This is a genomic window from Mesorhizobium sp. M0500, from assembly GCF_040321165.1.
Taxonomy (GTDB): domain Bacteria; phylum Pseudomonadota; class Alphaproteobacteria; order Rhizobiales; family Rhizobiaceae; genus Mesorhizobium.
In genome coordinates, this window is sequence record NZ_JAMYRB010000012.1 from 111,627 (window position 1) to 159,269 (window position 47,643).

Below are 47,643 nucleotides of genomic sequence, written 5' to 3' on the forward strand. Positions count from 1 at the left end.
GATCGGGCCGCCGGGCAGGGCGGTTAGCGGCGTTCCGGGCACGGTGATCTTTGTGTCACCGGTGTTGTAGGGATAGCGGACGATGGAGTCGGTATTGGCGACGTAGAGATCGCTTCCCACCAGCGCCACGCCAAAGGGGGAGCTCAGGTGGTCGAGGAATACGCTGGTCAGCTCCGGCTTGCCATCGCCATCGGTGTCGCGCAGCAGCGTAATGCGGTTGCTTGGGCCGCTGTCGCCGCCCGAGGTGACCCAGGATTCGATCCAGCCCATCACCAAATCCTTGGGCCGTTTGATCGGTTCGCCACCCGGCGCCTTGGACTCGACCACCAGGACGTCGCCATTGGGCAGCACGTAAAGCGACCGCGGATGCTGCAAGCCGTGGGCATAAGCCTGGATCTGCAGCCCCTGCGCGACGGTCGCTTTTCGTCGTTCTTCCATCCGACCACGGAAGCGAGATGCATGGGCGGGAAGAAATATTGGATCGGCTCCGGCAGGTTTGGATTCGGCCCTATCTGACTGCTGGGATCCGGGTCGTTGCCGCTGCACGCTGCAAGAGTGATCGCCGCAGTGCAAATGAGGACGGACACCGCGATGCGCCTGGTCTGACCGATGGAGCTTGCTACGCGCATCAATCCGCCACTCCGACATGATGCCGGTACACCATGGACCAGCCCAGCCAACCAGTGAAGATGAGGATGAGCACGACAACCGCCGAGAGGATCAAGCCGGTAGGAACGATGGAGGTCCATGCATCGCGGGTGTGTACGAGCATGTTGATGATGGATAACGCCAGCGCCAGAAGATTGCCGAGCACGTGCGGCCAGGCGGGGGGCTGTGCCCTTATCAGCGGATTGGCCAGGAAATCGATCAGCCCCGCGATCGCTGCTAGGCAGCCCATGATCACGCCGATGGTAACCAGCCAAGCGGAGAAGTCAGCCCACATCATCTCCGCTGTTCGCCAATAGGCTAGATCCGTCAGCAGGGTGCCGACGAAGCAGGCGATCGGAAATGGCACGAGCATCGGATGAATAGGATGTCCTGCAATCCTGGCCGTCGAACGCGGATTGTCACCGACCATAATGCGCCATCCTTCCTATTCTCGTCCAAACAAACGCCGCCTGCCCGGCCTCCGGCGGCTGTTGCCGAGAGACCGGCAGACGACCGATAGATCCGTCAGGCCCAAAAAAGGGCGCTGGCTGGCTGCGCCTGTTAGGCGGCGGACTGGGTCGGCGGGTTCTGATACATCATCCAGAGCTCGATCGCCGCCAGCACGGCGACCAGAATGCCGATCACGACATGCACGGTCATCGCCGTGGTCGCCTGGAATCCAAGCACCCAGGGCGATGCGAGAACCCACAGTCCGACGACCAGGTTCACCCACTCTTCCCACATGGCAAATGCTGCGAGGGCGGCAACCGAAAGCACGACGATCAAGATTCCGCTGCCGAGGGCGTTCTGCGTCTGCGGGCCTGCCGCAAATGCGAAGATCCAGGGAGAGAAGAACAGAATTGCCCCAAGGATCAGGTTGGCTACGTCACAGAGCCTGGCGTTTGTCCACTGGTTCATGGCATCCTCCATAAGGAGCGTTTATGGCTCCCGAGTTCGGCAAGGTGGTGCCTGAGTTCGGCGCGATGCGCCCGAAGCCGCTCACTCCGTGTCACGGCAGTGCCCTTGCCCGGCCGGAGTTGCGCATGTGGCGAACTCCAGTCAAATCCGGCTATCTAACTGAATTCCGGGCTTTATGTTCCATTGGGCACCGGCACGCCTGGATCAATTGATGGTGATCGAACAAATCCGAACCTGCCTGTCAGGGGGCGGCGGGGTGGCGGCGCGTAGCTCATTCTGTCTTTTTATCGAGCCGGTGAAACATTTCTCATGGATCGCAGTTCTTGGATCCAGAGGAGTTGAATAAGGGCAACCTGATTGCACGGGAGGAGCGCGGACGGCACAACTATAAATACGCTCTGCATAGAATACTTCGCAACTGGAAGCTCTCGCTTGTCTTGGTTGCCGCCGAAGCTTGTTTGAAAGACGGCGGTCGCCGCCGAAAAGATTTCTAAATGAAAATAGCCCAGATCGCACCGCTAACCGAATCCGTGCCGCCCCGAACCTACGGTGGAACCGAGCGAATTGTTTCGTATCTGACCGAAGAACTTGTCCGACAGGGCCACGAGGTGACGCTGTTCGCCAGCGCCGATTCTCGTACCTCAGCCGAGCTGGTGCGATGTTGCGACGTCGCGCTGCGCCTGAACCCCAGGGTCCAGGACGGTGGTCCCCACCATGTTATGATGCTTGAACGGGTGCGCCGGCGAGCCGATGAATTCGACGTTTTACATTTCCATGTCGATGTTCTGCACTTCCCCATAATTCGGGATTTTGCCAGACGAACGGTTACCACGCTTCACGGCAGGCTCGACCTGCCCGATCTCGCGCAGCTTTATGCGATGTTCGACGACGTTCCCCTGGTCTCGATCTCCTTCGACCAGCGCCGGCCCATGCCGCCCGTCAATTGGGTTGGAACCGTGCATCACGGCCTGCCCCGCGATCTTCTGCCATTCCACCCGAACACCTCTGGCTATCTTGCGTTTCTCGGTCGCATCTCGCCGGAAAAGGGGCCGGAAACGGCTATAGAAATAGCAGCGCGGGCCGGGTTTCCCCTGAAGATCGCCGCCAAGATCGACAAGGTGGACCAGTCGTTCTGGAAGGAAAGGGTCGAGCCGCAAGTGCTGCGGCATTCGAACGTGGAGTTCATTGGCGAGATCGATGAGCGGCAAAAGGCGGATTTTCTGGGCAATGCGATAGCGCTTTTGTTTCCGATCGACTGGCCGGAACCGTTCGGCCTCGTAACGATCGAAGCAATGGCCTGCGGTACGCCGGTGGTTGCGTTCCGGCGTGGCGCCGTCCCGGAGATCATCGATGACGGTGTGTCCGGATGGATCGTGGATACGGTGGAGGAAGCCGTAGGCGCGCTCCGGCGCATAGACAGCCTCGATCGCGCACGAGTGCGGCAGACGTTCGAGAAGCGGTTCACGGTCGAGCGCATGTGCAGCGATTATGTGGCACTCTACCGAGCACTCACGAGCGGCACGGCAGACGCAGTTGCCCCCACAAACGAGCTCTCCAGAAATATCGCGATGGTGGCTGTGCCGGGCTGAGGAACCGACTAATCCACATACAGACCACGACGGCGGAGTCCGGGAGCGCCTGCGGAGTCTTGTCGCCGGGCGCGGCGATCGCGCCAGAAGCCTTTGATCAGCAGCAAGCCTTCCCGGGGCTAATGCTTTCGCGAGCGGCGGCGCACTGCCGCCCGGTCCGGATTGACGCGCGCTACTTTCGCTGCAAAGGTGCTTTAACGACTTGTTTACCATGCGTCAGTCAGGGGTGGGGGGAATTTGGAACGGTTTCTGGGCGCGAACCGCCTTAATTGGGATGATCGGGCCGAACTGCACTCGACCGACACAACGGGCAGCTACCACATCGAGAATGTGCTGGCCGGCGGATCCAATCTCTATGAGCTGGAAACACGCGAGCTCGGCGATATCGCCGGCAAGGATATCGTCCACCTGCAGTGTCACATCGGTCTTGACACGATCAGCCTGAAGAATCTCGGCGCAGGCAGCGTGACCGGGCTCGACTTTTCACCGACGGCGATCGTGGCGGCGCGGGATTTTGCTGCGAAGGCAGGCACCGACGTGCGCTTCGTGGAAGCGCCACTGTTCGAGGCGGTGGAAGCGCTCGGCCGGACCTTTGACATCGCTTACGTTACTTGGGGTTCGGTAAACTGGCTGGACGACGTGTTCCGTTGGGCGCGGGTGGTTGCCGATCTTCTGCGACCCGGCGGCCGCCTCTACATGGCCGAGGGCCATCCATTGATGTTTCAGTGCGATCGAAAGGCCGCGGCCCTGGAATTGAAGCACGACTGGCGAACGCCGATAGCTCGGCCGCTCGCCTGGAACGAGGAACTGACCTACACCGGCGATGATCGCATCTTGAAGCATCCTCGCTATTATGAGTGGATTCACCCGATCAGTGACGTGGTGAATGCGCTGATTTCAGCTGGTCTGACGCTCGATTTTCTCAATGAGCATGACACGGTTTCGTGGCAGCACTTTTCATTTGCCGTGCGAGCCGGCAAGGATATGCACGGCTTGCCGGAGAACTCTCCCAAGATACCGATGGCCTATTCCATTGGCGCGACGAAGCGCAGCGTCGGCAAGATACCATACCTTGTGTCTCCCAAGCCGATCGAGGGCCACTAGTCCAGGTCAACGCCAGAGTACTCGGGTCGGAGCGTCGACTTGTGCAATCGCGCTCGCGCTCCTCGATCTTCCGAGCAAGCCAGGTCTAGCTGGCGTTTCATGTTGGTCCGCATCGTGCAGCCCGCCTTCAGCATCGCTGTCGGTATCGCAGCCGGCGTCAGCCGTCGGAAAATGAAATTTCTCAGGAGTATGAAGGTCAAATTAAACATTGAAAGCTAATGTTCCTCATCGGGTCGACCCCGAGAACCTGAAAATGGCACTTGAGGAATCGCCTATTGGCTTTTTTCCGCGCTAGGTTCAACGGCATCAAGGAGGCCGTCTTTTCGTCGGCAAATATTCCGGCGGCGATCGCGTTTGTCGTCATCCTTGTCAGCGCAGCGTTCGCGGAGCACCAGAACAAAATCGTCTCGGACCAGGCCGTCCGTGCGGACGTGCTGACCAAGGTCAATCTCATCCGCGCCAAGCTCGAAGGCAATATCAACGGAAACCTTCAACTCGTGCGTGGACTGGTCGCCGCGGTCGTGACCGAGCCCTATATGGGACAGCAACGCTTCGCCTCGCTCGCGAGCAATCTGTTTGGCGCCGACTCGCAATTGAACGATATTGCCGGCGCGCCCGATCTGGTCGTTTCCCTTATGTATCCGATGGAGGGTAACGAGCAGGCGATGGGTCTGGACTACCGCAAGAACGAGCGGCAGCGTGCGGCTGCGCTAAGGGCGCGAGACGAACGCAAGCTGGTGCTTGCCGGTCCCGTCGACCTGAAACAGGGAGGACAAGGCTTCATCGGCCGCTTTCCGGTCTTCGTGCCGAGCGCTGGCAATACGGAAAGGTTCTGGGGTATCATTTCCGCCGTTGTCGACGTGCAGCGCCTTTACAGAGCGAGCGGCTTGCTTGACGACGATCTCGGGATCGACGTAGCGCTGATCGGCAGGGACGCCCTCGGTCACCGAGGTGGTCAATTCTACGGCAATGAGGAGATCAGCAAAAGCGATCCGGTGACGGCTGACGTTTTGCTTCCTTCCGGCTCGTGGCAGCTCGCGGCCATTCCCAAAAATGGCTGGCCTTCGACGCCAAGCAACGCATGGTTGCTGCGCGCGATCATGGCGACGGCCGGAGCCTTGGTTGTGTTCCCTTTCCTGGTCACAGGCCGCCTGATTGGCGAAAGACAGCGCAATTATGCGGAATTGCGCCGATTGTCACGACGCCTTGAACTCGCTCTGGAAGCTTCGGCTATTGGGGTTTGGGAACACGATCTCGCGACCAACGAGCTTACGTGGGATGATCGCGTCAACGAAATATATGGCAAACCAACCGGCGAGCACCGGGGCTACCCAGACTGGGCGGGAGCAATCCACCCAGATGATTTGGCTGGCGCCAACGCGGACTTCGACAGGGCGGTGGCCAGCGGACGACCATATTTGTCGGAGTACCGGATTGTGCGTCAGGATGGCGAGATCCGTCATGTCCGGTCCAAGGCGATCCTTTACCGGGTCGCAAACGACACCCCAAAAATGATCGGCGCGGAATGGGACGTGACTGCCGACGTCCTGCTGAACAAGGATCTGGTTCGTGCAAAACAGCTGTCCGAGTCGAAAAATGCAGAACTCGAGTCGGCCAAAGCGCGCATAGAGCACATCGCGCTTCATGATTCGCTGACCGGCTTGCCCAACCGGCGTTACCTCGACCAGGTACTGGAACATTACGCGGCAAACGCCAGGCGCTCAGGCGGGCACGCGGCACTGCTTCACATAGATCTGGATCGGTTCAAGCACATCAACGATACGCTGGGCCACGCCGCCGGTGACGCGATGTTGGTTCACGCGTCAACCGTGCTCAGGTCGAAGGTCGGCGACGAGGGATTCGTCGCCCGTATCGGGGGAGACGAATTCATCGTTCTGTGCGTGGTGCGCGACGATACCAAGCAACTGGCGCTGCTCGCCGACCGCATCATCAGCCAGATGCGCGAACCCGTCTACTATCAGGGTCATCGATGCCGTTTTGGGGTCAGCGTGGGAATCGCTGTCGATAACGCAAAAGATGTCGAAGCCAAACACCTGCTGGTGAACGCCGATATCGCGCTTTACCGAGCAAAGGGGCGGGGCCGCAATCGATACGAATTCTTCACCGACGCGATGCAAAGCGAAATCGTCGATACTAAGCGGATTGCCGACGAAATTCTCGGCGGCCTCGAGCGCAACGAGTTCATCCCCTTCTACCAGCCCCAATTTGACGCAAAGACGCTCGAAATCGTTGGGGTTGAGGCGCTGGCGAGGTGGAAACATCCAACAAAGGGTATTTTGGCGCCCGACGTCTTCCTGAGAATTGCAGAAGAACTGAACGTCGTCTCGATCATCGACCAAGCCATATTGAAGCAATCGCTTTCGGATTTCGAAGAGTGGTCCGCTGCAAAACTTCACATTCCGCGGGTGTCGGTCAATGTCTCGGCCAGGCGCCTTCAAGACGAGGAGCTCATCAAGAGCCTGCGAGAACAAAATATCAAGAAAGGAACAGTTTCGTTCGAGCTTGTTGAGTCGATTTTCCTGGACGAGAACGACGACCTTGTCACCTGGAATATCGAGCAGATAAAAGAGCTGGGGATTGACGTCGAAATAGACGATTTTGGTACCGGCTACGCTTCGATGGTCAGTTTGCTGAAGTTGCAGCCGCGCCGGCTGAAGATAGATCGGCAGCTGGTCACACCAATCGTCAAATCGCCGCAGAGAAGGCAGGTTGTCTCGTCGATCATTGAAATCGGCAAGTCGCTGGGTATCGAGGTCGTGGCGGAAGGCGTCGAGACGATGCAGCATGCACGGCTACTCGAGGGCCTGGGCTGCGACATATTGCAGGGTTATGCCTTCGGCCACGCATTCGATTCCGAGGGACTTAAGACCTTTGTCCGATCGCGACGCCTGCGCACGGCCAGCTGAGCCTCGGCGCCAGAATTTATCACGTTGCGGTACAGAGGCGCACAGCGGACAAAGCTGAAAACAACGCCAAACCTCAGATCAGCAGCAGGCCCTTCATGCTGGAGTGGCCTTTCCTGCCGATGATGATGTGGTCGTGAACGGCAATGCCAAGCGGTTTGGCCGTCTCTATGATTAGCTTGGTCATCTCGATGTCGGCGCGCGACGGCGTCGGGTCTCCCGACGGATGGTTATGCGCCAGAATGATCGCCGTGGCGGAGAGCTCCAAGGCGCGCCTGACCACCTCGCGCGGATAGACCGGTGTGTGGTCGACTGTGCCGACCTGCTGGACTTCGTCGGCGATCAGCGCGTTTTTCTTGTCGAGGAACAGGATGCGGAACTGCTCGCGCTCCTCGAAGGCCATCACCGACCGGCAGTATTCGAGAACCTGCGTCCAGGTCGACAACAGCTCGCGGCCGACGATCTCGCCGCGCGCCATGCGCTGCGCCGTTGCCGCAACCACCTTGAGGTCGAGCGCCACCGCCGGGCCGATGCCCTTCACCTCCTGCAGGCGCTCGACGGGCGCACCGAGGACCTCGGCCAATGTACCGAAGCGTGCCAGCAATGCCTTGGCGACCGGCTTGGTGTCGGCGCGCGGGATCAGCCGAAACAATAAAAGCTCGAGCAGTTCGTAGTCGGGGAGGGTGTTGGTACCGGCGGCGAAGCGCTCGCGCAGGCGGTCGCGATGGCCGAGATAATGCGGCTTGTCTGCGGCCACCGCCTTCGCGGGCGATCGCACTGGCCTTTCGGGAAAGAAGGCCCGCTCGTCGTCGTCACCGTTCATGGCTGCCCCACCCAGCATTTGCCGGGCAAGGTAACGCCCGATCTGCCAGACACTAGGCCCGCAGGCCGGGGCGGTCGAGGTTTTTTGGCGACAGCGTGAAGATCTCGCAGCCGGTCTCGGTGACGCCGATCGTGTGCTCGTACTGCGCCGACAGCGAACGGTCGCGCGTCACCGCGGTCCAGCCGTCCGACAGCACTTTCACATGCGGCCGGCCGAGATTGATCATCGGCTCGACGGTGAAGATCATGCCCGGCCGCATCTCGACGCCTTCGCTGGCGCTGCCGTAATGCAGGATATTCGGCGCGTCGTGAAACAGCCGGCCAACCCCGTGGCCGCAGAAATCGCGCACCACCGAGCAACGCTCGGCTTCGGCATAGGTCTGGATGGCGGCGCCGATGGCGCCGGTTCGGGCGCCCGGCTCGATTGCCGCGATGCCACGCATCAGGCACTCATACGTGACTTCGAGCAGCCGCTCCGCGGCACGCTTGATCGTGCCCACCGGATACATGCGCGAGGAGTCGCCATGCCAGCCGTCGAGGATATAGGTGACGTCGATATTGACGATGTCGCCATCCTTCAACGGCTTGCTGTCGGGTATGCCGTGACAGACGACGTGGTTGATCGAGGTGCAGGATGATTTCGTGTAGCCACGGTAGTTGAGCGTCGCCGGAAGCGCGCCATGGTCCATCCCGAACTCGAAGACGAAGCGATCAATCGCTTCGGTGGTGACGCCGGGCGCCACAATCGGTACCAGTTCGTCGAGGCAGCGCGCGGTGAGATCGCAAGCCTTGCGCATGCCGACAAAACCTTCCTCGTCGTAAAGACGGATCTGGCCGGTGTTTCTGAGCGGTGCCGTGGCTGCGTCGAGATAGGTGACCATTTTTATCCGTCTTGCAGGGATGCGGGGCTGGATGAGCCTCCGCGAGAGAAACCTTCCCAGATTTGGCACTGGAAAGCGCAAGGTTCAAGGACGAACTGCCGGCGACGGCCGAAGACCGGCGATATTCATGCCTGGGAGCATTCTCCTTGCCTGCAGCGGCTCATGCTTCCGCCGGGTTCATCTGGCTACCGCAGTGACGACACATTTCTAGGCGAGAAGTCGGCCCAAGCGTTAGCCGCCACGGCAACTTTTTGCGACGAACGGCGCTGCTGCGGGGGTCGGTTCGGGAGAGATCGAATGGACAGACTGCAATTCGAGGTGCCGGTGCGGATCGCGCCTGTGCCCGGCCAGCCGGTCGAGGAAATCTACAGTGTCGAGCAGGCGCTCGATTTCCTGCAAACGTGGCCGGTTCGCCGGAAGGGACCAACCTACCAGGCCGCGTTCAATGCCTGTTTTGGCGCCACGGTGGACATCGTCGAGACCGAAGACGCATGGCGGGCCTTCATGGCCTTTTGCCGGGTGAGCGGCCTGCTTGCCAGGGACATGATGGTTCCGCGCAAGCGCGGCGGCGAGGCGAGGGGACTGCGGGCGTAGGAAGCCGTCGACACAATCCCCAGTCTGTCTTCGCCGCCTTTGCTGACATCCCCATCAGAGTGGGTAGGGTCCAGCAAAGCTTGCCAGCATCACGCTGGCGATAGACATATGCCAAGTTGAAATTGCTGGTACGCCCAAGGGGAATCGAACCCCTGTTACCGCCGTGAAAGGGCGGTGTCCTGACCGCTAGACGATGGGCGCGCTCAGATGTGAGCGCTTATAGTTGCGTCGCGACAAACCGGCAACCCGTCTGCCGCCGGCTGCGACAACTTTTTTCCTTTGGCTCCAAACCGCGTCTTTCCGACAGCCAAGCTGGTTTTTGCGGCATGATGCAACGCCGCCGAAGGGCCTTCGCGGTGACGGAAGATCCTCGCCCTAGCCGCGCCTGCGGCAACGCCAGTTCCAGTCGCGCTCCGGTCCGACATCGACGTGAACGGATTCGGTGTGGCAGTAGGTGCCGACGCCGCCGCGGCCCGGCATGGTGCGGATGTAGCTCGCCAGTTCCCACTTCGAGACGCCGGGGACCTGGATGTCGGCGGCAGCGCAGTACATGTGCAGCGAATTCTTGGCGCCGTTGGCGCGGCGGTTGCGGGCCGGATCGCGATAGCCGGAGGTGACCGTCATCTTGCGGCCATAGTGGCCTTCGATCGTCTTCAGCACGCGAACCAGCGACGGCTTCAAGCAGGCGACATCGACGCTTTCGTTCTGTTTCAGGAGGCCGTTGGGCGCCAGCCGGGCGAGGCCGGCGGCGGAGGCGACCTGGTAAGCGCCACCCGAACCTTCGTCTTCGTTGAGATCGACGTCACTCTCATCGTCGAGGCCGGATTTGCGCTTGATCTCGAACAGCGCCGTCTGGCGCACGCCGGGCAGCGCATCGGCCGTGAAGTGGCTGGTATCGCCCGTCGACACCAGCTGCACCGGCTTTTCAGCCGGATTGGCCGAGGCCAGGGTAACGGTGGGTTTTGCCGCAGGCGTCGCCTGCACGACCGTTGGCTGCCCGCCCGATCTGCTGTTGGCCGGCGATGCTGCCGAAGCGGGGGTGGCGCTGAACAGCGAGGCCAGGAAGTTTTTCTTCGGTGCGTAGGCCTGTGGCTGCGGCATCTCGCCGGCGGTCACATAGACCGGGTTGTTCATCGCCGGCGCGGCGGCCTTGGCGTCGGGCTTCGATGCATCAGCACTGTTCTGTGCCACGGCCTGTTCAGCCGCCTGCGCGTTCGCTTGCAGCGGCTGCGGCGTGTGTCCCGCGATCGTCTCGGCTGCCGTGGGAACGGCGATCGGGAAGCCGGCATCGGGCTTGGCCCCTGGCTTGGCCACTGGCACATAGGCCACCTGCTCGGGAAGGTTGGCGTCAGCGTCGGCATTCATCGTCATTTGTGCGGTCGTCATCTGCGACGATGATGCGGCCGTGCTGGCCTGGGGCGCACCGGCGGCCGTGCTGATTTCGGTAGCCGAGGTATTATAGCCTGGCATGCCGACCGACATGGTCGGGTCGCCGGCCGAGGTGCAGGACGCCAGGAGCACCGAGAAAAGCGCCGCCACAATGGCGCGGCTTTCTCCCTTCGCGAGGCGCGATCCTGCTGATCTCAAAACAAAATTCCCCCTCGATATCCGACCGGTTCGTCATTGGCGCGGCGTCGAAACGCCTCGTCGAAATGACCCTTGTTCCCCGAACCGGAAACGAGACCTGTGTCAAATCTGCAAGCCTCAAAGTAATTTGGCGGCTAGAGGATGAATCAAGGCTGCTCAGGGTTGACGGCACCATTTCGCCCGCTTTTGGCGGCGCGTCAACTCACCACACATTACAGATGGTTACACGCGCACCTTGACATAGGTGCCGGGGGCTTCGCCTAGAACTTGCATATGCTCGCCCGGTTTGCGGGCCGGTACGCGGGTATTGTCCTTGGCTTCGATCCAGCGTTGCCAGTGCGGCCACCAGGAACCGGGATGGTCGGTGGCCCCGGCGAGCCACTGGTCGAAGTCGCCGGCCGGCTTGCCGCCGGTCCAGTAGTGATATTTCTGCGCTGCCGGCGGATTGACGACCCCGGCGATGTGGCCGGAGCCGGCCATGACGTAATCGACCTCGCCGCCGAAATATTTCGAGCCGAGGAATACCGACAGCGCCGGCGCGATATGGTCCTCCTTAGAGGCGAGGTTGTAGACCGGCATGGTAACGTCCTTCAGCGAAACCGTGCGGCCCGCCAGTTCCATCATGCCTTGCGAAAGCCTGTTCTCGAGATAGCAATTGCGCAAATAGAAAGAATGGTTGGCAGCGCCCATGCGGGTCGAATCGGCATTCCAGTAGAGCAGGTCGAAGGGCAGGGGATCCTTGCCGCGCATGTAGTTGTTGACGACATAGGGCCAGATCAGGTCGCCCGAGCGCAGCATGTTGAATGCAGTCGCCATCTTGGTGCCGTCGAGATAGCCTTTTTCGTTCATCGCCTTTTCGACGGCCGCGACCTGTTCCTCGTCGACGAACACTTTTAGATCGCCGGCATAGGTGAAATCGACCTGGGTGGTGAAGAAGGTCGCCGATTTGATGCGGTGGTCGCCTTCCTGCGCCATCAGCGCCAGGGCCGCCGCCAGAAGCGTGCCGCCGACGCAATAGCCGATGGCGTTGACGTCCTTTTCGCCGGTGGCCTTCTCGATCGTGTCGAGGCCGTATTGCAGGCCCTCCCTGATATAGGCCTCCCAGCTCTTGGCGCCGTGCCGCTCGTCCGGGTTAATCCAGGAGATTACGAACACGGTGTGGCCTTGCTCGACCGCCCAGCGAATGAAGGATTTTTGCGGGTTGAGGTCGAGGATGTAGTATTTGTTGATCCATGGCGGGCAGATCAGCAGCGGCCGCTTGAGCACGGTGTCGGTAGTCGGCTCGTATTGCAGGATTTCGGCGACGTCGCTGCGGCCGACCACCTTACCCGGGGTGGCGGCGAGATTCTTGCCGATCTCGAAGGGCGAATAATCTGCCTGCCGCAGCTTCAGGTCACCCTTGCCCGCGGCGATGTCCTCGGCAAGCATCTTCATGCCGCGCACCAGGTTTTCGCCGTTGGAGGCGACAGTCTCGCGAAACAATTCCGGATTGGTCAGGATGAAATTCGACGGCGAGATGGCATTGGACACCTGCTTGACATAAAAGCCGGCCTTGTGGCGGGTGTGCTCGTCCAGGCCGTCGGCGTGCTCGACCAGTTCGGCCGCCCAGCGCGAGGTGACCAGATACGCCTGTTTGACGAAATCGAAGAAGGCGTTGCGGCCCCATTCCGGGTCCTGGAAACGCTTGTCACCGCGCTCGGGCTTGACCGCGTCCTCGGCGTCCTCGGCGCCGGCGCCGATGCGCTGGACGGCGTTGGCCCAGACGGTCATGTAGCCGGAAAACAGCCGCGTTTGCGCCTCCAGCGCGCGCTGCGGGTCGGAGAGCCAGTACTCGGTGAGCTTGGAGAACGTCTTCACCATGTCGACGACCGGCTCGGCGACGTGATCGCGCACCTCGCCCTTTTCCCGCGGCTCGGCCCATGCCGAGGCGGCCTTTCCGGCCTGCTCGATCATGCGGGCCATGTTCAGAGCGAAGCGCTCCGGGTCCTTCACCAGATATTGCTCGACGGTCGAAGGTTGGTCATCTTCCGCTTTGCCCGAATCGGGTGTTTTGGACATGGTTCGCGGGGTTCCTCCCGAAGCGTTTTGTTGACATATTACCATGGGATATCGAACAGGGTCCAATGTGCTCTAACCCGGCCGCCAGGAAAACAATATGACGATTAATATTGGCAAGAACGTTTTTTCCGGCACTGGTCGTTTTTGCCGCATGGCGCTCGTGCTGTTGGCGATGGCCGGTTGCACGAGCAGCAACATGGAAGGTGCGGCGCCCGCCACCGGCCTTGTCGGCGCGAAGGACACCGGTTCCTATCCGAACCTGAACATCCGGCCGCAGGTGGCGGCCGAGCAATTCACCGACGAGGAAAAGAACGCCAAGCTCGCCCAACTGAAGGCCGAGGAGCAGAGCCAGGCCGCCAAGGGCGGCGGCGTCAAGGTTGCGGACCAGGCAGCGCTGGACCAGCTGGCAAAAAAACACGGCGCCGAGGCGCTGAAGCAGATCGAAGGCAAATGCGACCCCGCTCTCGACCCTAGTTGCAAATAAGCTTATACGCGCGACCGCAACCTCACTGTCTGGAACTGCCATGGAAGAATTTCACAAGGTCCGCCGGCTTCCGCCCTATGTCTTCGAACAGGTCAACCGGCTGAAGGCCAGCGCCCGTTCGCGCGGCGCCGACATCATCGACCTTGGCATGGGCAATCCGGACCTGCCGACGCCCAAGGCCATCGTCGACAAACTCTGCGAGGTGGTACGCGATCCGCGCACGCACCGCTATTCGTCGTCGCGCGGCATTCCGGGCCTGCGTCGTGCCCAGGCCAACTACTATGCCCGCCGCTTCGGTGTGAAGCTCGACCCGGACAGCCAGGTGGTGGCGACGCTCGGCTCGAAGGAGGGCTTTGCCAATATGGCGCAGGCGATCACCGCCCCCGGCGATGTGATCCTGTGCCCCAACCCGACCTATCCGATCCACGCCTTCGGCTTCATTATGTCAGGCGGCGTCATCCGCTCGCTGCAGGTCGAGCCGGACGACGGCTTCATCCCGGCGTTGGAGCGCGGCATCCGCCATTCGATCCCGAAGCCGCTGGCACTGATCCTCAATTATCCATCCAACCCGACGGCACTGGTCGCTTCGCTCGATTTCTACAAGGAGGTGGTGGCCTTCGCCAGGAAGAACGACATCATCATCCTGTCGGATCTTGCCTATTCGGAGATCTATTTCGACGGCAATCCGCCGCCTTCGGTGCTGCAGGTGCCGGGCGCCATAGACGTCGCCGTCGAGTTCACCTCGATGTCGAAGACCTTTTCGATGCCGGGCTGGCGCATGGGTTTTGCGGTCGGCAATGAACGGCTGATCTCGGCGCTGACGCGAGTGAAATCCTATCTCGACTACGGCGCCTTCACGCCAATCCAGGTGGCGGCGGCGCATGCACTCAACGGCGACGGCGCCGACATCGCCGAAGTGCGCGACGTCTACCGCAAACGCCGCGATGTCATGGTCGACGCTTTCAGCCGCGCCGGCTGGATCATTCCCGCACCGGCGGCTTCGATGTTCGCCTGGGCGCCGATCCCGGAGCCGTTCAAGCACCTGGGCTCGCTTGAATTCTCCAAGCTCCTGATCGAGCACGCCGACGTCGCGGTGGCGCCGGGCGTCGGCTTCGGCGAGCATGGCGACGATCACGTGCGCATCGCGCTGGTCGAAAACGAGCACCGGATCCGGCAAGCGGCGCGCAATATCAAGCGCTTCCTCGCATCCAGCGCCAAGCAGCCGAATAACGTCGTGCCGCTCGCCGCGCATCGCTGATTTTCTACACATCAACCGACTGAATGGGGCGTCGCCGGACATGGCTGAAGCGTTGCGTGTTGGAATTGCCGGGCTCGGCACCGTCGGTGCGTCTGTGGCCCGCGTGCTGCGCGACAAGGCGGCCGAACTGACGCGGCAGTGCGGACGCGACATCGTCGTGTCGGCGGTTTCGGCCCGCGATCCCAAACGCGACCGCGGCGTTGATCTTGGCACAGCACAGTGGTTCGACGACGCCGTCAAGATGGCGCAGACCGCCGAGATCGACGTGTTCGTCGAGCTGATCGGCGGCGACGAAGGCCCATCACGCTCGTCCGTCAAGGCGGCGCTCGAGGCCGGCCGCCATGTCGTCACCGCAAACAAGGCGTTGCTTGCCAAACACGGCGTAGCATTGGCCGAGATCGCCGAGAGGAAAGGCGTGCTGCTCAATTACGAGGCGGCGGTGGCCGGCGGCATTCCGGTTATCAAGACAATGCGCGAGGCGATGGCTGGCAATTCGGTGACCCGCGTTTTCGGCATCCTCAACGGTACCTGCAACTACATTCTGACGCGCATGGAAGCCGAGGGCCTGTCTTTCGATGCCTGCCTGAAGGATGCGCAACGGCTGGGCTATGCCGAAGCCGACCCGACCTTCGACATCGAGGGTCACGACACCGCGCACAAGCTGTCGATCCTGACCAGCCTTGCCTTCGGCACGAGGATCGCCGCCAACGATATCTACATGGAAGGCATCTCCAACATCAGCCAGGCCGACATCCGCGCGGCCGGCGATCTCGGCTACCGGATCAAGCTGCTTGGCGTCGCCCAACGCACCGAAAGCGGCATCGAGCAGCGCGTGCACCCGACCATGGTGCCGACGGCCTCGGTCATCGCGCAGGTGCACGGTGTCACCAATGCGGTGGCGATCGAAACCGACATCCTCGGCGAATTGCTGCTTTCCGGCCCTGGCGCCGGCGGCAACGCCACCGCGTCGGCGGTGATCGGCGACATTGCCGATATCGCCAAGAGCCGGCCTGGCTTCCAGCATGGTCCGGTCTTCGGCCGGCCGGCGAAGGAATTGAAGCCTTACAAGAAGGCGCTGATGCGCAGCCATGCCGGCGGTTATTTCATCCGGCTGACCGTGCACGACCGCCTCGGCGTTTTCGCGGCAATAGCCAAGCGCATGGCCGACAACGACATTTCGCTGGAATCGATCGTCCAGCATGCCGCCGGGCCGGAAACCGAGGCACAGAAGACCGTCATCCTAGTGACCCACGAGACGACCGAGGCGGCGGTGCGCAAGGCCGTCGACGGCATCACCAGGGACAGCCTTCTGACCGACAAGCCGCAAGTCATCCGCATCGAGCGGGCCGGATAGCAGTCTCACATTTTGCGTTTAATCGATTGATATTGCTGCGCTTTCAAAAAGGTCCAGCGCAGGTCTTGCTGTTGTCACGGGGCTTTGACACAAGAAGCGCGTCTCTGGCGGGAGGCTAATGCATGTCGCCCAAAAGTGTGCAGCGGTTTTGGGACAACGACATGCATAATAAAAACAAACTGCCAACGAGGATTGTCCATCGATGAATGTGGCCCAGAACATTGTCGCCGGCCTCGACCGGATACTGACCATGGAATTGGTGCGCGTCACCGAACGCGCCGCGGTCGCGGCCGCCAGATTGCGCGGACGTGGCGACGAGAAAGCCGCCGACCAGGTCGCGGTCGATGCCATGCGGCAGGAGCTCAACCGTCTTGCCATCAACGGCGCGGTGGTGATCGGCGAGGGCGAGCGCGACGAGGCGCCGATGCTCTATATCGGCGAGGAGGTCGGCACCGGCAAAGGCCCGGCTGTCGACATAGCGCTCGATCCGCTCGAAGGCACGACGATCTGCGCCAAGAACCTGCCCAACGCATTGGCCGTTATCGCCATTGCCGAAAAAGGCAGCCTTTTGTTCGCGCCGGACGTCTATATGGACAAGATCGCGATCGGCCCGGGCTATGCCGACGGCATCATCGACATCGATGCCTCGCCGGCCGAAAACATCGCCAGCCTCGCCAGGGCCAAGGGCGTGCCGGTGGCGGAGATCACCGCCTGTATTCTCGACCGGCCGCGCCATGGCGCCTTGATCGAAGCCGTGCGGGCGACCGGAGCCGCAATTCGTCTGATCGGCGATGGTGATGTCGCCGGGGTCATCCATACCACCGACCCGGACGAGACCGGCATCGACATCTATCTCGGCACCGGCGGCGCGCCGGAAGGCGTGCTCGCAGCTGCCGCCTTGCGCTGCACCCGTGGCCAGATGCAGGGCAAGTTGATCCTCGATACGCCGGAAAAGCTGGCGCGCGCCGCCAAGATGGGCATCTCCGACCCTAAACGGATCTACCACACGCAAGACATGGCACGCGGCGACGTGCTGTTTGCCGCGACCGGCGTCACCGACGGCAATATGCTGGCCGGCGTCAAGTTCGGCCGCAATTTCATCACCACGCACACGATCGTCCTGCGATCGTCATCGCGGACCGTGCGCGAAATCAAGGCCAGGCACCAGGATCTGGAAAAGTTTTGATTTCGACTCAGTTAGCCGTTGCATACTGTGCGCAATGACAAATTGCAGACGGCGCGTCACGTGACGGGGGAAAGACGCTTTTTCCTCGATGTCAGGCAGTCGGCCACCGGCGTTTCCTGGGAACACCGGCTGACCGAGCGTCAGGACATGGCCGCGCTCGCCATCGCGCAAGGGTATGGCGTGCCCGATATCGTGGCACGCGTGCTGGCCGGGCGTGGCGTCACCGCCGAGCAGACCGAGCAGTTTCTGGATCCGACCATCCGCAACCTGCTGCCCGACCCGGCATCGCTGACCGACATGGACAAGGCCGCCTCTCGCATCGCCCAGGCGGTGATGGCCAGGGAAAAGGTGGCGATCTTTGGCGACTACGATGTCGACGGCGCCGCCTCATCGGCGCTGCTCAAGCGCTTTCTCGCGCATTTCTCGGTGCCGTCGGAGATCTACATACCGGACCGCATCTTCGAGGGCTACGGCCCCAATCCGGAAGCGATGCGCGAACTCGTTTCGCGCGGCGCGACGCTGATCGTCACCGTCGATTGCGGCACCAATAGTGCTGCTTCCATCGACGCGGCGAAGGCCGTCGGCGCCGACGTCGTGGTGCTCGATCACCATCAGGTCGGCGGGCCGTTGCCGGCGGCGACTGCGGTCGTCAACCCCAATCGCGAGGACGACCTTTCCGGCCAAGGTCATCTTTGTGCCGCCGGTGTCGTCTTCCTTTGCCTGGTGCAGACCGCGAAGATTCTGCGCAGCCGCCTGCCGGATGCCGCACCGCCGGACCTGCTTGGCCTGCTCGATCTGGTAGCGCTTGGCACCGTCTGCGACGTGGTGCCGCTCACCGGCATCAACCGCGCCTTCGTTGTCAAGGGGCTGCAGGTTGCGCGGCAGCAGAGGAACGAAGGGCTGGCGGCGTTGGCGCGGGTCTCGCGTATCGGCGAGCCGATCAACACGTTCCATCTGGCCTTTCTGATCGGTCCGCGCATCAACGCCGGCGGGCGCATCGGCGACGCAGCACTTGGCAGCCGCCTGCTTGCAACCGACGACCCGGTCGAAGCCCGCACCATCGCCGAGACGCTGGATCGGCTCAACCAGGAGCGGCAGTCGATGGAGCAGGAGATGCTGGCCGCGGCGCGCTCAGAGGCCGACGCCGAGCTTGCCGGCGGCAATGGTCCGGCCATCGTGGTCACAGCCAGCAGCAACTGGCACCCGGGCATTGTCGGCCTGCTTGCCTCGCGGCTCAAGGACCATGCGCGCCGGCCCGCATTTGCCATCGCCTTCAACGTCAATGGTGTCGGTACCGGTTCAGGCCGTTCAGTGTCTGGCTTCGACCTCGGCCGGCTGGTGCGCGAGGCTGCCGATGCCGGACTTATCGTCAAGGGCGGCGGCCACGGAATGGCGGCCGGCATCACTGTCGAGCGGGCGAAGCTCGGCGAACTCAGGGCTTTCTTCGAAGAGCGCGCGGCGGTGGATGTGTTCCGCCTGCAAGGCGAGGAGAGCCTGGCGATCGACGGCGCGCTTGCCGCCGAGGGCGCCACGCTTGCGCTGCTCGATGCGCTTGAGAGGGCAGGGCCGTTCGGCGCCGGGCATGTTGCGCCGGTGTTCGCGCTGCCGCGCCACCGGCTTGTCGATGCGCGGGCGGTCGGCAGCAACCACATCCGCGCCGACCTGCAGTCGGAAAGCGGCGGCCGCATCCAGGCGATCGCCTTTCGCGCCGTCGATACTGCGCTCGGCGAATTCCTGTTCAAGAACAGGGGCAAACCGGTGCACGTCGCCGGCTCATTGTCGGGCAATCACTGGAACGGCAACCGCACGGTGCAGTTCCGCATCGTCGACGCGGCGCTTGCCTGAGAGCTCGCTGCCGCCCTGCCTAAGCGAGGACGGTCTGCAGCCGGGTCAGGTCGCCGATCTGCGCCATCGTTGCCTGGTAGCCGATACGGATCGCTTCGTCGGCGCGGTGGAATTCGGTCAGGCCGATATGGCTGAGCTTCGGCTGCAGCGATATGTCCGGCGGGTCGCCGGCCAGCCTGGCGCGCGAAATGCGGTCCTGGATGATGTTGAAGGCCTCGACCATGACGCCGGTAATGCCGAGCCGCGTCTCGCGCGACTGGCGTTCGGGATCGGCGTGGCCGGCCCTCGGCGCGTCTTTCTCGATGACCAGCTCGCCGGCATTGTGCTTGATCACCGCGGCGCGGCCGAACAGATCGTAGTGAAGGTTCACCGCAACTACGAGCGGCTGCTCGTAGGCACGGCAGACCGAGACCGGCACCGGATTGACCAGTGCGCCGTCAACCAGCACGCGCCCATTGCAGGCGACCGGCTCGAACACGCCGGGCAGCGCGTAGGAGGCGCGCATTGCGGTGCTCAACGAGCCGCTCGACAGCCAGATCTCATGGCCGGTGCGGATTTCCGAAGCGACGCAGACGAATGGTTTTGGCAGGTCCTCGAAGCGGATGCCGGCTATGTGCTCGCGCAGCCGTGCATCGAGCTTCATGCCACCGAACAGGCCGCTGCCGCGTAGATTGAGGTCGAGAAGGCCAAAAATGCGCCGCCTGGTCAGGCTGCGCGCGAATTCTTCCAGCTCGTCAAGCTTGCCGGCAACATAGCAGCCGCCGACCAGCGCGCCGATCGAGGTGCCGGCGATCATCGACACTTCGATGCCGGCTTCGTCAAGCGCGCGCAGCACGCCGATATGCGCCCAGCCGCGCGCACAGCCGCCGCCCAATGCCAGCGAAATCCCTGTTTTGCCCGGAGATTTGGTTTCGGATGCGCCCGCGGCCGAGGAGAGGCCATTGGCCTCCCGAACGTCAGGTCTGTTGCGCAATGACGCCCAGTCGAGCATCACAATCTCCCTTGTCCCACGGCCATCCTATAGGCGGGCCGTATCGAAATCATGAATATACGTGGCTGAAGTGCTGCGAATGGTTCATATTGATGGTGTATTGCGCTTTCGATACGTTTTTTCCGCATCGAACAGTGGCTTGCTGCCGTCGCTGGCAAGTGTCCCTTTGCCATCGCTCAGCCCCACCGTCCGATAAAAGCATGAACGTCGGCCGGTGTGACAAGTTGCTTGGTGACCCAGCACTTTGACGCGCAACCATATCGCGTCCTGGTCACAATCCGTGAGCATCTCGACAACCTGCTGGACATTGCCCGAGGTTTCGCCCTTCTTCCACAGCGCGTTGCGCGAACGCGACCAGTAGTGCGCGATGCCGGTCTCGAGCGTCAGCGCCAGCGCCTCGGCATTCATGTGCGCGACCATCAGCAGCATGCCGTCTTCGGCATCGGTGACGACGGCGGTGACGAGGCCGCCGGCATCGAAGCGCGGCGAAAGGACCGTGCCTTCCTCAAGCGCCTTCTTGTCTGAGGGAGCTTTCGGGAACTCCAATGCAGACATTCGCCGGTCCTTATTTAACTAAGGTGGGGCGGGTCTGATCAGTTCCGCCGCCGCGCACCATGGTGACGAAGCGGACCTGCTCTTCGGGTGTATCCTTGAAGACGCCGGTGAAGGTCGAGGTCAGTGTGGTGGAGCCCTGTTTGCGGATACCGCGCATGGCCATGCACATATGCTCGGCCTCGAGCATGACGGCGACGCCACGCGGATTGAGCACGTCCTGGATGACCCCGGCAATCTGCGCCGTCATCGCTTCCTGGGTCTGCAGACGATGGGCGAAGATGTCGACGACGCGGGCGATCTTGGACAGGCCGACGACCTTGCCGTCCGGCAGATAGCCGACATGCGCCTTGCCGATGATCGGCACCATGTGGTGCTCGCAATGCGAGTGGAACGTGATGTCCTTGACGATCACGAGGTCATCGTAGCCGGCGACTTCCTCGAAGGTGCGGCCGAGTTCCTCGGCCGGACACATGTCGTAGCCGTTGAACATTTCGCGGAACGCCTTAGTGACGCGCTTCGGCGTGTCGATCAGACCCTCGCGGTCAGGGTTGTCGCCGGTCCAGCGCAGCAAGGTGCGCACCGCGGCTTCGACTTCGGCCTCGCTTGGCCGGTCGGTGACCGGCTTTTCCATATAGGCCGACTGCGGCATGAGTTTCTTGATAACGGCGTCCATAAAGGCGTCTCCCGTAGTTCCTCTCTCAGGAGGAACGAGTTGAACGGACCACGACCTTTCGGGTGTCAGAAACTCGCCCGGTTTCCAGCCCGTAAGTGGCGTGAACAGATTTGGGCATGACGAGGTTTGTGGTCGCCTTGTCGATACCCGACTACCGCCATTATATATGTTCGTGCCGAGCGAAAGGAAGACGCCAGAGCGGCAATCGCTGTTCGCTGGGCGGCGACGGATTGGAAAAATATGATCGACGATGTCTACAATGCGAAAATTCTGGGTTTTGCCGGAAACATCGCACGGATCGGCCGGCTCGACCGGCCCGACGCAACCGCACGAGCACATTCCAAGCTGTGCGGCTCGACGGTGACCGTCGATCTGAAGATGGATGATGGCGTCGTCAGCGATTTCGCGCATGACGTGAAGGCCTGTGCGCTTGGCCAGGCGTCGTCGTCGATCATGGCGCAGCATGTCGTCGGCGCCAGCGCCGAAGAATTGCGCAGCGTGCGCGAGACGATGCTGAAGATGCTGAAGGAAAATGGCCCGCCGCCCGAAGGCCGCTTCGCCGACCTGAAATACCTGGAGCCGGTGCGCGACTATAAGGCGCGCCACGCCTCGACCATGCTGACCTTCGACGCAGTGGTCGACGCGATCGGCCAGATCGAAAAGAAGCGGGCGGAAGAGGCGGCTTAAACCTTGGCGAGAAAACGCCGGCTTTCGGCGAATTCCGCCCGGACCCAGTCGGCAAAAGCCCTGGCCGGCTCGGAAAGGTCATTCAGCCTTCTGGCCACTAGCCAATAGGCGCCCGACGCGACGTCGATGTCGAAAGGCTTGATCAGCGCGCCGGACGCAAGTTCTTCGCCGATCTGCAAAAGATCGCCCAGCGCGACACCATGTCCAAGCAAGGCTGCCTGATTCGAAAGCGAAGCATCGGCCAGCATCGGGCCGCGCGCAGGCACGGCATCAGCCGTCACGCCCGCCGCTTCGAACCAGCGCGCCCAAGCCTGACGGTTTTCTTCGTGCAGCAATGTATAGCGACCAAGGTCGATCGGCTTTTCCAGAGCTGGGCCGGATGCAAGAAGTGCCGGCGACAGAACTGGGGAATCGACGACCGCGGCAAGCTGTTCGGCTTCGCTGCGTGGCCATGAGGTGGCGTGTGCACTGAAACGTAGGGCAAGTTCGGGCTGATCGCTGCGAAACTCTATCAACCTCGGGTCGACCTCAAGGGAAACGTCGATGTCGGGTCGCAACTCGCGAAACCGGTTGAGCCGCGGCACCAGCCATACGGATGCGAGCGATGGCTCAACGCTGACACGTACCACGGACTGCGTCGGGGCCGCCGTCAATTCCGAAAGCAGCCTGTCGATGCCCTCGAAACTTCTGACCAACTGGTCGAGCAGCCGCCGGCCGGTGTCGGTCAACTCGACGCGGCGATGATGGCGGAAGAACAAAGGTTGGCGCAGGAAGGTTTCGAGCTCGCGGATCTGTCGGCTGATCGCCGCCTGCGAAACATAAAGCTCCTCGGCCGCACGGCTGAAGCTCAGGTGACGACCGGCTGCTTCGAAGCCTTCTGAGAGCCGTCAGGGGGAGGTGTCCGCGCTTCATTCGCATAACTCAGAGTTATCTGACGTGGACGTTATTCTCGTTTGAAGAGCAAGGCCAGCGGCGCTCTAATCGGTGCTCAAGGAGTGCCGCCATGATCCAGTTTCTCAACATTCTGGGCGATGTCGTACGGATCGCGACGTTTCAGTGGTACGACGAGAAACCGCATAGGGATTGGTACGAGGAGAGGCCGCCGACCAGCGTCGCCGTATGTCGAAGGCCGACGCCCGACCGCTACCCGGTTCGCCGTACCAGGCCATGACGGGATTGCCGGAACGGCATTGCGTTCCTGGCCCGATGCGCACATCTATCGCGTAGGGAAACGCGATGTGGAGACTGCGGTGGTCGGCCAACATCGGCAAGCGCACGGCGCCAGACCGATTCGACAAGGACGCAATTGGCCCGGCCCGTGGCGCAAGACGCCGGGCCGCGTCTTCGGCACGTCGCTTGTCCGATTCTACCAGCTGACGCTGTCCGGCTTCGTCGGCAATTCCTGCCGGCATCTGCCGACCTGTTCCGAATACGCGCACGAAGCGATCGCCCGCCACGGGCTATGGGCCGGCGGCTGGATGGGGTTTTTCCGGGTGCTGCGCTGCGGACCGTTCGGCACGCACGGCATCGACCGGGTGCCTGAGGCACTGGCTGATCGCTACCTCTGGTTCATGCCATGGCGGTACTGGCGGATCGGGAAAAAACGTGGCGACCTGGACAGTTGACCGCAACTGTGCGGTGCACAAAGGGATCGCTTTTTACGATCTGGTAGGGTTAACCGCAGCTTGCGCTGACATAGCGCATTTGAGACAAAATCGAGACAAGACACCTCGCTAAGCCGCTCCTGACAGCCTTCAGGAGAGATTACCAAATGCGCCGGATAGATCGTCTTCCCTTCGTTTTCGCCGTGGTTCTCTATGTCCTGGCGTGGCTGATGGGTTTTCCGATCCGTGCGCAATCGGCGCCGCTCGGGGAGGTCGAATGCACGCTGATCGTCGACGCCGCAAGCGGCGAGACGCTGTATCGCCAAGGGACCTGCGATCAGCGCTTCAGCCCCGCCTCGACATTCAAGGTTCCGCTGGCGCTGATCGGCTATGATGCTGGAATCCTGAGCGACGAGCATACGCCAAGCTGGGAGTACAAGGCAGAGTTCAATGCCCCGAAACGGGACCGCAAGACCGTCGACCCGACGATCTGGGAAAGGGATTCGGTCCTTTGGTTCTCACGCGAGATTACGCGCCGGCTCGGCAGCAAACAGTTTGCCGGCTATGTGTCCAGATTGGACTATGGTAACACCGAAGTCTCCGGCACTGCCGGCAAGAATGACGGCCTCACCCATTCCTGGGTGAATTCTTCGCTCAAGATATCGCCGGTCGAGCAGGTCGATTTCCTGCGCAAGCTGCTGGCGCGGAAACTGCCGGTCTCGGACAAGGCCCATGCGATGACCAGCGCGATTGTCCCGACCTTCCGGGCAGGCGGCTGGACGGTGCAGGGCAAGACCGGAACGACCAGGCTCGGCGACAGCGCCGACAAGCGCTCGCTTGGCTGGTTTGTCGGCTGGGCGCAGACCGATGCTCGCAAGATCGTCTTTGCCCGCCTGGTAGTCGATACGAAACGTTCCGACACGCCAAAGGGGCCCAAGACGCGGGCGATGTTCCTGAAAGATCTGCCGAATCTCCTCAGGTGACCTACATCCGGCTTTACGGCGCCGAAAACTGCCCATAAAAGACCGCTCGCCGCCGGACGCATCCGGCTCTTACTGATGCATGTCGTAGCCCCAAAACCGCTAAGCAGTCTTGGGCGACATGCATTTCACCACCCGCGCTCGTTTGCGGGACTGGATAGGAGAATCTTATGCTGAATTCCGTTTCCCTGACATTTCCCGATGGTTCCGTTCGCGATTACGACGCGGCGATGACCGGCGCCGGCCTGGCGGAATCGATCTCGAAGTCGCTGGCCAAGAAGGCCGTTGCCTATTCGATCGACGGCACAGTGCGCGATCTTTCCGACCCGATCGGCAGATCGGCCAAAGTCGAGATCATCACCCGCGAGGACCCGCGTGCGCTGGAGCTCATCCGCCACGATGCAGCCCATGTGCTGGCCGAAGCCGTGCAGGAACTTTGGCCGGGAACGCAGGTGACCATCGGGCCGGTGATCGAAAACGGATTCTACTACGATTTTGCCCGCAACGAGCCGTTCACGCCCGACGATTTCCCGGTGATCGAGAAGAAGATGCGCGAGATCATTGCGCGCAACAAGCCGTTCACCAAAGAGGTCTGGTCGCGCGAAAAGGCGAAAAGGATCTTTGCCGACAAGGGCGAGCGCTACAAGCTCGAGTTGATCGACGCCATCCCCGAGGATCAGGACCTCAAGATCTATGCACAGGGCGACTGGTTCGACCTTTGCCGCGGCCCGCATATGGCCTCGACTGGCCAGATCGGCAACGCCTTCAAGCTGATGAAGGTCGCCGGCGCCTATTGGCGCGGCGACAGCAACAACCCGATGCTGACCCGCATCTACGGCACGGCCTGGGCCGACCAGGCGCAGCTCGAAGCGTATCAGACGATGCTGGAGGAGGCCGAGAAGCGCGACCACAGGAAGCTCGGCCGTGAGATGGACCTGTTCCACTTCCAGGAGGAAGGCCCCGGGGTCGTGTTCTGGCACGCCAAGGGCTGGAGGATGTTCCAGAACCTGGTCAATTACATGCGTCGCCGCCTCGACGAGCAGGGCTATCAGGAGGTCAACGCGCCGCAGGTGCTCGACAAGAGCCTGTGGGAGACGTCAGGCCACTGGGGCTGGTACCGGGACAATATGTTCAAGGTGACGGTTGCTGGCGACGACACCGACGACGACCGGGTGTTTGCGCTGAAGCCGATGAACTGCCCCGGTCACGTCCAAATCTTCAAGCACGGGCTGAAATCCTACCGCGATCTGCCGGTAAAACTTGCGGAATTCGGCAATGTGCATCGCTATGAGCCGTCCGGCGCGCTGCACGGGCTGATGCGCGTGCGCGGCTTTACCCAGGACGATGCGCACATCTTCTGCACCGAGGAACAGCTCGCCGACGAGTGCATCAAGATCAACGATCTGATCCTCTCGACCTATGCCGATTTCGGCTTCGACGAAATCACCGTCAAGCTGGCGACCCGCCCCGAAAAACGGGTCGGCACCGACGCGATGTGGGATCATGCTGAGGGCGTGCTGCAGGACGTGCTCGACAAGATCGCGGCGCGGTCGGGCAACCGGATCAAGACGGGCGTCAATCCGGGTGAGGGCACGTTCTACGGGCCGAAGTTCGAATATGTGCTGAAGGACGCCATCGGCCGCGACTGGCAATGCGGCACCACGCAGGTTGATTTCAACCTGCCGGAACGGTTCGGCGCCTTCTACATCGGCTCGGATTCGGAAAAGAAGCAGCCGGTGATGGTGCATCGCGCCATCTGCGGCTCGATGGAGCGTTTTCTCGGCATCCTGATCGAGAATTATTCCGGCCATTTCCCGCTCTGGTTCGCGCCGCTGCAGGTGGTGGTGGCGACGATCACTTCCGATGCCGACGATTACGCGCGAAAGGTCGTCGCGCAGCTGAAGGCGGCCGGGCTGATCGCCGAGGCCGACCTGCGCAACGAGAAGATCAACTACAAGGTCCGCGAGCATTCGCTGGCCAAGGTCCCGGTCATACTGGTCTGTGGCAAGCGCGAGGCCGAGGAAGAAACGGTCAATATCCGTCGTCTCGGGTCGCGCGACCAGGAATCGCTCGGCCTCGCAGCCGCCGTGAAGCTGCTTGCCGACGAGGCGGTGACACCCGACCGCAAGCGCCGCGCGGCCTGAACCAGTCGACCAGCAACGAATGGCGGTGGAGCGATCCACCGCCATTTTTTATATTTTATATGCCTGTCACGCCGCGCGCCTATCTGGCAAATCGATCGACGTGCGCGTCGGCAACGCGCTGGCGCGACGCATGCGCAAGGCAGCTTAGAGGGGCGCGCCTCAGTCGGCGCCTTCCTCGGAATCGATGGCCGAAGCCTCGGTGGCCAGAACCTCGATGTCCTGGTTGTGCCCAGCCACCACCGTAAAATCCTTCTGGTAGATGCGGTCGCGGTTCTTGGCGATGATGGTGTAGTCGCCCTCGGCCAGCACCATCGAGGCAAAGGCGCCGACGGTTTCCTTGATCGGATCGCCGGATTCATTGAGCAGGGACCAGGAGGTGTCGGCGATCGCCTCGCCGCCTGGTTCGCGCACCAGCTTCATGGTCATCTCGGCGGCACGGTGCTCGACGGTCGCTTCGGTCAGCTTGCCGGCCTCGACGCGGATGTCGGAGCGGATGACCGCGTTCACCGCGCCATAGGTCGACACGACGTGGTAGGTGCCGGCATTGAGCCGCACGACGCTGTTCGGCTCGACATCGGGTATGATCAGGGCGCGATCGCCATCGGCCGCGGCGTGGCTCTCATAGATCGAGAAGCGCAGCTTCTTCGGCGGTATGCGTACCCCGCCGGACAGCACGGCATCGAGCTTGAGGCCGCCGGCATCGAGCACGAGGCTCTCGCGCTTGGCTTCCTTGCCGACGGTGATGCGCTTGGTGGCGCCGGCCCGCCCGTAGGAGGCGTGGACCAGATACGAACCCGGCTCGAGCTGGAATATGGCGGTGCCGCCATGAGCGGAGGCGACCATCGGCAGCTTGCCGTCGCTGGCCGATTCGGGTTTGAAGACGCGCCAGACTATGCCGCGCGTGATGTCGGCGCCCTTGTCGGTCAATTGCGCCGACAGCGTGATCGCCCCGCTGCTGCCCAATGCCAGCGATGTCTCGCTTTTCGGAGGCGCATAGCCCGAAATTCCGGGAAGCTTCAGCTCGCCGAGGCCGTCCACATCCTGGGCGACGGCAAGCGAAACCGGCACCATCAACAGTGCGGCAGCGAGCCCTATCAGGAAAAGACGCAATGTCCCCTCAAACATGCCTTGCGTTGAAGCCCAAGGCGGTGGCAATTTCAAGGCTTAAGAGTCCGGTCGGCTTCTGCTACAGGGCTCTTTGTCCGGCGCGCCGCGCCAATGCCCAAGCCGCCCGATGTCCCGATGGTGCGCTTCAGCTCAAATTCCAGGAGACTTGCGCCCATGGCGTCGCCGATCATCGATCTTCTGCTGACCCGAAATTCCGCGCCGATCCCGGATTTGAAAGAACCGGCACCGGGCGATGCGGAGATCGCGACGATGATCGCCGCCGCCTCGCGGGTGCCGGACCATGGCCGGCTGGAGCCTTGGCGTTTCATCCTTTATCGCGGCGAGGCCCGCATCGAGATCGGCAAGAAGCTGGCAGAACTTGCCGATCAGCGCGAAGGGCCGCTGCCGGAAGGCCGCCGCAACCAGGAACTGGCGCGCTTTTCGCGCGCGCCGCTGGTCATCGGCGTGATTTCTATCCCCAGGGAAAACCCAAAGATCCCGCAATGGGAGATGTTCCTGTCCGGCGGCATGGCGGCGATGAACCTGATGCTTGCCGCCAATGCGCTGGGCTACGGCACCAACATGATCAGCAACTGGTATTCCGACGTGCCCGAGGGCAGGGCGATCCTCGGCCTGGCGCCGCATGAGCGGGTCGTCGGCTTCGTCCATATCGGCTCCTACCAGGGGCCAGCGCCGGAACGACCGCGGCCCGATCCGGCAAAGCTCTATGCCGACTATTCAGGGCCGTGGGTGGGATAATTTCGGCGCGGAACAGACCCCTAAGGATCAAGCTCCGATGCCTTGGCTCGCGCCAGGAGCCGCTCTGCGAGCTTGAGATGCGGCCGGTCGTACATCTTGCCATCCATGCCGACGACGCCGGGATTTCCTGCCGCCTCGAACGCCTCGACGATCGCCAGGGCGCTTTTCACCGCTTGCGCCGAAGGCGTGAAGGCGGCGTTGATGACCGGCACCTGCGCCGGATGGATCGCCATCTTGCCGGTGAAGCCGTCGCGCTCGGCCTCAGCGCATTCGGCCTCGAAGCCGGCCATGTCGCGAAAATCCGGAAAGACGGTGTCGATTGCCGCGACTTCCGCGGCACTTGCGGCAAGCATGGTCATGGAGCGGGCGAGGCGGAACACATCCATGTAGCGGCCATTCGCGTCGCGCGTCGCGCGCGCGCCAATCGCCGCCGACAAATCTTCCGCCCCCCAGGTGACGCCGACAAGCCGCGCGCTTGCACGGGCGTAGGTCGCTGCGGCCAAGACGCCTGCGGCCGTTTCTGTGATGATCGGCAGGATCCTTATCGCTCCATCCGGCAGGCCGCTTTCGGCTTCGTGCACCCTGAGCTTGGCCGAGAGATGCTGGACATCCAGTCCGCTGTTCGACTTAGGCAGCATGATGCCGTCTGGTTTTGCTGGCACGAGCGCCGCCAGATCGTCGTCGGTCAGTCCGGTCGAAAGGTCATTGACGCGCACATAGATCGCGGAGCTGGTCCGGTGCCTGTGCGCGGCGATAAAACGCGCCGCTGTGTCGCGCGCCAACCCCTTGTTCTGCGCAGCAATCGAGTCCTCGAGATCGATGATGACCACGTCGGCGCCCACGCCAAAGCCCTTCTCCAGCTTCTTTTCCGAATCGCCGGGAACGAAGAGCAGAGAACGCATCGGCTATGCCTTTTTCACCATCATGGCTTGCCTCGTGCATTTGGCAACCAGCACATCGTTCTGGTTATAGGCGCGGTGCTCGAACTCGACGATACCGCGGTCCGGTTTCGACCTGGAATCGCGCACCGAAACCACCGTGGTCTCGACGCGAATGGTGTCGCCATGGAAGACGGGATGTGGAAACACCGTCTCCTTCATGCCGAGATTGGCGATGGTGGTGCCGACGGTGATGTCATTGACCGAGATGCCGATCATCAGGCCCAGCGTGAACAGCGAATTGACCAGCGGTTTGCCCCATTCGCTCTTCGCCGCGAAGTCGAAGTCGATGTGCAGCGGCTGCGGGTTCAACGTCATCACCGAAAACAACATGTTGTCGCTTTCGGTCACGGTCTTGCGCAGCGTGTGCGTGAACACTTGGCCGACAGCGAACTCCTCAAGATAAAGCCCGGCCATGGTCGATCTCCTCCGCTGCTTCAGGGTTGATAGGCGTTGCATATCGCGCTCGCAAGCCAGTTAACGAACATGGTGAACCGTTCGTAAACCATTTGTGCCTACGGTCTCCACCAGGGTCAGAAGCGTTCTGGCAAGGGGCGTAAGCAGGCGACATGGTCGTTTCGCATTTCCTGAAATGGATCCATACGGCGAAGGTGTCGGAGCGTGCTGCGGCGGCAAGCGCGCTGGCTCGCGCCTATGTCGACTCGGAGCTGCCTTTCGAGGACCGCTGCGCTGCCGAGGCGGCGCTGACGTTGCTGCTCGACGACGCATCGTCGAAGGTGCGGCTGGCGATCGCCGACGCGCTTTCCATGAGCCATCATGCGCCGCCGCAGATCGTCAGCGCGCTGGCCTCGGACCAGCCGGAAGTCGCAGCCTTGGTGCTGGCGCGCTCGCCGCTGCTCACCGATGCCGACCTGATCGATCGGGTTGCCGGCGGCCAGAAGGCGACGCAGAAGGTGATCGCCGACCGGCCACGCGTCTCGATGTCGGTTGCGGCGGCGATCGCCGAGATCGGCGAGCCGGAAGCCTGCGCCACGCTGCTCGCCAACAGCGGCGCCGATATCGCATCGATCAGCTTTCGGCGCATGGCCGAGCGGCACGGCCACCTGCCTCTGGTGCGCGAAGCGCTGATTGCCGACGCGCGCCTGCCCGCCGATTGCCGGCATTTGCTGCTGGTCAAAGTGGGCGAGACGCTCAAGGGCTCGCCGCTGGTGCTGGCGCTGATGGGCGCCGCCAGGGCCGAGCGCGTCATGCGCGATGCTTGCGTCAAAGCCTCCGTGACACTGATCGAAGGCACGCGTGCAGAGGAACATACCGCACTTGTCGAACATCTGCGCCTGCGCGGCGACCTGACCGCAAGCTTCGTCATCCGCACCATTGCGCACGGCAAGGTCGACTTCTTTGGCTCGGCGCTGGTCGCGCTCAGCCAACAGTCCGAGCAACGGGTGAGGGCACTGCTGGCCGGCGGGCATGACGTGGCTCTGCAGGCACTGTTCCGCAGCGCCGGGCTTACCGCCGCCACCCACGCCATCATTCTGCGCGCGCTGAAGGTCTGGCGCGAGGTCGCCAATGGCAAACGCCTCGCCGGCGTCCAGGAAGTCAGTTGGCTGATGCTGAAGGAATTGGGCGGACAGTCCGCCGAAGGCGATCTCGCCGGGCTGGTCAAATCGATCCATCTCGACGCGCTGCGCGAGAACGCACGCGGGCACGCGCTGGCGATCGCTGCTGCCTAAACCCGGTCTTTCGCGAAAAAATCCGGAAAATCCTCGATCGCGGCGGCGATGATGCGCAGCGAGGCGGCGGTCTGCAGCATTTCGGCTGCGACGCTGCGCTCCGCGATGCCTGCTGCATACTGCCTGGCGACTGCGACGGTCGCCGTCTGCGGCTCGCCGACGCGCCTGAACAGCAGTTCGCGCGCCAGCCCGCGCAGGAAATTGGTGATGGAAAGTGCCGTTTCGGATGGCATCGTGGAACTTTGCTGCGCGTTGCGCAGCCGTAGGATTTCGAGGCCGACGGTAACCGCAGCTATGCCGCCGCCGAGAACCGCGTCGCCTTTCTTGCCGGCGTTCTGCAGCAGTGGCATCAACTGGTTGATCCGGTCGTAGGCAAGGCTTTCGAAGGCCGATCGCCGCGGCAGGCGGTCGTGCAGGCAAAGGCGTGCAAGATCTTCGCGCATGGTTTGCAGGATGCGGTTGACTGTAACCCAGGGGTCGGCGGGCAGCACGACGGCGAAGACGCCGATCGCCAGAAGAATGCCGACAAGGACCGCTGCCGAATTGGCGAGGAACGGCTCCGGATCGTAGGTCATGACCTGATGTGGGCTGAGGAAGGCGAGGAAATTGATGGCAAAGGCCGTTGCCACGCCGACGTAGCGCGGATTGGCCATGCCCAGTGCCGCTGGCACCAGGATCGGGACGACGAAAACCGCGAACCAGCCAAAGCCCGGCAGCGCTGGAAGTGCTATCTGCCCGACCACAAACGCGAACGGCAGGGCGAGCAACGTGCCCTCGAAGAAGTTCCATGCCGACCGGATCGGATCGGCGCGCGCGGCGAACAAGCTGGAGACGACGGCGACCAGAATGACCGTGCCGGTCGCGTCCGACCATTTCGTCGCCAGCCAGAAGCCGGCGACCAGGAGCGTGGCGATTGCTGCGCGCACGGCATTGCGCGATGCCGCACGGTAATCGCGGTGCACCACCAGCGCTGGCTGCCGCCGTTCGCGACTGGCACGAGACGGGGGAGAGCGCAGTGCATCCAGGCCGCGCAGCACTTGCTGCATTGCCTCGGCGAAGTCGGCGGCAATGGTCAGGCGTGTGACAGTGCCAGCCCAGTTAATGTCTTGCCCGGCCGCGATGTCAGGCATCTGCCGCGCCTTGCCGGCGATTGCGTCGAGCCGCGCCACCCAGGGCGCCGTATCGTCCAGCGCGCCCGGCTTGGCTACCAGTTCGCCGACAACGGCCTGCAACTCGGCGCGAACGGGGATGAGGGCTGCATTCTTCGGCGCGGCGTGGGCATGCAGCGCACGCGCCGCTGACAGGGCCGACAGAAGCTGGCCGATGGTACGCCGGACCGGATAGGCGCGGGTGGCGAGGCTCGGCCCCTCCAGCCTTGCGTAAGTGCGCATCTCGCCGAGCGTCTGGACGTCGCCGATCAGCTTGCGGTGCAGCCCGGCAAGCTTTTCCGCATCGCCGCCGGAAAAAGCGCCGTCCGCATAGGCCGCCAGGTCGAGAATGCTGCGTTTCAGTCTTGAGATGATGGCGTCGGCGGCCAGTTTCGGCAGGATCAGCCGGCTGGTCAGCGCAGCGCAGACGATACCAAGCACGATTTCCGCGCAGCGCGCCACGGCGAGATCGATGACGAGGTGCGGCTGGCCGAAAGCCGGCAGGCCTATGATCATCGCGGTGTAGCCGGCAAGCGCCGCGCCATAGGCTTCCGGATTGCGTAGCAGCGACGAGACCAGCGAGCAGATGCCGGTCCAGACGGCAAGAACTGCAACCAGCAACCACGGGTTGGCATCGAAAACAGTGGTAATGCCGATCGCCGCCAGCGCGCCGGCAAGCGTGCCGAGGAGACGATAAAACCCCTTCGCCAGCACCATGCCGGCGACCGGCTGTGCGACGATGAACACCGTCATCATCGCCCATTGCGGGTGGTCGAGCTTCAGCGCATAGGCGGCCAAAATCGCGATGAGGCCGGCCGAAACGGTGCGCAGGGCAAAGATCCAGTCCGAGCGCGTCGGCCGCGTCAGGCCATCGATCCGCGTGCCGATATCGTCCTTCAGCCGCGCCCAGGTCAAGTGCTCGTCTCCAGCTCAGAAGGCCAAGCTAGCGGCGGGAGCTCAGATATCCAGCACTTCCGTCTCGGCGAATTCCGCGCGTTCCTGGATGAACCGGAAACGGGCCTCGGGCTTGGTCCCCATCAATGCGTCGACCGCATCCTTGGTCGCCGCCTCGGCATCGATAACGTCGACCCGCAGCAGCGTGCGCTTTTTCGGGTCCATGGTGGTTTCCTTGAGCTGGGCGGCCATCATTTCGCCCAGCCCCTTGAAGCGGCCGATTTCGACCTTGCCGCGCCCGGTGAATTCGGTGCGCAGGAGTTCGTCCTTGTGCGCGTCGTTGCGAGCATAGGCGACCTTGCCGCCTTGCCGGATCGAATAGAGCGGCGGCACCGCCAGATAGAGATGGCCGCCGCGGACCAGGCTTGGCATCTCCTGGTAGAAAAAGGTGATCAGCAGCGAGGCGATATGGGCGCCGTCGACGTCGGCATCGGTCATGATGATGACCCGGTCGTAGCGCAGGTCTTCGTCGCGGTATCTCGAGCGCGTGCCGCAGCCAAGCGCCTGGATGAGGTCGGATATCTGCTGGTTGGCGGCAAGCTTGTCGTTGCCGGCGCTGGCGACGTTGAGGATCTTGCCGCGCAGGGGCAGCACCGCCTGGCTGGCGCGGTCGCGCGCCTGCTTTGCCGAACCGCCGGCCGAATCGCCCTCGACGATGAACAGCTCGGCACCGGCGGCGGCATTCTGCGTGCAGTCGGCGAGCTTGCCGGGCAGGCGCAGCTTGCGCACCGCACTCTTGCGCGACACTTCCTTTTCCTGGCGGCGGCGCACCCGCTCGTCGGCGCGCGCGATCACCCATTCGAGCAGTTTCGAAGCTTCCTGCGGATTGTCGGCCAGCCAATGGTCGAACGGGTCGCGGATAGCGCTTTCGACGATGCGGATCGCCTCGATCGTCGCCAACCTGTCCTTGGTCTGGCCGACGAATTCCGGTTCGCGGATGAACACCGACAGCATGCCCGCCGCCGAGATCATCACATCCTCGGAAGTGACGATCGAGGCGCGCTTGTTGCCGACCAGGTCGGCATAAGCGCGCAAGCCGCGCGTCAGGACGTTGCGGAAGCCGGCCTCATGCGTGCCGCCCTCCGCGGTCGGGATGGTGTTGCAATAGGAATTGATAAAACCGTCGCCGCCGAACCAGGTCACCGCCCATTCGAGCGAACCGTGACCGCCCTGCTTCTCGCTCTTGCCGGCAAACATTTCACGGGTCACCTGGAATTCGTCGCCGAGCGAGGCTTTCAGATAATCCTTGAGGCCGCCCGGAAAATGGAATTCTGCCTTGGCCGGCGTCGTGTCCTTTTCCTTGATCAGCGAGGGATCGCAGGTCCAGCGGATTTCGACACCGCCGAACAGGTAGGCCTTTGACCGCGCCATGCGGTAGAGCCGCGCCGGCTCGAAAGCAGCACCCTTGCCGAAAATCTGCTCGTCTGGATGGAAGCGGATCTTCGTGCCGCGGCGGTTGTGCACCTCGCCGAGCTGCTCCAGGCCGGTCACCGGAACGCCTCGCGAGAAGCGCTGGCGATAGAGCTTGCGCCCAATCGCGACCTCGACCTCGAGATGGTCGGACAGCGCGTTGACCACGGAAACGCCGACACCGTGCAGGCCGCCGGACGTCTCGTAAACCTTGCTGTCGAACTTGCCGCCTGAATGCAGCGTCGTCATGATGAGTTCGAGCGCCGGCTTCTTGAATTTCGGGTGCGGATCGACCGGAATGCCGCGGCCGTTGTCGGTTACGGACAGGTATCCGTCGGCGGAAAGCTCGACATCGATGAAGGTCGCATGGCCGGCGACCGCCTCGTCCATCGAATTGTCGATGACCTCGGCGAACAGATGGTGCATCGCCTTGTCGTCGGTGCCGCCAATGTACATGCCTGGGCGGCGGCGCACCGGCTCCAGCCCCTCCAGCACTTCGATATCGGCGGCACTGTAGCTCTCGCTGGCGTCGCGGGGCGCCGGCCGCTTCGCCGCCTGCACCAGCGGGTCGGCCGGGCGCGCGGCGGCGCGAGCCGGTTGCGGCTGCTTGTCGAATTTGGCGAAAAGATCGTTATTGTCGTCCATGCCGATCCTGGATTCCGATGCTGCGAATCACCATCCGATACTGCCACGCTTTTCGCGGGCAGGCGACGGAGGTTCCTGTTACGTTCGAGGATAGAGCCTCTTACTGCAAAACCATTCGACAGCCAAGCGGCGGAAATGGGGTCGAAGCCTGGAGCATCGACGCTTTGTAAACCTTGTCCGAAGGTTACGCCGCAAGGTTGGCTGAAAAACGATATCCGCGAACTGTCGCTGACCTAGAATGCAGTGGAACCCTCAAGAGGCTGTCGCTTAAGCATGTTGGATTACAGTTCGCTCTTGCTCGCGGCGGCGCTGTCGGGCACGTGCCTTAGCATCACCATGTTTGCGATCTGGTTCAGCGCGCCACAGGCACGCTTTGTGCTGACGGTGGCCTGCGGCATTCTCGTGCTGGTCGCACATGTCGTGTTGTTCTGGCATTACACCAGGGATCCAAGCGCCTGGCTTTGCCAGATCGTGCTTGTGCTTCTCAGCCTCGGCTTCCTGATTCTCTGCCTGTCGGCCATGCAATATCTCAGCATGCGCGACTACAGGCGGGCCATCTTGCCGACCTTGGCTGCGATGGCTGTTTGCGCGGGTGCGACGTATCTCGGGTTTGATGGTGTCGGCTTCATTGTCACCTACGCGACGGTAACGGCGCTGCTCTCGCTTATCGGGGCGATGTTCTGGATTGAGGGTGGTCACGATCGCCGGATATTGCTGGTCGTCTCGTTCCTGAGCGGCGTCTGTGCGCTGTCGTTCGGACTTTGCGGCGCGGTCCTGCTGGTCACGGGCCAATGGGTGCTGGGTGTTGCGCCCGACAATTGGGCCGAGCGGGTGAATTCCGTCGTGGCCGTCGCCTGCATGACCGGGCTCGGCGCATTGACGCTCTCCCTGCACCATTTGCAGGCGCAGATCGAACTGAAGGCCGAGACGATGACCGATCCATTGACCGGGCTGATGAATCGGCGGGCGTTGACGGCACTCTACGGCGAGCGGGTCTTCGGTCCGTTCATGTCCGTTGCCATGTTCGACCTTGACCATTTCAAGAGGACGAACGACGTATTCGGTCACCCGGTCGGCGACCAGGTTCTGTGCCGCTTTGCCGCCGTCATCAGGAAATACGCCCGGACCGGCGTCGACGCCTTCCGGTTGGGCGGCGAGGAATTCGTGCTCGTCATGTCGCGGATGACGGAAGAGAAGGCCTATGACATTGCGAGCAAGATCAGCGTTGCCTTCGGCACGGAAGTCGTGGCCACCCAACTTGGTCCGTTGCGAAGCACAGTCAGCGGCGGCATCGGCTTTGGTGGAACAAACGGCACCGGTCTCGACGATGTGCTGGCCGAAGCCGACGCAGCACTCTATGCGGCAAAGCGCGCCGGGCGAAATCGCGTCGTCCTTCGGGACCGGGCGAGCAAGGCCGACGGGCCGGCCTTGCGTTCTGCCTGATTGAGGTTTCTATCTTCTTGTTAGACCCATGATCTTGTCCGAAAACCGGATTCCACTTTTCGGGATCATGATCTATTCCGCCGCACCCAGATATTCCGACAGCGGCGGGCAGGAGCAGACAAGGTTGCGGTCGCCGGCGACATTGTCGATGCGTGACACCGGCGGCCAGTATTTTGCCGTCGTGTCGGCATCGCCGGCGGGGTAGGCCGCCTCCAGGCGCGAATAGGGATGGGTCCACTGGCCGGCCAACGCCTCGGCGGCGGTGTGCGGCGCGTTGACCAGAGGATTGTCGCCCAACGGCCATTCGCCCTTCGCCACCTTGGCTGCCTCGCCGGCTATGGCGATCATGGCCTCGCAGAAGCGATCCAGCTCGCGCTTGGGCTCGGACTCGGTCGGCTCCACCATCAGTGTGCCGGCCACCGGGAACGACATGGTCGGTGCATGGAAGCCATAGTCGATCAGCCGCTTGGCGATATCGTCGACGCTGATGCCGGCGCTGTCTTTGAGCACGCGGGTGTCGAGGATGCATTCATGCGCAACGCGTCCGTTGCGCCCTTTGTAAAGCAGGGGGAAATGCTCGCCGAGCCGCGTCGCCACATAGTTGGCGGAGATGATCGCCGTCTCGGTCGCCTGCTTCAGGCCGGAAGCGCCCATCATACGAATATACATCCAGGTGATCGGCAGGATGGAGGCACTGCCGAACGGTGCCGCCGCCACGGCATGGGCCGAGCCTTCGGTGACGTGGCCGGGCAGATATGGCTTCAGGTGCGCCTTGACGCCGATCGGGCCGACACCGGGGCCGCCGCCGCCATGCGGGATGCAGAAGGTCTTGTGCAGGTTCATGTGGCAGACATCGGCGCCGATATCGCCGGGACGGGCGAGGCCGACCAGCGCGTTGAGGTTGGCGCCGTCGAAATAGACCTGGCCGCCATGGCTGTGGACGAGGGCACAAAGGTCGCGCGCGCCTTCCTCGAAGACGCCATGCGTCGAAGGATAGGTGAACATCAGCGCCGCAAGGTTGTTCGCATGCTCGGCTGCCTTGGCCTGCAGGTCGGCCATGTCGATATTGCCGTCCTCGGTGCAGCGCACGACGACGACGCTCATGCCGGCCATGGCCGCACTTGCCGGATTGGTGCCATGCGCCGAGGACGGGATCAGGCAGACGGTGCGATGGCCCTCGCCGCGCGACAGATGATAGCCGCGAATGGCGAGCAGCCCGGCATATTCGCCCTGGCTGCCGGCATTGGGCTGCAGGGTCACCGCGTCGAAGCCGGTGATCTCGGCCAGCCAGCCTTCCAGATCGTCGATCATGGCGCGATAGCCTATCGAATGGTTTGCCGGCGCGAAGGGATGCAGGTTGGCGACATCAGGCCAGCTCACCGGCATCATTTCGGCGGCGGCGTTGAGCTTCATGGTGCAGGAGCCGAGCGGGATCATGGCGCGGTCGAGCGCCAGGTCCTTGTCGGCCAGCCGGCGCAGGAAGCGCATCATGTCGGTTTCCGAGTGGTTTTCGCGGAAGACGGGCTGGGTGAGGAACTCCTTGCCGCGCGGTGTTCCTGGCATGGAACTGCCGGCGGCAACGTCGGCCTTGGCGCCGAAAAGCGCTGCGATTGCCTCCAGATCGGCTTCAGTGGAGGTCTCGTCGAAGCTGATGCCGACATGGTCGGCGTCGATGACGCGCAGCAGCCGGCCGGTCTTTTCTGCGGCGGCGGCAATCGCGCCGGCTCTGCCCTTCACTTCCACGGTCACAGTGTCGAAGCGGCTGTCGCCGAGCACCGAAACGCCCGCTGCCTTGAGGCCGGCAGCCAGGCGGTTGGCCAGCGTGTGGACGCGGCCGGCAATCGCCTGCAGCCCGGCAGGGCCATGCCAGATCGCGTAGGCCGTCGCCATATTGGCGAGCAGCGCCTGTGCGGTGCAGATGTTGGACGTCGCCTTGTCGCGGCGGATATGCTGTTCGCGTGTCTGCAAAGCGAGGCGATAACCGGGACGGCCCTTGCTATCCGTCGACTGGCCAACGAGCCGGCCGGGCATCAGCCGCGTCAGCCTGTCGGAGACGGCGCAATAGGCGGCGTGCGGCCCGCCAAAGCCCATCGGCACGCCAAAACGCTGCATCGGGCCGACGGCGATGTCGGCGCCAAGCCTGGCCGGCGCATCGGTCAGCGTCAGGCCAAGCGGGTCGGCGATGAAGACGACCAGCGCGCCGGCAGCACGGGCCCTGTCGATCGCTGCCTTGTGGTCGCCGTAGACGCCGAATGTATCGGGCCAGGAGACCAGCAGGGCGGCGGTGTTGTCGTCGATCACCTCGCCGTCGACCTCGATGCCGAGCGGCTCGGCGCGGGTGCGCACGACGTCCAGCGTCTGCGGGTGCGGCGTGCCGGCCAGTGCCACCTTGGTGCGCTTGTCGCGATGATGGCGCAGCGCAATGCCGACAGCTTCGGCCACCGCCGTCGCCTCGTCGAGCAGCGAGGCCGACGCCACCGGCAGGCCGGTCAGTTCTGTCACCAGCGTCTGGAAGTTGAACAGCATTTCCAGCCGGCCCTGGCTGATCTCGGCTTGGTAAGGCGTGTAAGCCGTATACCAGGCCGGGTTCTCGAACAGGTTGCGCTGGATCACCGGCGGCACGTGGACGCCATGATACCCGGCACCGATGAAGCTCTTCAGCACCGTGTTCTTTGCCATCGTCGCCGCGAGCTCGGTCAGCGCTTCCGCTTCGCTTGCGGGGGCGGGCAGGGCCAGCGGCCGGTCGAGCCGGATCGACTTCGGCACTGCCTGACTGATCAGGGTCTCGACCGAAGGAACGCCGATCGTCGCCAGCATGGCTCTGACGTCATGGAGGCCCGGGCCGATATGGCGAGCCGAGAAGGGGTAGGGTGCTGCGGTCATCTTCCTCGTCCTGCTATCAACCAATATGGGCTTTGTAAGCGGCTTCATCGAGGAGTCCGTCGAGCTGGCTTTCATTGGCCAGCTTCATCTTCCACAACCACCCGTCGCTGGTTGCCGCCGAATTGACGAGTGAAGGATCCGATGACAGCGAGGTGTTGGCCTCGGTGATCTCGCCGTCGACGGGCGCGTAGACATCCGATGCGGCCTTGACCGATTCGACCACCACGGCGGTGTCGCCCTTGGCCAGTTTTCTGCCCAGTTCCGGCAGCTCGACGAAGACGAGATCGCCGAGCTGCTGCTGTGCGTAGTCGGTGATGCCGACCGTGGCGATGCCGCCCTCGACGCGCAGCCATTCGTGATCTTCGGTGAAATAGGTCTTTGCCATTGAAATCATCCTTTGCGGTAGCGATGGGGCGTGAAGGGCAGGGGGTGGATGTCGACCGGGATTTTCGTCCCGCGGACATCGGCGAACAGTTTTGCGCCGGATTTGGCAAGCGGCGTCTGGACGTAGCCCATGGCGACCGGATGACCGGCCGAGGGGCCGAAGCCGCCTGAGGTGACATGGCCGGCAGGGTTGCCGTCAGCATCGAAAAGGGCAGCACCGGCGCGCACCGGCTGGCGGCCTTCCGGCTTCAGGCCGACGCGTTTTTGCGCCGGACCGCGCTCCAGGATGGCGCGCAGCGCATCGGCGCCGATGAAGGCGCCAGAGGCGCGAACCTCCTTGGGGATGGCCCACATCAGCCCGGCGCTGGCCGGATCGATCTCCGGCGTGATGTCCAGCCCGTGCAGGCACAGTCCGGCTTCGAGCCGCAGGCTGTCGCGGGCGGCAAGGCCGACCCACATCACCCGCTCGTCCTCGAGCAGCCTGGCGACGAGGTTTCTTGCATCCGCTTCCGGCAGGCCGATCTCGAAGCCGTCTTCGCCGGTATAGCCGGACCGGCTCATGAACCATTTTTCGCGCGGCTCGATGCCGTGCATGAACACCAGCGAACCGGTCTCGATGCCAGCGCGGGAAAGGGCAGCCCACGCCTCGGGGCCCTGGATGGCCAGGAAGACGCGGTCGAGCGCATCCACTTTTACATCGAAATCGCCCTCTGCATCGAAATTTTTGGCCAGTGCGCGCAGATGCTTTTCGTCGGCGGCGGCGTTGCCGGCATTGGCGACCATCATGAAGCGCTCGGCGCCGAGCCTGGTGACGATCAGATCGTCCAGAATGCCGGCCGCCTCATTGAGGAAGAACGTGTATTTGGACTGGGAAACCTCAAGCGCGCCGGCATCGAACGGGCAGGCGCGGTTCAGAAGCGCTGCTGGCCCCGTACCGCTGATTTCGAACAGCTTCATGTGCGAGATGTCGAACAGGCCGGCATACTCACGGCTGTGCAGGTGCTCCTTCATCACGCCGGCCGGATAGGTCAGCGGCATCGACCAGCCGGCGAAGGCGCCAAAGCGCGCACCAGCTGCCATGTGCAGATCTTCGAGGGGAAGGTGTTTGGTGTCGTCGCCCGTCATGTCATCTCCAGAGTCGCACGCAAGCGGCCGCGAATGGCGACCAGTCCGTGCCCCTCTGTCTGAAGCCTGAGAGACTCGCGCCCCGTAACTCTGTCGGCAGCGCTTACACCTTCGGCGCGGGGGCAAGCCCCGACTTTCCAGAGTGTCTTTCCCGTCTACGGTTCTTTTGCCTGAGAGATTTCGGGCGATTTCCCCTTCGGCGGCAGCTCTCGCTGCTCTCTCCCGCAAACAGGTAGGACTCGGTCAAGAGCCCTCGACTCGTCATCCATAGCCCGTGGACGACACCTTGTCACCTGCCGGCGACATTTTTACTGCCAAGTCTTCTGCGGGCCTTCTTTACAGGCAAGCCTTCGCTAACCACGCCGCTTGCCGGTTTCTCAAGACCTTGCCGATATACCGCATAAGGGCGGGCAATTACCGGCGGCGGGCGGGGAAGAAAATGGGCGAATTGATCATGAGCGCGCCGGTGGCCGGGCTGACCTCGAAAAATCGGATCACGGCGGAAGACGTGGTCATGCTGCGCGGCGAAGTGTTCGGCGACGGCGTGGTAACGCGCGGCGAGGCCGAGGCGCTGTTTGCGCTGGATGCAACGGCGAGGGACAAATGCACGGAATGGCTCGAGTTTTTCGTCGAGGCCGTCACCGATTTCATCGTCCACCAGGAAAAGCCGGCGGGCTATGTTTCGCAGGACAATGCCGACTGGCTGATCCGGACGATTTCGCGCGACGGCATGGTCGACAGCCAGACCGAACTCGAGCTGCTGGTGCATGTGCTGGAAGTTGCCAAATCATCGCCGAGCACGCTTTCCAGCTATGCGCTGGAGCAGGTCGCTCATGCGGTTGTGGACGGCAAGGGGCCGCTGATGACCGGCGGCAGGCTTATCCCTGGGTCGATTGCCAAGGCTGAGGTCGAGCTGTTGCGCCGCATCCTTTACGCCTACGGCGGCGATGGCAACATCGCCATCAGCCGCGCCGAGGCCGAGGTGCTGTTCGAGATCAACGAGCGGACAGCGGCGGGCGACAACGATCCGTCCTGGAACGATCTATTCGTCAAGGCGATCGCCAATTTCGTCATGTGTTCGGCCGGCTACGAACCGCCGGTGCGCGACGTGGCGCTGCGCCGGGATGCTTTTTTCGAACAGGCCGATCCGGAGATCGGCGGGTTCTTCAGCCGCATGGTATCGGGCGGCCTGTCCGGCATCATGGAAGCCTATCGCTCACCGGGCGATATCGAAGCCGAATGGGAGTCCAAGAACAAGGCAGCCGAGGCACTGGCCCGCCGGGCCGAGACGGTCGATGCCGGCGAAGCGAAGTGGCTTGCTGAACACATCGGCGACCGGCCGCTGCAGGAGAACGAGCGTGCGCTGCTGACGCTGATCAAGCACGCCTCGCCGGAAATCCATCCGGCGCTGAAGCCGCTAATCGACAAGGTTGCATAACAGGTCACGACCCTATTGCTTGGCGGGCTCGGACTTAGCTGTCTGGAAGCGCGACATCCATTTGAAGCTGCCGAACCAGTAGCGGCGCACGCCGCCTATGGTGCCGTCGGCGGTGCGCGCGCCGATCCAGTTGTTGACGTATTGGATGAGGCGGACATCGTCCGGGCGCATCGCAAACGCTTCCGGCGTCCGCAACAGCGGGCCGCCCACCATCGTCAACTTCGCGTCATAGAGCCTGGCGGCCATTTGGGGCGTTGGCGATGTCGCGACCATCGCCTGTGCGTCGCCGCCGATGATCGCGGCGAAAACATCGGAGGTATTGTCGAAAGACAGGATGGTCGCCTTGGGAAAAGCTTCCTTCGCGGCGGCTTCATCGGTGGAATTGGACAGCACGGCAATCTTGTATCCCGGCGCCGCCACTGCCTTTCCCGGCCTTTTCCCAAGACTGGCGATCGTCGCAACCATACGGATATCGGCGGTACCGGTCTGGTTGGAGAACACCACCTCGCGTGCGCGTTCCGGCGTGCTGGCGTAGCCCGCCGCGATCATGTCGAAATCACCCTTGAGCAGTCTTGTCTTGAGGTCGTTCCAGGGCACCTCGACCAGCTTCAGGTCGACGCCGAGATCAGACGCCAGCGCACTGGTCAGGTCGACATCATAGCCGGCGAACTTCCCGTCGGCCTTCTTGAGGATCCATGGCGGGTTGAGCGCCACGCCGATCGTCAGTGTCTTCTGGTCGATGATGCGCTTGAGGCTGTCGTCCGCCCGGGCTGGCAGCAGCGACAAAGCCAACCAGGCAGAAAGGGCAAGTATAGTTGTAGCGATCATCTTAGCGCGCATTAATATAACCTCGCTGAGCCCGTCCGGTTGTCAGATTTACACAGAGGTGCCATTCTGTCGATAGCGGACCCTGATGGAGAGTTGCGATGTCGACACGGATGACGGTTACCGGTTCGATGATGTTCCTGGTTTGCATCCTGGGCAATCCGGCGAAGCTTTCGCTGCTGCCGGCGGCAGCGCAGGCTGCGGGGGCAAAACGCGTGGTCTGCTCCAGCGCCGATTACCGCTATTCCTATTGCGGGGTCGATACGCGCCGCGGCGTGCAGTTGACCTCCAGGCTTTCGAAGGCGCGTTGCGTATACGGTAGAAGCTGGGGCTATGACGGCGGCGGCATCTGGGTCGACAATGGTTGCTCGGCCGAATTCGCAGTCGCCGGCCCCAACCGCAATCCCTCTGCTGGCGACGTCGCCGCAGCCATTATCGTCGGCGGCGTGGTAGGCGCCATTCTCGACAACGGCAATTCGCATCGCCATCATTCCGATAATTACTATCCGAAGCCGCGCCCGCGCCGTTACGACCAATTGATCGATCCGACGCCGCAATTCGACAATCAGGGCAACCCCAACTTCGATACCCACGGCAACTACCAGGGACCGCATGGGCTGGGCAAGCTTGTCACCCCTGACGACAATCCTGACCTGAATCCGGCCCTGCGCAGCGCCGGCGACGACAGCGACGACGACAGTTAGATGAAGCTTAGGTCAGGTTTCGGTCAGATGCCGCCGTACCAGTCGTAGCCATTGTCCTCCCAATAGCCGCCTCTGCCGCCGCCGATATTGGCGAAGCCGTCGACCAGCTCGATCTTGTAGAGGTATTTCGGCATCTTGTAGCCGAGCTGGCGCTCGACGCGGACGCGCAGCGGCGCGCCGTTCTCGACCGGCAACGGCTTGCCGTTGAGGCCATAGGCAAGGATCGTCTGCGGATGACGGGCATCGACCAGGTCGATCGAGCCGTAATATTTGATGTCGCCGGCCAGGCTGCGGTCGATCGTATCGAGGCAGTGGAACATGACGTAGCGCGCCTGCGGCTTGACCACTGCCTGGTCGAGCACCAGCGACAGCGGCGTGCCGGTCCATTTGGCAATGCAGCTCCAGCCTTCGACGCAGTCGTGGCGGGTGATCTGGGTGCGGCTCGGCATGTTCATCAGCTGCTCGCGGCTCAGCGACAGCGGTTTTTCGACGAGGCCTGAAACCTCCAGCCGCCAGTCGGCGAAATCGCTGGCGAGCAGGCCCTTGTAGAAATCGTCGTCCGGTGCGGTGACACCGTTCGGCCGCTGCGGCTGGCGAATGTCGGCCTCGGTGAACTCCGGCGCCAGCGCATCAGCGCCGGCAAGCAGTCGCTGCGCCCGCCAGGTCAGGCCATTGGCGCTTTCGAGGAAGCTGCGCAGGCTGTCGCCGACGCCAAGCTGGCTGTCGAAGGCGTCGCAGCCCGACAGCATGATGCCGGAAAGGCCGAGGCTGGCCGAGGTCAGGAACTTTCTTCGGCTTATCTGTAGCTTGGGGCTGATCTCGAATTTCGCCATGTCAGGCACTCCTCTCTGGCGCATTGTCGCCATGCGCCGGCGGGTCGGTTCGGTACCACCCGGTGATGATGGAGCGCAGCTCGTTAATCGGGCCGGCGGCCAGGATCATCAGGATGTGGATAATGAAGAAGGCGACGAGCAGCAGCATCACCGTGAAATGAATGGTGCGCGCCGTCTGCCGGCCGCCGAGCAGATCATTCAGGAACGGCAGCACCGAATCCATGCTCGGCGACATGGCAAGGCCGGTGATGATCATCAGCGGCAGCAGCACGAACAGCACGCCGCCATAGGCCATCTTCTGCAGCGTGTTGTAGTCGCGCGTGTGATGGAACCTGAGCTTGGCGTGCTCGACAATGTCTCGCGGCAAGCGCCTGAAATCATCGAGGCGCGGGGCAAGATCGCGGCGCAAATGGCCGTTGATCAGGCTGGCGACCAGCCAGACCAGCAGCGTGGTGGTCAGCACCCAGGCAAAGAAGAAATGAACGACGCGCGCGGTGCCGAGATCGTAATAGGAAGGGATCGTCGCCCAGGACGGGAAGGCACGGGAGGTCTCCTGGCCGGCCGGACCCGACCAGCCGAGCACGCCAGTGGTATCGAAGCGCTTGCCGAAGATTTCGGTATAGCCGCGCGGGCCAGTCGCCGTATTCTCGGCGCCAATGGCGAAGACGGTGTTGTTGTAGCCAAAACCCGACTCCTTGCCGATATAGAGCTGCGGGCGGGCGTTGAAGATCTGCAGGCCGGAAAGCAGCATGAAGAACAGCGCGATCGCCCACAGCCAATGCGTCAGCCGCGTCCAGCGCGACTGCCGATAGATCAGCGTCGCATCACTCGGCGCGGCGGTATCTGCTCCGGCGGCTTGGTTTCTGGCAAGCGATTCCATTTGTTGTTCCCTCCGGCCGCGCGTTCGTCGCGGCCTCGTCAGATCTCTTCTCCTCCCAATACGTCGCCAGCCTAAGCGATGTTTCACCCGATCACGGATTTATTACGGACTGCCGAGGCTGACGGCGAGGTTGACCGCGGCTGCCACGATGACCGTGTTGAAGAAGAACGACAGGATCGAGTGCACAAGCACGACACGGCGCATTTGCGAGGTCGTGATGTTGGTGTCGGCGGTTTGCGCCGTCATGCCGATCACCGTGGCGAAATAGAGGAAATCCGAGCCTTCCGGCCGCTTGCCGCCCGGGAAGTCGAGGCCGCCGACCGGAATTTTCTTTTTTGTGTCGCCATCCATCGCATCGCCATCCAACCAGTAGATATGCGCGTAGTGAAGTGCGGCCATCGCATGGATGGTCAACCAGCCAAGCGGGATAGACAGCAGCGCCACCGTAAGCTCGACGGTGTCCGCGCTCTTCTCCCTGTTGATCAATTGAAACAACGAAATGATGGCAATAGCGACGACAATCAGCGTGACCGCGAAGATGGCCAGTACCGGCAGGTCCGTGTCGCCTGCATTCTTGCGCAGATAGCTGCCGGTAAGCCGCGGCATATGGGCGATGACAAGAACGAGATAGGCGGCAAAGAACAGATTGGCGCCGATCGAATAGGCAAGCGGCGCACGCCAGACCAGCGCGGCGCCAAAGGCTGCCACGCCGATGCAGGCCGACACCGCGAACGGCGTGTGGGGTCGCATGGGCATTTTGGTCGGGGTACCAGTCGCCATGGCCTTCAGTCCGCTGACGCGGATTTCAGCGCTCGCCGTAGGATGCGGTCAAGCTCGCCTAGGAACCGCGAGCGATCCTGCGGCGCGAAGCTCGAATTGTAGCCCTTGCTTTCGCCGGTCTCGCGCAGATGCTGCTTGAGATCGCGCATTGCAATCGCCATGCCGATCGTTTCGGGCGTAAACGGGCGTCCGGTCGGACCAAGTACGTGGGCGCCAAGCGCCACAGCGCGGGCGGCAAGCGGGATATCGGCGGTCACCACAATGTCGTTGGACCGGGCATTTTCGACGATCCAGTCGTCGGCGGCATCGGCGCCCTTGGAGACGACGACATTGCGGATCATCGGATCGCGCGACGGACGCAAGCCGCCATTGGAGACGAAGGTGACGACGATACCGTGCCGCTCGGCGACTTTTTCGACCTCGGCCTTCACCGGGCAAGCGTCGGCATCGACGAGAATAGCAGGTGCGGGCATCGTTGTTCCAAATGTGAAAGAGCCGGGCGGCGTCGCCCGGCTCGATCGATGATAGTCGAGCGGCTACTAGGCCGGCAACGCGCCGGATCTCTTGGCCGTCCAGGTGGCGATATAGTCCATCAGTCCTGGATTGAGGCAATCATAAGGTTCGAGCCCGATCGACTTCAGCTGTGACCTTATGCCGTCCATGCGGCTCGGATCGACACCGGACTCGATGATCGAAGAGACAAAGGCGGTGAAGCCCGGCGGCGCCCAGCCGTCTTCCTGGAAGCGTTCGGGATGGATGAAGGACAGCCCCTTGAAAGCGTGGTCGCGCTCGACCGGGCCGTGCATGTGG

The 47,643-nt window shown here is 62.7% G+C and carries 41 protein-coding genes, 1 tRNA gene, 3 pseudogenes and 1 riboswitch (1 of these 46 cut by a window edge); of the genes and pseudogenes, 19 read left to right on the forward strand and 26 right to left on the reverse strand.

Annotated features, from left to right (window positions below):
• The 3 genes and pseudogenes from NKI70_RS21290 to NKI70_RS21300 form a co-directional block, all read right to left on the reverse strand.
• A pseudogene (locus NKI70_RS21290) lies at positions 1 to 629 on the reverse strand (PQQ-dependent sugar dehydrogenase) (it extends 717 nt beyond the left edge of the window).
• Entirely contained in the window at positions 629 to 1,078 is a 450-nt protein-coding gene (locus NKI70_RS21295) for a DUF2231 domain-containing protein (protein ID WP_023678897.1), read from the reverse strand. The pseudogene NKI70_RS21290 and the gene NKI70_RS21295 overlap by 1 nt, the downstream one beginning before the upstream one ends.
• A 131-nt stretch (positions 1,079 to 1,209) precedes the next feature.
• Entirely contained in the window at positions 1,210 to 1,566 is a 357-nt protein-coding gene (locus tag NKI70_RS21300; protein ID WP_352724878.1) for an SPW repeat protein, read from the reverse strand.
• Positions 1,567 to 2,060: 494 nt separating this feature from the next.
• Between NKI70_RS21300 and NKI70_RS21305 the strand changes: the two genes are divergently transcribed.
• From NKI70_RS21305 to NKI70_RS21315, 3 genes are all read left to right on the forward strand, one after another.
• On the forward strand, positions 2,061 to 3,155 hold the full coding sequence (locus NKI70_RS21305) for a glycosyltransferase family 4 protein (RefSeq protein WP_352454464.1): 1,095 nt from the start codon (positions 2,061 to 2,063) through the stop codon (positions 3,153 to 3,155).
• A 237-nt stretch (positions 3,156 to 3,392) separates the two neighbouring features.
• On the forward strand, positions 3,393 to 4,259 hold the full coding sequence (locus NKI70_RS21310; RefSeq protein ID WP_352697791.1) for a class I SAM-dependent methyltransferase: 867 nt from the start codon (positions 3,393 to 3,395) through the stop codon (positions 4,257 to 4,259).
• Between the two features lie 347 nt (positions 4,260 to 4,606).
• Positions 4,607 to 7,186, forward strand: a complete 2,580-nt coding sequence (locus tag NKI70_RS21315) for a bifunctional diguanylate cyclase/phosphodiesterase (protein WP_352697849.1) — start codon at positions 4,607 to 4,609, stop codon at positions 7,184 to 7,186.
• Between the two features lie 73 nt (positions 7,187 to 7,259).
• Here the strand turns inward: NKI70_RS21315 and radC are convergent, their stop codons facing one another.
• Positions 7,260 to 8,006 (reverse strand): RadC family protein, encoded by a 747-nt coding sequence (radC, locus tag NKI70_RS21320; RefSeq protein WP_352568841.1) that lies wholly within the window; start codon positions 8,004 to 8,006, stop codon positions 7,260 to 7,262.
• 52 nt (positions 8,007 to 8,058) lie between these two features.
• Positions 8,059 to 8,886: a type I methionyl aminopeptidase gene (gene map, locus NKI70_RS21325; RefSeq protein WP_352697789.1), complete on the reverse strand. Its 828-nt coding sequence runs from the start codon at positions 8,884 to 8,886 to the stop codon at positions 8,059 to 8,061.
• A 297-nt stretch (positions 8,887 to 9,183) separates the two neighbouring features.
• Here map and NKI70_RS21330 point away from each other — a divergent pair, with 297 nt between their 5' ends.
• Entirely contained in the window at positions 9,184 to 9,480 is a 297-nt protein-coding gene (locus tag NKI70_RS21330; protein ID WP_023678889.1) for a DUF982 domain-containing protein, read from the forward strand.
• Positions 9,481 to 9,606: 126 nt separating this feature from the next.
• Here NKI70_RS21330 and NKI70_RS21335 read toward each other — a convergent pair.
• The 3 genes from NKI70_RS21335 to phaC all read right to left on the reverse strand — a co-directional run bounded on the left by NKI70_RS21335 (position 9,607) and on the right by phaC (position 13,125).
• Positions 9,607 to 9,681: transfer RNA gene (locus NKI70_RS21335), tRNA-Glu, on the reverse strand.
• Positions 9,682 to 9,855: 174 nt separating this feature from the next.
• Positions 9,856 to 10,962 (reverse strand): YcbK family protein, encoded by a 1,107-nt coding sequence (locus NKI70_RS21340; RefSeq protein WP_352697847.1) that lies wholly within the window; start codon positions 10,960 to 10,962, stop codon positions 9,856 to 9,858.
• Between the two features lie 327 nt (positions 10,963 to 11,289).
• Entirely contained in the window at positions 11,290 to 13,125 is a 1,836-nt protein-coding gene (gene phaC, locus NKI70_RS21345) for a class I poly(R)-hydroxyalkanoic acid synthase (RefSeq protein ID WP_352647803.1), read from the reverse strand.
• A 151-nt stretch (positions 13,126 to 13,276) separates the two neighbouring features.
• Between phaC and NKI70_RS21350 the strand changes: the two genes are divergently transcribed.
• The 5 genes from NKI70_RS21350 (at position 13,277) to recJ (ending at position 19,252) form a co-directional block, all read left to right on the forward strand.
• Positions 13,277 to 13,609 carry a hypothetical protein gene (locus tag NKI70_RS21350; RefSeq protein ID WP_352647805.1) on the forward strand — a complete coding sequence of 111 codons (333 nt, stop codon included), beginning with the start codon at positions 13,277 to 13,279 and terminating at the stop codon, positions 13,607 to 13,609.
• Positions 13,610 to 13,649: 40 nt separating this feature from the next.
• The gene (locus tag NKI70_RS21355; RefSeq protein ID WP_352647807.1) at positions 13,650 to 14,867 is read left to right on the forward strand and encodes an LL-diaminopimelate aminotransferase; all 1,218 of its coding nucleotides are present in this window, start codon (positions 13,650 to 13,652) and stop codon (positions 14,865 to 14,867) included.
• A gap of 40 nt (positions 14,868 to 14,907) precedes the next feature.
• Positions 14,908 to 16,221, forward strand: a complete 1,314-nt coding sequence (locus tag NKI70_RS21360) for a homoserine dehydrogenase (protein ID WP_352647809.1) — start codon at positions 14,908 to 14,910, stop codon at positions 16,219 to 16,221.
• A gap of 202 nt (positions 16,222 to 16,423) precedes the next feature.
• Positions 16,424 to 17,407 (forward strand): class II fructose-bisphosphatase, encoded by a 984-nt coding sequence (glpX, locus tag NKI70_RS21365; RefSeq protein WP_352697787.1) that lies wholly within the window; start codon positions 16,424 to 16,426, stop codon positions 17,405 to 17,407.
• A 60-nt stretch (positions 17,408 to 17,467) separates the two neighbouring features.
• Positions 17,468 to 19,252, forward strand: a complete 1,785-nt coding sequence (gene recJ / locus NKI70_RS21370) for a single-stranded-DNA-specific exonuclease RecJ (RefSeq protein ID WP_352697785.1) — start codon at positions 17,468 to 17,470, stop codon at positions 19,250 to 19,252.
• A gap of 19 nt (positions 19,253 to 19,271) precedes the next feature.
• On the opposite strand, the gene NKI70_RS21375 is transcribed toward recJ, so the two are convergent.
• The 3 genes from NKI70_RS21375 to folE all read right to left on the reverse strand — a co-directional run bounded on the left by NKI70_RS21375 (position 19,272) and on the right by folE (position 21,471).
• The gene (locus NKI70_RS21375) at positions 19,272 to 20,243 is read right to left on the reverse strand and encodes a patatin family protein (RefSeq protein WP_023678882.1); all 972 of its coding nucleotides are present in this window, start codon (positions 20,241 to 20,243) and stop codon (positions 19,272 to 19,274) included.
• 84 nt (positions 20,244 to 20,327) lie between these two features.
• A complete protein-coding gene (gene hisI, locus NKI70_RS21380) occupies positions 20,328 to 20,798 on the reverse strand; it encodes a phosphoribosyl-AMP cyclohydrolase (RefSeq protein WP_352724879.1) in 471 nt (156 codons plus the stop codon).
• Positions 20,799 to 20,808: 10 nt separating this feature from the next.
• Positions 20,809 to 21,471 (reverse strand): GTP cyclohydrolase I FolE, encoded by a 663-nt coding sequence (gene folE, locus NKI70_RS21385; RefSeq protein ID WP_023678880.1) that lies wholly within the window; start codon positions 21,469 to 21,471, stop codon positions 20,809 to 20,811.
• Positions 21,472 to 21,711: 240 nt separating this feature from the next.
• Between folE and NKI70_RS21390 the strand changes: the two genes are divergently transcribed.
• Positions 21,712 to 22,158, forward strand: a complete 447-nt coding sequence (locus NKI70_RS21390; RefSeq protein WP_023678879.1) for an iron-sulfur cluster assembly scaffold protein — start codon at positions 21,712 to 21,714, stop codon at positions 22,156 to 22,158.
• Here NKI70_RS21390 and NKI70_RS21395 read toward each other — a convergent pair.
• Positions 22,155 to 23,070: pseudogene (locus NKI70_RS21395) on the reverse strand (LysR substrate-binding domain-containing protein). The gene NKI70_RS21390 and the pseudogene NKI70_RS21395 sit on opposite strands and share 4 nt — an antisense overlap.
• A 91-nt stretch (positions 23,071 to 23,161) precedes the next feature.
• Between NKI70_RS21395 and NKI70_RS21400 the strand changes: the two are divergent.
• The 4 genes from NKI70_RS21400 to thrS all read left to right on the forward strand — a co-directional run bounded on the left by NKI70_RS21400 (position 23,162) and on the right by thrS (position 26,886).
• On the forward strand, positions 23,162 to 23,329 hold the full coding sequence (locus tag NKI70_RS21400) for a hypothetical protein (RefSeq protein ID WP_352697781.1): 168 nt from the start codon (positions 23,162 to 23,164) through the stop codon (positions 23,327 to 23,329).
• A 79-nt stretch (positions 23,330 to 23,408) separates the two neighbouring features.
• Complete coding sequence (gene yidD / locus NKI70_RS21405) at positions 23,409 to 23,783, forward strand: membrane protein insertion efficiency factor YidD (protein ID WP_352697845.1); 375 nt, start codon at positions 23,409 to 23,411, stop codon at positions 23,781 to 23,783.
• Positions 23,784 to 23,929: 146 nt separating this feature from the next.
• Positions 23,930 to 24,745, forward strand: coding sequence for a class D beta-lactamase (gene blaOXA, locus NKI70_RS21410; RefSeq protein WP_352697779.1), 816 nt, complete (start codon positions 23,930 to 23,932; stop codon positions 24,743 to 24,745).
• Positions 24,746 to 24,912: 167 nt separating this feature from the next.
• Complete coding sequence (thrS, locus tag NKI70_RS21415; protein WP_352697778.1) at positions 24,913 to 26,886, forward strand: threonine--tRNA ligase; 1,974 nt, start codon at positions 24,913 to 24,915, stop codon at positions 26,884 to 26,886.
• A gap of 159 nt (positions 26,887 to 27,045) precedes the next feature.
• Here the strand turns inward: thrS and NKI70_RS21420 are convergent, their stop codons facing one another.
• The gene (locus NKI70_RS21420) at positions 27,046 to 28,011 is read right to left on the reverse strand and encodes an RgsD C-terminal domain-containing protein (RefSeq protein WP_352697776.1); all 966 of its coding nucleotides are present in this window, start codon (positions 28,009 to 28,011) and stop codon (positions 27,046 to 27,048) included.
• A 156-nt stretch (positions 28,012 to 28,167) separates the two neighbouring features.
• Between NKI70_RS21420 and NKI70_RS21425 the strand changes: the two genes are divergently transcribed.
• Positions 28,168 to 28,752 carry a nitroreductase family protein gene (locus NKI70_RS21425; protein ID WP_352454450.1) on the forward strand — a complete coding sequence of 195 codons (585 nt, stop codon included), beginning with the start codon at positions 28,168 to 28,170 and terminating at the stop codon, positions 28,750 to 28,752.
• Positions 28,753 to 28,772: 20 nt separating this feature from the next.
• Here NKI70_RS21425 and NKI70_RS21430 read toward each other — a convergent pair whose 3' ends face one another.
• Positions 28,773 to 29,654 (reverse strand): HpcH/HpaI aldolase/citrate lyase family protein, encoded by an 882-nt coding sequence (locus tag NKI70_RS21430; RefSeq protein ID WP_352697774.1) that lies wholly within the window; start codon positions 29,652 to 29,654, stop codon positions 28,773 to 28,775.
• 3 nt (positions 29,655 to 29,657) lie between these two features.
• Positions 29,658 to 30,149, reverse strand: a complete 492-nt coding sequence (locus NKI70_RS21435) for a MaoC family dehydratase (protein ID WP_502897748.1) — start codon at positions 30,147 to 30,149, stop codon at positions 29,658 to 29,660.
• A 110-nt stretch (positions 30,150 to 30,259) separates the two neighbouring features.
• On the opposite strand from NKI70_RS21435, the gene NKI70_RS21440 reads away from it, so the two are divergent.
• Positions 30,260 to 31,381, forward strand: coding sequence for a DUF2336 domain-containing protein (locus tag NKI70_RS21440; protein WP_023678870.1), 1,122 nt, complete (start codon positions 30,260 to 30,262; stop codon positions 31,379 to 31,381).
• On the opposite strand, the gene NKI70_RS21445 is transcribed toward NKI70_RS21440, so the two are convergent.
• A complete protein-coding gene (locus NKI70_RS21445) occupies positions 31,378 to 33,444 on the reverse strand; it encodes an FUSC family protein (RefSeq protein ID WP_352697770.1) in 2,067 nt (688 codons plus the stop codon). The two genes, NKI70_RS21440 and NKI70_RS21445, sit on opposite strands and share 4 nt — an antisense overlap.
• Before the next feature lie 42 nt (positions 33,445 to 33,486).
• The gene (parE, locus tag NKI70_RS21450; protein ID WP_352647821.1) at positions 33,487 to 35,538 is read right to left on the reverse strand and encodes a DNA topoisomerase IV subunit B; all 2,052 of its coding nucleotides are present in this window, start codon (positions 35,536 to 35,538) and stop codon (positions 33,487 to 33,489) included.
• A gap of 273 nt (positions 35,539 to 35,811) precedes the next feature.
• On the opposite strand from parE, the gene NKI70_RS21455 reads away from it, so the two are divergent.
• Positions 35,812 to 36,981, forward strand: coding sequence for a GGDEF domain-containing protein (locus NKI70_RS21455; RefSeq protein WP_352697768.1), 1,170 nt, complete (start codon positions 35,812 to 35,814; stop codon positions 36,979 to 36,981).
• A gap of 72 nt (positions 36,982 to 37,053) precedes the next feature.
• On the opposite strand, the gene gcvP is transcribed toward NKI70_RS21455, so the two are convergent.
• From gcvP to gcvT, 3 genes are read right to left on the reverse strand one after another with little or no spacing between them, the layout of a single operon-like run.
• Entirely contained in the window at positions 37,054 to 39,864 is a 2,811-nt protein-coding gene (gene gcvP, locus NKI70_RS21460) for an aminomethyl-transferring glycine dehydrogenase (RefSeq protein WP_352697766.1), read from the reverse strand.
• Positions 39,865 to 39,880: 16 nt separating this feature from the next.
• Positions 39,881 to 40,249: a glycine cleavage system protein GcvH gene (gene gcvH, locus NKI70_RS21465; RefSeq protein WP_352587970.1), complete on the reverse strand. Its 369-nt coding sequence runs from the start codon at positions 40,247 to 40,249 to the stop codon at positions 39,881 to 39,883.
• Between the two features lie 5 nt (positions 40,250 to 40,254).
• A complete protein-coding gene (gcvT, locus tag NKI70_RS21470) occupies positions 40,255 to 41,373 on the reverse strand; it encodes a glycine cleavage system aminomethyltransferase GcvT (protein WP_352697764.1) in 1,119 nt (372 codons plus the stop codon).
• Positions 41,374 to 41,521: 148 nt separating this feature from the next.
• Positions 41,522 to 41,608, reverse strand: a riboswitch (glycine riboswitch).
• 204 nt (positions 41,609 to 41,812) lie between these two features.
• On the opposite strand from gcvT, the gene NKI70_RS21475 reads away from it, so the two are divergent.
• The gene (locus tag NKI70_RS21475; protein ID WP_352647828.1) at positions 41,813 to 42,811 is read left to right on the forward strand and encodes a hypothetical protein; all 999 of its coding nucleotides are present in this window, start codon (positions 41,813 to 41,815) and stop codon (positions 42,809 to 42,811) included.
• 12 nt (positions 42,812 to 42,823) lie between these two features.
• Here NKI70_RS21475 and NKI70_RS21480 read toward each other — a convergent pair whose 3' ends face one another.
• Positions 42,824 to 43,639, reverse strand: a complete 816-nt coding sequence (locus NKI70_RS21480; RefSeq protein WP_352697762.1) for a transporter substrate-binding domain-containing protein — start codon at positions 43,637 to 43,639, stop codon at positions 42,824 to 42,826.
• Positions 43,640 to 43,737: 98 nt separating this feature from the next.
• Here NKI70_RS21480 and NKI70_RS21485 point away from each other — a divergent pair, with 98 nt between their 5' ends.
• Complete coding sequence (locus tag NKI70_RS21485) at positions 43,738 to 44,340, forward strand: DUF3011 domain-containing protein (RefSeq protein WP_352724880.1); 603 nt, start codon at positions 43,738 to 43,740, stop codon at positions 44,338 to 44,340.
• Between the two features lie 23 nt (positions 44,341 to 44,363).
• Here the strand turns inward: NKI70_RS21485 and NKI70_RS21490 are convergent, their stop codons facing one another.
• The 5 genes and pseudogenes from NKI70_RS21490 to NKI70_RS21510 all read right to left on the reverse strand — a co-directional run.
• Positions 44,364 to 45,173 (reverse strand): molybdopterin-binding protein, encoded by an 810-nt coding sequence (locus tag NKI70_RS21490; protein WP_352454438.1) that lies wholly within the window; start codon positions 45,171 to 45,173, stop codon positions 44,364 to 44,366.
• 1 nt (position 45,174) lies between these two features.
• Positions 45,175 to 46,053 carry a cytochrome b/b6 domain-containing protein gene (locus tag NKI70_RS21495; protein WP_352454437.1) on the reverse strand — a complete coding sequence of 293 codons (879 nt, stop codon included), beginning with the start codon at positions 46,051 to 46,053 and terminating at the stop codon, positions 45,175 to 45,177.
• 102 nt (positions 46,054 to 46,155) lie between these two features.
• Positions 46,156 to 46,833, reverse strand: a complete 678-nt coding sequence (locus tag NKI70_RS21500; RefSeq protein WP_352697757.1) for a DUF1345 domain-containing protein — start codon at positions 46,831 to 46,833, stop codon at positions 46,156 to 46,158.
• A gap of 5 nt (positions 46,834 to 46,838) precedes the next feature.
• Positions 46,839 to 47,306, reverse strand: coding sequence for a YaiI/YqxD family protein (locus NKI70_RS21505; RefSeq protein WP_023678856.1), 468 nt, complete (start codon positions 47,304 to 47,306; stop codon positions 46,839 to 46,841).
• A gap of 66 nt (positions 47,307 to 47,372) precedes the next feature.
• Positions 47,373 to 47,643: pseudogene (locus NKI70_RS21510) on the reverse strand (S-(hydroxymethyl)glutathione synthase); the annotation flags it as partial.

Bases quoted from the DNA above. Each gene is read 5' to 3' on its own strand.
- NKI70_RS21455 (WP_352697768.1), top strand. From the start codon at position 35,812: ATGTTGGATTACAGTTCGCTCTTGCTCGCGGCGGCGCTGTCGGGCACG.
- map (WP_352697789.1), bottom strand. From the start codon at position 8,886: ATGGTCACCTATCTCGACGCAGCCACGGCACCGCTCAGAAACACCGGC.
- folE (WP_023678880.1), bottom strand. From the start codon at position 21,471: ATGGACGCCGTTATCAAGAAACTCATGCCGCAGTCGGCCTATATGGAA.
- radC (WP_352568841.1), bottom strand. From the start codon at position 8,006: ATGAACGGTGACGACGACGAGCGGGCCTTCTTTCCCGAAAGGCCAGTG.
- blaOXA (WP_352697779.1), top strand. From the start codon at position 23,930: ATGCGCCGGATAGATCGTCTTCCCTTCGTTTTCGCCGTGGTTCTCTAT.
- NKI70_RS21490 (WP_352454438.1), bottom strand. From the start codon at position 45,173: ATGGCGAAATTCGAGATCAGCCCCAAGCTACAGATAAGCCGAAGAAAG.
- NKI70_RS21430 (WP_352697774.1), bottom strand. From the start codon at position 29,654: ATGCGTTCTCTGCTCTTCGTTCCCGGCGATTCGGAAAAGAAGCTGGAG.
- NKI70_RS21375 (WP_023678882.1), bottom strand. From the start codon at position 20,243: ATGCTCGACTGGGCGTCATTGCGCAACAGACCTGACGTTCGGGAGGCC.
- NKI70_RS21295 (WP_023678897.1), bottom strand. From the start codon at position 1,078: ATGGTCGGTGACAATCCGCGTTCGACGGCCAGGATTGCAGGACATCCT.
- NKI70_RS21425 (WP_352454450.1), top strand. From the start codon at position 28,168: ATGGCGTCGCCGATCATCGATCTTCTGCTGACCCGAAATTCCGCGCCG.
- NKI70_RS21500 (WP_352697757.1), bottom strand. From the start codon at position 46,833: ATGGCGACTGGTACCCCGACCAAAATGCCCATGCGACCCCACACGCCG.
- NKI70_RS21340 (WP_352697847.1), bottom strand. From the start codon at position 10,962: ATGTCGGTCGGCATGCCAGGCTATAATACCTCGGCTACCGAAATCAGC.
- NKI70_RS21480 (WP_352697762.1), bottom strand. From the start codon at position 43,639: ATGATCGCTACAACTATACTTGCCCTTTCTGCCTGGTTGGCTTTGTCG.
- NKI70_RS21355 (WP_352647807.1), top strand. From the start codon at position 13,650: ATGGAAGAATTTCACAAGGTCCGCCGGCTTCCGCCCTATGTCTTCGAA.
- NKI70_RS21360 (WP_352647809.1), top strand. From the start codon at position 14,908: ATGGCTGAAGCGTTGCGTGTTGGAATTGCCGGGCTCGGCACCGTCGGT.
- phaC (WP_352647803.1), bottom strand. From the start codon at position 13,125: ATGTCCAAAACACCCGATTCGGGCAAAGCGGAAGATGACCAACCTTCG.
- parE (WP_352647821.1), bottom strand. From the start codon at position 35,538: ATGGACGACAATAACGATCTTTTCGCCAAATTCGACAAGCAGCCGCAA.
- glpX (WP_352697787.1), top strand. From the start codon at position 16,424: ATGAATGTGGCCCAGAACATTGTCGCCGGCCTCGACCGGATACTGACC.
- NKI70_RS21300 (WP_352724878.1), bottom strand. From the start codon at position 1,566: ATGAACCAGTGGACAAACGCCAGGCTCTGTGACGTAGCCAACCTGATC.
- hisI (WP_352724879.1), bottom strand. From the start codon at position 20,798: ATGTCTGCATTGGAGTTCCCGAAAGCTCCCTCAGACAAGAAGGCGCTT.
- NKI70_RS21305 (WP_352454464.1), top strand. From the start codon at position 2,061: ATGAAAATAGCCCAGATCGCACCGCTAACCGAATCCGTGCCGCCCCGA.
- NKI70_RS21505 (WP_023678856.1), bottom strand. From the start codon at position 47,306: ATGCCCGCACCTGCTATTCTCGTCGATGCCGACGCTTGCCCGGTGAAG.
- NKI70_RS21475 (WP_352647828.1), top strand. From the start codon at position 41,813: ATGGGCGAATTGATCATGAGCGCGCCGGTGGCCGGGCTGACCTCGAAA.
- NKI70_RS21390 (WP_023678879.1), top strand. From the start codon at position 21,712: ATGATCGACGATGTCTACAATGCGAAAATTCTGGGTTTTGCCGGAAAC.
- thrS (WP_352697778.1), top strand. From the start codon at position 24,913: ATGCTGAATTCCGTTTCCCTGACATTTCCCGATGGTTCCGTTCGCGAT.
- gcvP (WP_352697766.1), bottom strand. From the start codon at position 39,864: ATGACCGCAGCACCCTACCCCTTCTCGGCTCGCCATATCGGCCCGGGC.
- NKI70_RS21350 (WP_352647805.1), top strand. From the start codon at position 13,277: ATGGCGCTCGTGCTGTTGGCGATGGCCGGTTGCACGAGCAGCAACATG.
- NKI70_RS21495 (WP_352454437.1), bottom strand. From the start codon at position 46,053: ATGGAATCGCTTGCCAGAAACCAAGCCGCCGGAGCAGATACCGCCGCG.
- NKI70_RS21485 (WP_352724880.1), top strand. From the start codon at position 43,738: ATGTCGACACGGATGACGGTTACCGGTTCGATGATGTTCCTGGTTTGC.
- NKI70_RS21435 (WP_502897748.1), bottom strand. From the start codon at position 30,149: ATGCAACGCCTATCAACCCTGAAGCAGCGGAGGAGATCGACCATGGCC.
- gcvT (WP_352697764.1), bottom strand. From the start codon at position 41,373: ATGACGGGCGACGACACCAAACACCTTCCCCTCGAAGATCTGCACATG.
- NKI70_RS21330 (WP_023678889.1), top strand. From the start codon at position 9,184: ATGGACAGACTGCAATTCGAGGTGCCGGTGCGGATCGCGCCTGTGCCC.
- NKI70_RS21420 (WP_352697776.1), bottom strand. From the start codon at position 28,011: ATGTTTGAGGGGACATTGCGTCTTTTCCTGATAGGGCTCGCTGCCGCA.
- NKI70_RS21400 (WP_352697781.1), top strand. From the start codon at position 23,162: ATGATCCAGTTTCTCAACATTCTGGGCGATGTCGTACGGATCGCGACG.
- NKI70_RS21440 (WP_023678870.1), top strand. From the start codon at position 30,260: ATGGTCGTTTCGCATTTCCTGAAATGGATCCATACGGCGAAGGTGTCG.
- gcvH (WP_352587970.1), bottom strand. From the start codon at position 40,249: ATGGCAAAGACCTATTTCACCGAAGATCACGAATGGCTGCGCGTCGAG.